The 57,111-nt window shown below is 72.1% G+C and carries 50 protein-coding genes and 2 pseudogenes (2 of these 52 cut by a window edge); 19 read left to right on the forward strand and 33 right to left on the reverse strand.

The window, feature by feature from the left end:
- The 8 genes from HZZ00_RS28755 to rimP all read right to left on the reverse strand — a co-directional run.
- Positions 1-1,846 carry the 5' portion of a trypsin-like peptidase domain-containing protein gene (locus HZZ00_RS28755; RefSeq protein ID WP_257585437.1) on the reverse strand. 1,760 nt of this gene lie to the left of the window's left edge, so the window shows 1,846 of its 3,606 coding nt (coding positions 1-1,846); it begins with the start codon at positions 1,844-1,846; the stop codon falls past the left edge of the window.
- Positions 1,847-2,092: 246 nt separating this feature from the next.
- Positions 2,093-2,998, reverse strand: coding sequence for a tRNA pseudouridine(55) synthase TruB (gene truB / locus HZZ00_RS28760; RefSeq protein ID WP_180329161.1), 906 nt, complete (start codon positions 2,996-2,998; stop codon positions 2,093-2,095).
- Entirely contained in the window at positions 2,995-3,447 is a 453-nt protein-coding gene (gene rbfA / locus HZZ00_RS28765) for a 30S ribosome-binding factor RbfA (RefSeq protein WP_070022156.1), read from the reverse strand. Before rbfA ends, truB begins: the two co-directional genes overlap by 4 nt.
- A gap of 44 nt (positions 3,448-3,491) precedes the next feature.
- On the reverse strand, positions 3,492-3,785 hold the full coding sequence (locus HZZ00_RS28770) for a DUF503 domain-containing protein (protein WP_180329162.1): 294 nt from the start codon (positions 3,783-3,785) through the stop codon (positions 3,492-3,494).
- Positions 3,786-3,999: 214 nt separating this feature from the next.
- Positions 4,000-7,014: a translation initiation factor IF-2 gene (infB, locus tag HZZ00_RS28775; RefSeq protein ID WP_180329163.1), complete on the reverse strand. Its 3,015-nt coding sequence runs from the start codon at positions 7,012-7,014 to the stop codon at positions 4,000-4,002.
- Between the two features lie 144 nt (positions 7,015-7,158).
- Positions 7,159-7,455, reverse strand: a complete 297-nt coding sequence (locus HZZ00_RS28780) for a YlxR family protein (protein WP_071828835.1) — start codon at positions 7,453-7,455, stop codon at positions 7,159-7,161.
- A gap of 135 nt (positions 7,456-7,590) precedes the next feature.
- On the reverse strand, positions 7,591-8,577 hold the full coding sequence (gene nusA, locus HZZ00_RS28785; protein ID WP_180329164.1) for a transcription termination factor NusA: 987 nt from the start codon (positions 8,575-8,577) through the stop codon (positions 7,591-7,593).
- 2 nt (positions 8,578-8,579) lie between these two features.
- Positions 8,580-9,089 (reverse strand): ribosome maturation factor RimP, encoded by a 510-nt coding sequence (rimP, locus tag HZZ00_RS28790; protein WP_180329165.1) that lies wholly within the window; start codon positions 9,087-9,089, stop codon positions 8,580-8,582.
- Between the two features lie 272 nt (positions 9,090-9,361).
- Here rimP and HZZ00_RS28795 point away from each other — a divergent pair, with 272 nt between their 5' ends.
- From HZZ00_RS28795 to HZZ00_RS28805, 3 genes are read left to right on the forward strand one after another with little or no spacing between them, the layout of a single operon-like run.
- Positions 9,362-9,883: a hypothetical protein gene (locus HZZ00_RS28795; protein WP_180329166.1), complete on the forward strand. Its 522-nt coding sequence runs from the start codon at positions 9,362-9,364 to the stop codon at positions 9,881-9,883.
- Entirely contained in the window at positions 9,880-10,374 is a 495-nt protein-coding gene (locus tag HZZ00_RS28800) for a ferritin-like domain-containing protein (protein ID WP_180329167.1), read from the forward strand. The genes HZZ00_RS28795 and HZZ00_RS28800 overlap by 4 nt, the downstream gene beginning before the upstream one ends.
- A 34-nt stretch (positions 10,375-10,408) precedes the next feature.
- Positions 10,409-11,317, forward strand: a complete 909-nt coding sequence (locus tag HZZ00_RS28805; RefSeq protein WP_180329168.1) for an aminoglycoside phosphotransferase family protein — start codon at positions 10,409-10,411, stop codon at positions 11,315-11,317.
- 80 nt (positions 11,318-11,397) lie between these two features.
- Here the strand turns inward: HZZ00_RS28805 and HZZ00_RS28810 are convergent, their stop codons facing one another.
- The 6 genes from HZZ00_RS28810 to dxr all read right to left on the reverse strand — a co-directional run bounded on the left by HZZ00_RS28810 (position 11,398) and on the right by dxr (position 18,600).
- Complete coding sequence (locus HZZ00_RS28810; protein WP_180329169.1) at positions 11,398-13,101, reverse strand: proline--tRNA ligase; 1,704 nt, start codon at positions 13,099-13,101, stop codon at positions 11,398-11,400.
- 74 nt (positions 13,102-13,175) lie between these two features.
- Entirely contained in the window at positions 13,176-13,706 is a 531-nt protein-coding gene (locus tag HZZ00_RS28815) for a GNAT family N-acetyltransferase (protein ID WP_070022182.1), read from the reverse strand.
- A 19-nt stretch (positions 13,707-13,725) separates the two neighbouring features.
- Entirely contained in the window at positions 13,726-14,574 is an 849-nt protein-coding gene (locus HZZ00_RS28820; protein WP_074993577.1) for a GNAT family N-acetyltransferase, read from the reverse strand.
- A 123-nt stretch (positions 14,575-14,697) separates the two neighbouring features.
- The gene (gene ispG, locus HZZ00_RS28825; RefSeq protein WP_070022187.1) at positions 14,698-15,855 is read right to left on the reverse strand and encodes a flavodoxin-dependent (E)-4-hydroxy-3-methylbut-2-enyl-diphosphate synthase; all 1,158 of its coding nucleotides are present in this window, start codon (positions 15,853-15,855) and stop codon (positions 14,698-14,700) included.
- Positions 15,856-16,027: 172 nt separating this feature from the next.
- Positions 16,028-17,332, reverse strand: a complete 1,305-nt coding sequence (locus HZZ00_RS28830) for an RIP metalloprotease (protein WP_180329170.1) — start codon at positions 17,330-17,332, stop codon at positions 16,028-16,030.
- Entirely contained in the window at positions 17,329-18,600 is a 1,272-nt protein-coding gene (gene dxr, locus HZZ00_RS28835) for a 1-deoxy-D-xylulose-5-phosphate reductoisomerase (RefSeq protein WP_180329171.1), read from the reverse strand. Before dxr ends, HZZ00_RS28830 begins: the two co-directional genes overlap by 4 nt.
- Positions 18,601-18,767: 167 nt before the next feature.
- On the opposite strand from dxr, the gene HZZ00_RS28840 reads away from it, so the two are divergent.
- Positions 18,768-19,226, forward strand: coding sequence for a lamin tail domain-containing protein (locus tag HZZ00_RS28840; RefSeq protein WP_180329172.1), 459 nt, complete (start codon positions 18,768-18,770; stop codon positions 19,224-19,226).
- 43 nt (positions 19,227-19,269) lie between these two features.
- Here HZZ00_RS28840 and HZZ00_RS28845 read toward each other — a convergent pair whose 3' ends face one another.
- Together HZZ00_RS28845 and HZZ00_RS28850 are read right to left on the reverse strand one after the other, a co-directional pair.
- A complete protein-coding gene (locus tag HZZ00_RS28845) occupies positions 19,270-21,207 on the reverse strand; it encodes an acyl-CoA dehydrogenase family protein (protein WP_180329173.1) in 1,938 nt (645 codons plus the stop codon).
- A 184-nt stretch (positions 21,208-21,391) separates the two neighbouring features.
- Positions 21,392-22,567 carry an FAD-dependent monooxygenase gene (locus HZZ00_RS28850; protein ID WP_257585438.1) on the reverse strand — a complete coding sequence of 392 codons (1,176 nt, stop codon included), beginning with the start codon at positions 22,565-22,567 and terminating at the stop codon, positions 21,392-21,394.
- An 81-nt stretch (positions 22,568-22,648) separates the two neighbouring features.
- Here HZZ00_RS28850 and HZZ00_RS28855 point away from each other — a divergent pair, with 81 nt between their 5' ends.
- Together HZZ00_RS28855 and HZZ00_RS28860 are read left to right on the forward strand one after the other, a co-directional pair.
- The gene (locus tag HZZ00_RS28855; RefSeq protein ID WP_219013957.1) at positions 22,649-23,236 is read left to right on the forward strand and encodes a TetR/AcrR family transcriptional regulator; all 588 of its coding nucleotides are present in this window, start codon (positions 22,649-22,651) and stop codon (positions 23,234-23,236) included.
- A 354-nt stretch (positions 23,237-23,590) separates the two neighbouring features.
- On the forward strand, positions 23,591-24,823 hold the full coding sequence (locus HZZ00_RS28860) for a hypothetical protein (RefSeq protein ID WP_180329174.1): 1,233 nt from the start codon (positions 23,591-23,593) through the stop codon (positions 24,821-24,823).
- Between the two features lie 47 nt (positions 24,824-24,870).
- Here HZZ00_RS28860 and HZZ00_RS28865 read toward each other — a convergent pair.
- From HZZ00_RS28865 to HZZ00_RS28890, 6 genes and pseudogenes are all read right to left on the reverse strand, one after another.
- Positions 24,871-24,987, reverse strand: a pseudogene (locus HZZ00_RS28865) (IS5/IS1182 family transposase); the annotation flags it as partial.
- A 229-nt stretch (positions 24,988-25,216) separates the two neighbouring features.
- Complete coding sequence (locus HZZ00_RS28870; protein WP_180329175.1) at positions 25,217-26,326, reverse strand: hypothetical protein; 1,110 nt, start codon at positions 26,324-26,326, stop codon at positions 25,217-25,219.
- Positions 26,323-26,922, reverse strand: a complete 600-nt coding sequence (locus HZZ00_RS28875; protein ID WP_180329176.1) for a hypothetical protein — start codon at positions 26,920-26,922, stop codon at positions 26,323-26,325. Before HZZ00_RS28875 ends, HZZ00_RS28870 begins: the two co-directional genes overlap by 4 nt.
- Positions 26,923-27,479: 557 nt before the next feature.
- Positions 27,480-28,925 carry an aldehyde dehydrogenase family protein gene (locus HZZ00_RS28880; protein ID WP_180329177.1) on the reverse strand — a complete coding sequence of 482 codons (1,446 nt, stop codon included), beginning with the start codon at positions 28,923-28,925 and terminating at the stop codon, positions 27,480-27,482.
- A gap of 151 nt (positions 28,926-29,076) precedes the next feature.
- Positions 29,077-30,669 carry a PucR family transcriptional regulator gene (locus HZZ00_RS28885; protein WP_180329178.1) on the reverse strand — a complete coding sequence of 531 codons (1,593 nt, stop codon included), beginning with the start codon at positions 30,667-30,669 and terminating at the stop codon, positions 29,077-29,079.
- A 119-nt stretch (positions 30,670-30,788) separates the two neighbouring features.
- Positions 30,789-33,050 carry an ATP/GTP-binding protein gene (locus HZZ00_RS28890; RefSeq protein ID WP_257585441.1) on the reverse strand — a complete coding sequence of 754 codons (2,262 nt, stop codon included), beginning with the start codon at positions 33,048-33,050 and terminating at the stop codon, positions 30,789-30,791.
- Positions 33,051-33,390: 340 nt separating this feature from the next.
- On the opposite strand from HZZ00_RS28890, the gene gabT reads away from it, so the two are divergent.
- Together gabT and HZZ00_RS28900 are read left to right on the forward strand one after the other, a co-directional pair.
- A complete protein-coding gene (gene gabT, locus HZZ00_RS28895; protein ID WP_070022224.1) occupies positions 33,391-34,725 on the forward strand; it encodes a 4-aminobutyrate--2-oxoglutarate transaminase in 1,335 nt (444 codons plus the stop codon).
- 406 nt (positions 34,726-35,131) lie between these two features.
- Positions 35,132-35,797 (forward strand): phosphatase PAP2 family protein, encoded by a 666-nt coding sequence (locus HZZ00_RS28900; RefSeq protein ID WP_180329180.1) that lies wholly within the window; start codon positions 35,132-35,134, stop codon positions 35,795-35,797.
- Here the strand turns inward: HZZ00_RS28900 and HZZ00_RS28905 are convergent.
- The 8 genes from HZZ00_RS28905 to HZZ00_RS28940 form a co-directional block, all read right to left on the reverse strand.
- Positions 35,736-37,550, reverse strand: a complete 1,815-nt coding sequence (locus HZZ00_RS28905; RefSeq protein WP_180329181.1) for a chitinase — start codon at positions 37,548-37,550, stop codon at positions 35,736-35,738. The genes HZZ00_RS28900 and HZZ00_RS28905 overlap by 62 nt on opposite strands.
- Before the next feature lie 85 nt (positions 37,551-37,635).
- Positions 37,636-38,094: a hypothetical protein gene (locus HZZ00_RS28910; protein ID WP_180329182.1), complete on the reverse strand. Its 459-nt coding sequence runs from the start codon at positions 38,092-38,094 to the stop codon at positions 37,636-37,638.
- Between the two features lie 151 nt (positions 38,095-38,245).
- Positions 38,246-39,676, reverse strand: a complete 1,431-nt coding sequence (locus tag HZZ00_RS28915; protein WP_180329183.1) for an FAD-binding oxidoreductase — start codon at positions 39,674-39,676, stop codon at positions 38,246-38,248.
- Between the two features lie 36 nt (positions 39,677-39,712).
- Positions 39,713-40,513 (reverse strand): ABC transporter permease, encoded by an 801-nt coding sequence (locus HZZ00_RS28920; RefSeq protein WP_180329184.1) that lies wholly within the window; start codon positions 40,511-40,513, stop codon positions 39,713-39,715.
- Positions 40,514-41,443 carry an ABC transporter permease gene (locus tag HZZ00_RS28925; protein WP_180329185.1) on the reverse strand — a complete coding sequence of 310 codons (930 nt, stop codon included), beginning with the start codon at positions 41,441-41,443 and terminating at the stop codon, positions 40,514-40,516. It lies immediately after the preceding gene.
- Positions 41,443-42,588, reverse strand: coding sequence for an ABC transporter ATP-binding protein (locus HZZ00_RS28930; protein WP_180333758.1), 1,146 nt, complete (start codon positions 42,586-42,588; stop codon positions 41,443-41,445). Before HZZ00_RS28930 ends, HZZ00_RS28925 begins: the two co-directional genes overlap by 1 nt.
- An 8-nt stretch (positions 42,589-42,596) precedes the next feature.
- A complete protein-coding gene (locus HZZ00_RS28935) occupies positions 42,597-43,844 on the reverse strand; it encodes a spermidine/putrescine ABC transporter substrate-binding protein (RefSeq protein ID WP_180329186.1) in 1,248 nt (415 codons plus the stop codon).
- A gap of 89 nt (positions 43,845-43,933) precedes the next feature.
- Positions 43,934-45,469 (reverse strand): gamma-aminobutyraldehyde dehydrogenase, encoded by a 1,536-nt coding sequence (locus HZZ00_RS28940; protein ID WP_180329187.1) that lies wholly within the window; start codon positions 45,467-45,469, stop codon positions 43,934-43,936.
- 208 nt (positions 45,470-45,677) lie between these two features.
- Here HZZ00_RS28940 and HZZ00_RS28945 point away from each other — a divergent pair, with 208 nt between their 5' ends.
- Entirely contained in the window at positions 45,678-46,235 is a 558-nt protein-coding gene (locus HZZ00_RS28945) for an NADAR family protein (protein ID WP_180329188.1), read from the forward strand.
- Between the two features lie 141 nt (positions 46,236-46,376).
- Here HZZ00_RS28945 and HZZ00_RS28950 read toward each other — a convergent pair whose 3' ends face one another.
- Positions 46,377-47,117 carry a DUF4190 domain-containing protein gene (locus HZZ00_RS28950; RefSeq protein WP_257585443.1) on the reverse strand — a complete coding sequence of 247 codons (741 nt, stop codon included), beginning with the start codon at positions 47,115-47,117 and terminating at the stop codon, positions 46,377-46,379.
- 222 nt (positions 47,118-47,339) lie between these two features.
- Here HZZ00_RS28950 and HZZ00_RS28955 point away from each other — a divergent pair.
- From HZZ00_RS28955 to HZZ00_RS28975, 5 genes and pseudogenes are all read left to right on the forward strand, one after another.
- Positions 47,340-48,483, forward strand: a pseudogene (locus HZZ00_RS28955) (adenosine deaminase).
- A 20-nt stretch (positions 48,484-48,503) separates the two neighbouring features.
- Positions 48,504-49,217, forward strand: coding sequence for a glycerophosphodiester phosphodiesterase (locus HZZ00_RS28960; protein ID WP_180329191.1), 714 nt, complete (start codon positions 48,504-48,506; stop codon positions 49,215-49,217).
- A 167-nt stretch (positions 49,218-49,384) separates the two neighbouring features.
- On the forward strand, positions 49,385-49,636 hold the full coding sequence (locus HZZ00_RS28965) for a hypothetical protein (RefSeq protein ID WP_180329192.1): 252 nt from the start codon (positions 49,385-49,387) through the stop codon (positions 49,634-49,636).
- A gap of 96 nt (positions 49,637-49,732) precedes the next feature.
- A complete protein-coding gene (locus HZZ00_RS28970; RefSeq protein ID WP_180329193.1) occupies positions 49,733-50,155 on the forward strand; it encodes an ATP-binding protein in 423 nt (140 codons plus the stop codon).
- A gap of 43 nt (positions 50,156-50,198) precedes the next feature.
- Positions 50,199-51,065: a restriction endonuclease gene (locus HZZ00_RS28975; protein WP_180329194.1), complete on the forward strand. Its 867-nt coding sequence runs from the start codon at positions 50,199-50,201 to the stop codon at positions 51,063-51,065.
- 21 nt (positions 51,066-51,086) lie between these two features.
- Here HZZ00_RS28975 and HZZ00_RS28980 read toward each other — a convergent pair whose 3' ends face one another.
- Positions 51,087-51,617 (reverse strand): hypothetical protein, encoded by a 531-nt coding sequence (locus HZZ00_RS28980; RefSeq protein ID WP_180329195.1) that lies wholly within the window; start codon positions 51,615-51,617, stop codon positions 51,087-51,089.
- Between the two features lie 120 nt (positions 51,618-51,737).
- On the opposite strand from HZZ00_RS28980, the gene HZZ00_RS28985 reads away from it, so the two are divergent.
- Genes HZZ00_RS28985 through HZZ00_RS29005 form a run of 5 tightly spaced genes read left to right on the forward strand, consistent with a single transcriptional unit; the run spans position 51,738 to position 57,066 of the window.
- Positions 51,738-52,925 carry an exo-beta-N-acetylmuramidase NamZ domain-containing protein gene (locus tag HZZ00_RS28985; RefSeq protein ID WP_180329196.1) on the forward strand — a complete coding sequence of 396 codons (1,188 nt, stop codon included), beginning with the start codon at positions 51,738-51,740 and terminating at the stop codon, positions 52,923-52,925.
- A gap of 40 nt (positions 52,926-52,965) precedes the next feature.
- Positions 52,966-53,928 carry a GNAT family N-acetyltransferase gene (locus HZZ00_RS28990; RefSeq protein WP_257585444.1) on the forward strand — a complete coding sequence of 321 codons (963 nt, stop codon included), beginning with the start codon at positions 52,966-52,968 and terminating at the stop codon, positions 53,926-53,928.
- Positions 53,925-55,250: an ABC transporter substrate-binding protein gene (locus HZZ00_RS28995; RefSeq protein ID WP_180329198.1), complete on the forward strand. Its 1,326-nt coding sequence runs from the start codon at positions 53,925-53,927 to the stop codon at positions 55,248-55,250. Before HZZ00_RS28990 ends, HZZ00_RS28995 begins: the two co-directional genes overlap by 4 nt.
- Positions 55,244-56,197, forward strand: a complete 954-nt coding sequence (locus HZZ00_RS29000) for a carbohydrate ABC transporter permease (RefSeq protein ID WP_180329199.1) — start codon at positions 55,244-55,246, stop codon at positions 56,195-56,197. Before HZZ00_RS28995 ends, HZZ00_RS29000 begins: the two co-directional genes overlap by 7 nt.
- Positions 56,194-57,066 (forward strand): carbohydrate ABC transporter permease, encoded by an 873-nt coding sequence (locus tag HZZ00_RS29005; RefSeq protein WP_257585445.1) that lies wholly within the window; start codon positions 56,194-56,196, stop codon positions 57,064-57,066. The genes HZZ00_RS29000 and HZZ00_RS29005 overlap by 4 nt, the downstream gene beginning before the upstream one ends.
- On the opposite strand, the gene HZZ00_RS29010 is transcribed toward HZZ00_RS29005, so the two are convergent.
- Positions 57,059-57,111: the 3' portion of a hypothetical protein gene (locus tag HZZ00_RS29010; protein WP_180329200.1), read on the reverse strand. The gene runs 412 nt beyond the window's last position; only the last 53 of its 465 coding nucleotides appear in the window; the start codon falls outside the window, past its right edge; the stop codon is at positions 57,059-57,061. The two genes, HZZ00_RS29005 and HZZ00_RS29010, sit on opposite strands and share 8 nt — an antisense overlap.

Below are 57,111 nucleotides of genomic sequence, written 5' to 3' on the forward strand. Positions count from 1 at the left end.
AGGGGAACACCGCCTCGAAGGTCTCCCGGTCCAGCTCACCCGGCCCGAGGCTCCGCCGGGCGGCCTCGTGCACCTGCCCGGCGACCCGTGCGGCCAGCCGTCGTACGGCGGTGCCGCGCAGCCCCCGCTCGGCGGCGAGCCGCACCGCGACGCGCAGGCACACCAGGTCGAGGTGGGCCTCGAACACCTGGTGCCGGTCGACGGGTCCGGCGGGCGGCGCCGCCGGGAGGGCTGCCCGCACCTCGGACAGCAGGCGCAGGGTGAGCGGATGCCGGGCGTCCCGCCGGGCGGGCAGACCCTCGGGGATCCCGTAGCGGGCGCGCGCCCGGCGGGCCTCCCCGGCGCCGAGGTCGCCCACGCGCACGCACGGCAGCGACCGGAGGGCGGCCTGCTCCCAGTACTCCTCGCGGCAGGCCACCACCAGCCGGGCGCCGACGGCCCTGAGCCACGCGGTCGTGCCGTCGGTCCACTCGCGGAGCCGGTGGGCGGACGTGCGGGGCATCTCCTCGGGGCCGTCGAGCAGGAGCAGCAGCGGACGGCCCGCGCGGGCGGCGAGGCGGGCCACGTGCTCGGGGGTGACGTCCGGGAGGTCGAGCCGGCGGGCGGCGGCGATGATGCGGGCGGCGCGCTCCAGGGCGCGGCGGGCGGCGTCGGCCACCGAGCCGTCGGTCTCCGCCAGGTCGGCGCCGCGCAGCCAGAGGGTGGGGGCGGGCCGCTCGCCCCGGCCACGGCGGGCGGCGAACGCCGCGAGTTCCGTGGTGCGGCCGCTGCCCGGGGCGCCGACCAGCCCCAGCACGGGTTGCTCCCCGTCGGCGAAGTCGCTCAGCCGCCGGGCCACGTCGGCGCGTTCCACGGGTTCGACGGGGGCTTTGGGCGGTCCGTCCTGGCCCACCGAGGTGGCGGTCAGTTCCAGGACGCCGGCCAGGTTGAGGTCGGCGCCGTAGGCGGGCACGGTGGCCGCGTTGCGGGCGAGCAGCTCGGCGAGGGGGCCGTCGGCGGGGTGCGGCGGCACCGCGAAGCCGGCGTCGCGGTGCGGGGCCCGCAGCGCGGTGCCGACCACGCCGAGGACGGCGCCGGTACGGGCGTCCAGCACCGGTCCCCCGGCCGCCCCGCCGCCGGGCCGCAGGGCGTCCCGGCCCGCCGTGCCGATGGCCAGTTCGAGCGCGGTCACGAGGTGGCGGCCGTACGACACCTCGGCGGCGGCCAGCACCCGGGCCTCCCGCCAGCAGCCGGCCGCGATCCGCACGTACGTCCCGGCCTCGGCCTCCTGCCGTGCCGCCAGCGGCAGCGGGGGCGCGCCCAGGCCCTCGGTGCGCACCAGGGCGAGATCGCGGTCGGGCAGTTCGGTCACGGCGTCGGCGCCGACCACCTGGGTGCGGTCCCCGGTGCGCAGCACCAGCCGGTCGAGGCCGGCCACGGCTTCGTGGCTGGTGAGCAGGGTGCCGTGGTGATCGGCGAGGAAACCGAGGCCGCGGGGGCGGCCGGCCGGGTCGTGGATGCGGACCAGGGGGTCGGCTCCGGTGGCGGAAACGGCCGGGAGGGGGGTATGCGCCCGGACGACGGCCCGTGGCGCCGTCCGCGGGCCCCGGCCCGGGTCCACCCCGCCGGTCGCGCGGTACGCCGGCTCCCGCGGGCCGGGGGCCGGGTCCGTGCCGTCGGCCGTGTCCCCGCCCTGGTGGGCGACGGCCCGTCCGCTGCGGGCCGCGTCCGTCACGTCCGGTGCGTGCGCCCGCCCGTCCCGGGCCGTCCGCTCCGCGTCCCGCGATTCCGCCCCGCTCACCGTGCCACCCGTGCCGTGCACCGTCTCGTCGTGGGCGCTGTCGGATCGCGGGATTCGTGTCGTCATGGTCGTGCCTCCCCGCCCGTGCCCCGTGCCTGTGCCGACGGTAGGCGCGCGATGATCGTCGAGGCGGGGCGGACGCGGAACGCGCCCCCTTCCGCTCCCCCGGTTCACTCCGAGCGCCCGGCCGCTCGGGTGAATACGCGGGGGCCGCTGGATATCCCTAGGGGTGGGGGGAGGGGGAACCGTGGGGCGGCGGCAGGGGGCAGGCACCCCGTGCCCGGCCGCCGCTCCACGGGCGAGGGCCTCGGCTCAGCCGAAGACGGCGAGGCTCTTGGCCTTGCCCTTGTGCAGCTCCACGAGCGCCAGGAAGCGGCCCTCGGGGTCGAACACGGCGACGGGACCGGCGTCCGCGTACTCGTCGGGCATGTCCAGGCGGACCCCGTTCAGCAGCAGCCGGGCGCGACGGGCGTCCACCTCCCAGCGCGGGAAGGCGGCCGCGGCGGCCTCCGCGATCGGCATCACGGTCAGCTCCTGCTGGAGCTGGTCCAGCGTCTTGGCCGCGTCCAGCTTGTACGGGCCCACGCGCGTGCGGCGCAGCGCCGTCAGGTGGCCGCCGACGCCCAGGCCGGCGCCCAGGTCGCGGGCGAGGGCGCGGATGTAGGTGCCGGAGGAGCAGACGACGGAGACGACCAGGTCCAGCACGGCGGTGCCGTCCTCGGCGACCGCGTCCCGGACGTCGTACACGGTGAAGGAGGAGACGGTCACGGGACGGGCCGGGATCTCGAAATCCTCGCCCTCGCGGGCCCGCTTGTAGGACCGGACGCCGTCGATCTTGATGGCGCTGACCTTGGACGGCACCTGCATGATGTCGCCGGTCAGCTTGGCGATGCCGGCGTCGATGGCCGCCCGGGTCACCTTGGAGGCGTCGGTGGACGAGGTGACGTCGCCCTCGGCGTCGTCGGTGAGGGTGTTCTGGCCCAGGCGTACGGTGCCCAGGTACTCCTTCTCGGTCAGCGCGAGGTGCCCGAGGAGCTTGGTGGCCCGCTCGACGCCGAGGACCAGGACGCCGGTCGCCATGGGGTCGAGGGTGCCGGCGTGGCCGACCCGGCGGGTCCGGGCGATCCCGCGCATCTTGGCGACCACGTCGTGCGAAGTGAAGCCCGACGGCTTGTCGACGATGACAAGGCCGTCGGGCGTGGTGTGCTTCTGGGTCATTCCGCGGCGTCGCCGTCCGTCTCGTCGTCCGCAGGCTTGCGGTAGGGGTCCGCGCCGCCCGCGTAGCTGGCGCCCGCGGAGTTCTCGCGCACCTTGGCGTCGGACTGCCGGGCCTTGTCGAGGAGGTCCTCGATGGTCCGGGCGGTGTCCGGCAGGGCGTCCGCGACGAAGGTCAGGGTCGGCGTGAACTTAACGCCGGCCGCACGGCCCACCTCGGAGCGCAGGATGCCCTTGGCGCTCTCCAGGCCCGCCGCGGCGGCCTTCCGCTCCTCGTCGTCCCCGTACACCGTGTAGAAGACGGTCGCCTCCCGGAGGTCACCCGTGACCCGGGTGTCCGTGATGGTGACGTGCGAGCCGAGCCGCGGGTCCTTGATCCCGCGCTGCAGCTTCTGGGCCACCACCTCTCGGATGAGGTCCGCCAGCCTTTTCGCCCGCGCGTTGTCGGCCACTGGTCCAGCTCCCGTTCTTTCCTGATCTTGGTTCTGTGGTTTCGTCAGTCGTCTTCGCCGTGGAAGCGGCGTCGTACGGACAGCAGCTCCACCTCGGGGCGGCCGGCGACCAGCCGTTCGCATCGGTCCAGTACGTCGGTGAGGTGGGCCGCGTCGCCGGAGACCACCGCGAGGCCGATGACCGCCCGGCGGTGGAGGCTCATGTGATCCACCTCCGCCGCGCTCACCGCGTACTTCCGCTGGAGCTCGGCCACGATCGGGCGGACGACGGAGCGCTTCTCCTTCAGCGAGTGGACGTCGCCGAGGAGGAGGTCGAAGGACAGAGTCCCCACGTACATGTGTGTTGCCGGTTCACCCGCCGGTACGGGATCGATGGCCCCTGGGCCGGGTGGCCGGGGACATCAAGAAACGGTACCCCGTACCCGCCGGTGGCTCGACAGGGTTTCGGCGCGGGCGGGCGCCGGGGCCGCCCCGGGCCCTGAAAACGGCCCGCAACGGCGCGCTGGCCGACGGGACCGGAAGGTCCCGTCGGCCAGCGGCAACCGGTGGCTGTTACGCCCGCGGCTTCTCGCGCATCTCGTACGTCGCGATGACGTCGTCGACCTTGATGTCGTTGAAGTTGCCGAGGTTGATACCGCCCTCGAAGCCTTCGCGGATCTCGGTGACGTCGTCCTTGAAGCGACGCAGGCCCTCGATGGTGAGGTTCTCCGCGACCACCTTGCCGTCCCGGATGAGACGGGCCTTGGTGTTGCGGCGGACCTCGCCGGACCGGATGAGGACACCGGCGATGTTGCCCAGCTTGGACGACTTGAAGACCTCGCGGATCTCCGCCGTGCCGAGCTCGACCTCTTCGTACTCCGGCTTGAGCATGCCCTTGAGGGCCGCCTCGATCTCCTCGATCGCCTGGTAGATGACCGAGTAGTACCGGACGTCCACGCCCTCGCGCTCGGCCATCTGCGCGGCACGGCCGGCCGCACGGACGTTGAAGCCGATGACGATGGCGTCGGAGCCCATGGCCAGGTCGATGTCGGACTCCGTGACCGCACCGACGCCGCGGTGCAGGACGCGGATGTCGACCTCTTCGCCGACGTCCAGCTGGAGCAGCGAGGACTCGAGGGCCTCGACCGAACCGGAAGCGTCACCCTTGATGATCAGGTTCAGCTGCTGGACCTCGCCGGCCTTGAGCACCTTGTCCAGGTCCTCCAGGGACACACGGCGCGTGCGCTTGGCGAAGGCCGCGTTGCGCTCGCGGGCGGCGCGCTTCTCCGCGATCTGACGGGCCGTACGGTCCTCGTCCACCACGATGAAGTTGTCGCCGGCACCCGGGACGTTGGTCAGGCCCAGGACCTGGACCGGCGTCGAGGGGCCCGCCTCGGCCACGTTGTTGCCGCTGTCGTCCAGCATCGCGCGGACACGGCCGTACGCGTCGCCGACCACCATGGTGTCGCCGACCCGCAGCGTGCCTCGCTGCACCAGGACCGTGGCGACCGCACCGCGGCCGCGGTCCAGGCGGGACTCGATCGAGATGCCCTGCGCGTCCTGGTTCGGGTTGGCCCGCAGGTCGAGCGAGGCGTCGGCCGTGAGGATCACGGCCTCCAGCAGCGAGTCGATGTGCAGACCCTGCTTGGCGGAGATGTCGACGAACATCGTGTCGCCGCCGTACTCCTCGGCCACCAGGCCGTACTCGGTCAGCTGACCGCGCACCTTGGTCGGGTCCGCGCCCTCGACGTCGATCTTGTTGACCGCGACCACGATCGGCACGTCGGCCGCCTTGGCGTGGTTGAGCGCCTCGACCGTCTGCGGCATGACGCCGTCGTTGGCCGCGACGACCAGGATCGCGATGTCCGTCGACTTCGCACCGCGGGCACGCATGGCGGTGAACGCCTCGTGACCCGGGGTGTCGATGAAGGTGATCGCGCGGTCCTCGCCGTTGACCTCGGTCGCGACCTGGTAGGCACCGATGTGCTGGGTGATGCCGCCGGCCTCGCCCGCGATGACGTTCGTCTTGCGGATGGCGTCGAGCAGTCGGGTCTTACCGTGGTCGACGTGACCCATGACGGTCACGACCGGCGGACGGACGACCAGGTCCTCCTCGGTGCCCTCGTCCTCGCCGAACTCCAGGTCGAAGGACTCGAGCAGCTCGCGGTCCTCCTCCTCGGGGCTGACGATCTGGACGTTGTAGTTCATCTCGTCGGCCAGGAGCTGCAGCGTCTCGTCGGAGACGGACTGCGTGGCCGTGACCATCTCGCCGAGGTTCATCATGACCGCGACGAGGGACGCCGGGTTGGCGTTGATCTTCTCGGCGAAGTCGGTGAGCGACGCGCCGCGGGAGAGACGGATGGTCTCGCCGTTGCCGCGCGGCAGCATCACGCCGCCGACGCTCGGGGCCTGCATGGCCTCGTACTCCTGGCGACGCTGCCGCTTCGACTTGCGACCGCGACGCGCGGGACCGCCGGGACGGCCGAAGGCGCCCTGCGTGCCACCGCGGCCACCGGGACCGCCGGGACGACCAGCGAAGCCGGGGCGACCGCCGCCACCGGGGCCGCCGCCGAAGCCGCCGCCACCGGGACGACCGGCGAAACCGCCGCCGCCGCCCGGACGGGCACCGCCGCCGCCACCGGGACGACCGGCGAAGCCGGGACGGCCACCGCCGCCGCCACCGGGACGACCGGCACCGGCCGGACCACGGCCGCCGGGGCCGGGACGCGGGCCGGCAGCGGGACGCTGCGGCATCATGCCGGGGTTCGGACGCGGACCGCCGGGACGGGGACCGCCCTGCGGACGGGGCATCGAGCCCGGAGTCGGACGCGGACCGCCGGGAGCCTGCGGACGCGGACCGCCGCCCTGGGCGCCGGGCGCCTGCGGACGGGGGCCGGCGCCGGGGGCGCCGCCGGGACGCGGGCCGCCCTGCGGACGGGGCGCCTGCGGGCGCGCCATGCCGGTGGAGCCGCCGGAGGTGAAGGGGTTGTTGCCCGGGCGCGGACCGGACGGACGGGCACCCGGACGCGGGGCCTGGCCACCGGGACGCGGCGCGCCCTGGCCGGAACGGCCCTGGCCCTGACCGGGACCGCCGGGGCGGGCGCCGGGCTTGGGGGCACCGGGACGGGCGCCGGGACGCGGACCCTGCGCGGCCGGGGCCTGCGGGGTCTGGGCGGCCGGGGCCGGCGGAGCGGTGAACTCCGGGGCGGCCGGGGCCGGACGCGGCGCGGGCTTCGGGCCCGGAACGGGACGCGGGCCCGGGGCCGGCGCGGGCGCCGACGGGGCAGCCGGCTGCTGCGCGGCGGGCGTCGCGGGCTTGGGAGCCGCCGGCGCCGGCTTCGGGGCAGCCGGACGGGCCGCCTGCGCCGGGGAGGGCGCGGCGGGCTTGGGGGAAGCCTTGCGCGGGGCGGGCTTGGCGGACTTGCCATTGCCACCCTGGAAGGCGTCGGTCAGCTTGCGTACAACCGGCGCTTCGATGGTCGAAGACGCCGAACGGACGAATTCACCGAGTTCCTGGAGCTTGGCCATGACGACCTTGCTCTCGACACCGAACTCCTTGGCGAGTTCGTAGACCCGGACCTTAGCCACTTCGCTCCTTTGAGGTCCGGGTGAAGCCGGACCGTCGCTAGTTCATGGGCGTACTCATCGCGTACTCATCGAGTGCTCATCGCAATCTCGACCTGCTTTCGACTCGCGAGGTACCAAACCGCACGGTTTTCCGTACGGCATGTCTTACGGCGTTGCCTGCTCGGCAACTGTTGCCTGCTCGACGTGTCGGCGCAACGCCTTTGTGTCGAGCGCTCCCGGGGCGCGCAGTGCCCGCGGCAACGCCCGGCGGCGTACCGCCTGGTCGAGACAGACCAGGGCGGGGTGCAGATACGCACCCCGGCCGGGCAGCGTACCGCGAGGATCGGGGACGCATGCGTCCTCGCTCCGCACGATCCGCAGGAGATCGTCCTTGGCCGCCCGCTCCCGGCACCCCACACAGGTGCGTTCAGGGCATGCTCCGGCGTGCGTCCGGCCAGACACGGCTAAGTCTACCTCCCCGCACCGACCTCACCCCTTCGGGGCAGAGATCGAACGGCTGTTGTCCGTAATCCAAGCCACACGCGGCCTGGATCTATTCCCCTGCGGCCGCTCCGGCCGCCGCCCGGTTCCGGTGCCCTACTCCGCCGCCTGCTCGGTGTCGGGCCGGATGTCGATGCGCCAGCCGGTGAGCCGGGCGGCGAGGCGGGCGTTCTGGCCCTCCTTGCCGATCGCCAGCGACAGCTGGTAGTCCGGCACGGTCACCCGGGCGGAGCGGGCGGCCAGGTCGACGACCTCGACCTTGCTCACCCGAGCGGGTGACAGGGCGTTCGCCACCATCTCGGCCGGGTCGTCCGACCAGTCGACGATGTCGATCTTCTCGCCGTTCAGCTCGCCCATCACATTGCGCACCCGGCCGCCCATGGGGCCGATGCAGGCGCCCTTGGCGTTCAGGCCCGCGCGGGTGGAGCGGACGGCGATCTTGGTGCGGTGGCCGGCCTCGCGGGCGATGGCCGCGATCTCCACCGAGCCGTCGGCGATCTCCGGCACCTCCAGGGCGAAGAGCTTCTTCACCAGGTTGGGGTGGGTGCGGGAGAGGGTCACGGACGGTCCGCGCACGCCCTTGGCGACCCGGACGACGTACGAGCGCAGCCGCTGGCCGTGCGGGTAGGTCTCGCCGGGCACCTGCTCCTGCACCGGCAGGATGGCCTCCAGCTTGCCGATGTCGACCAGCACGTTCTTCGGGTCGCGGCCCTGCTGGACCACGCCGGTGACGATGTCGCCCTCGCGCCCCGCGTACTCGCCGAGCGTCGCGTCGTCCTGCGCGTCGCGCAGCCGCTGGAGGATCACCTGCTTGGCGGTGGTGGCGGCGATCCGGCCGAAGCCCGAGGGGGTGTCGTCGAACTCGCGCGGCTCCTGCCCCTCTTCCAGGTCCTCGGGCTCCTCCTTCGCCCACACGGTCACATGCCCGGTCTCCCGGTTGAGCTCCACGCGCGCGTGTCGGCGGCTTCCCTCGGTGCGGTGGTAGGCGATGAGGAGGGCCGACTCGATCGCCTCGACCAGCAGGTCGAAGGAGATCTCCTTCTCCCTGACCAAGCCCCGCAGGGCGCTCATGTCGATGTCCACGGCTACGCCTCCTCCTCTTCCTTCTTGTCCTTCTTGTCCTTGCGGTTGAACTCGACCTGCACGCGCGCCTTCTCGATCTCCGGGAAGGCGAGGCGGCGGTGGGTGGCCTTGCGGCCCTTGACGCCGGGCACCTCGACGTCGAGGCCCTCGTCGTCCACGGTCAGGATCCGGGCGACCAGCTCGCCGCCCTCGGTCAGCTGGAACTTCACGAGCCGGTCGGTGGCGCGCACGAAGTGCCGGTGCTCGGTGAGGGGGCGCTCCGCGCCGGGGGTTCCGACCTCCAGGTCGTACGCGTCCTCGCCCATCGCGTTGGTCTCGTCCAGCTTCGCCGAGAGCGCACGGCTCACATCGGCGATCGCGTCCAGGTCCGCCCCGGAGTCGGAGTCGACGACCACGCGCAGCACCCGCTTGCGTCCGACGGAGTCGACGGCGATCTCTTCGAGATCCAGCCCCTGGGAGGTGACGAGCGGTTCCAGCAGCTCTCGCAGCCTCTCGCTCTGGGTGGTGCTCATCCGGGTGACTCCTCGGCCGCGTGTGCTGTTGTGGGATGGGTCGCGTGTCTGGTCAAAGGGTATCCGGTCGCGGGGAGTGTTGCCGTCCACCTGTGGACGGCCCGGTCCGGCCGGCGGGCGGCGGGACGGGTGAGCCCCGGTGGTGGCGGACGGTGCCGGTGAATGGGTTCGGACTGGTGCGCGGGTACGGTGATCACGGGCGTGCCGCCGGTCGCCGCTCATCGTGTTGTCGTAGCTCTTCTTGTCGTACGAGTTCTCCGAGGACGTCTGCCGTGCCGTATCCCTCGCCACCGCGCATCCCCTCGGGGCCGCGCCGAAGAACCCTGCTCGCCTCGGCCGCCGGCGCCGCCCTGCTGGCCGGCTGCACGGCCGGCGCGGACTCCGGCGGCACCGGCCCCTCGGCCACCGTCCGGGCCCGCGCCCGGGCGGCCGAGGACAGCAGGGAGCTGCTTGCGCGCTACGACGCGGTGCTCGCGGCCTTCCCGGGTCTCACGGAGCGGCTGCACCCGCTGCGCACCGAGGTCGCGGCGCACGTCGCCGCGTTCACGCAGGGCACGACCTCCACGGCGACCGCGTCGGGTTCCGCCTCCCCCTCCCCCTCCGCCACCCCGCCCTCCGTGCCGGCGACCGAGAAGGACGCCCTGGCCTCGCTCGCCGCGGCCGAGCGGACGCTCGCCGACCGGCGGGCCCGGGAGCTGCTGGACGTACCGGGCGAGCCGGCACGGCTGCTGGCCTCGGTGGCGGCGGCCGGGGCCGCGCACGCGTACCTGCTGACGACGGGGGGAACCAAGTGAGCGACGAGTCCGGACGGCCGGCCGAACTGACGGCGTTGCAGGCCGCGTTGGCGGCGGAGCACGCGGCGGTGTACGGGTACGGCGTGGTCGGCGGCCGGATCGACGACCGGCGCCGCGCCACGGCGAAGGCCGCGTACGACGCCCACCGGGCGCGCCGGGACGCGCTGGCGCGCGAGGTACGGGACCTGGGCGGCAGGCCGGTGGCGGCGAGCGCCGCCTACGCGCTGCCGTTCCCGGTGCGCGACTCCGCCGACGCGGTGCGGCTCGCCGCCCGGCTGGAGGACCGGGTGGCCGGGGTCTACGCCGACCTGGTGCGGGCGGCGACCGGGACGCGGCGCGCCTCGGCCGCGGCGTCACTGCGGGAGGCGGCGGTGCGGGCGGTGGGCTGGAGCGGGCACGGCGTAGCCTTCCCGGGTCTCGCCGAGCGGGCGGGCGAGGGCACCGGGGCGGCGGGTACGACGCCGTCGGGGTCCGCCACGGCGACCCGCTGACCACAGGATCCACGAGGAAGGGAACGGCTCGCACATGGCTTTCGAACCGCCGCGGCGCCTGGTGCGGGCGCTCGGGGAGACGGCACCGGCCGGGGACGACTGGCTGGCCGGGCTGCCCGAGGCGGCCGAGCGGGCCGTGGCGCGGCGGGAGTTGACCGTCGAGCGGGTGCAGGTGCCGGGCGGCCGCAGCAGTCTGGTGCTGCTGGTACGGCTGCCGGACGGCACGCCGGGCGTGCTGAAACTGGCCCCGCCGCGGGCCCGGCCGGAGAGCGAGCGGGCGGCGCTGGCGCACTGGGGCGGCCTGGGCGCCGTGCTGCTGCTGTCGGCGGACGCGCAGGACGCCGCCCAGGGGGCGCTGCTGCTCGAACGGCTGCACCCGGACGTCTCGGTGCGGTCGCTGCCGGAGGCGAAGGCCCTGCTGGAGGCGGCGGGCACGCTGCGCCGGCTGTGGGTGACGCCGCCCGCGGGCCACGCCTTCGAGACCGTGGCGGAGCGCACCGGGCGGCAGGCGGCGGCGATGTCCGCGGACGCGGAGCGGGAGCCGGAGCTGGCCCCGCTGGTCGACGCGGCGCTGTCGGCGCGCGAGGAGCTGCTGGCGGATCCGCCCGAGCAGCGGCTGCTGCACGGCACGTTCCGGCAGAGCAAGGTGCTCGCCGGTGACCGGATGCCGTGGCTCGCGGTGGGACCCGATCCGGTGGTCGGCGAGCACGCCTTCGACCTGGCGCGGCTGGTGCGGGACCGGGTGGAGGACCTGATCGCCTCGCCCTCGGGGGCGTCCATCACCCGGCGGCGGATCAAGCGGCTCGCGGAGTCACTGGAGGTGGACCAGGAGCGGCTGCGCGGCTGGACGCTGTTCCGGGCGGTGGAGTCCGGGGTGCGGGCGCTGCGCGTGGGACGGCCGCAGGACGGCGAACTGCTGCTGGAGTTCGCCGGGTGGCTGTAGGCGTCACCGCGCGGTGAGCGGTCCGCGGGGTGCACGAAGGGTCCCCGCGCCGCTTGGGCGGCGGGGACCCTCGTCCGGTGTCAGGCCGTGAGACGCGCGATCGCGTCCTCGACCGACAGCTCCTCGCGCTCGCCGGTCTTGCGGTCCTTCAGCTCCAGGACGCCCTCGGCCGAGCGGCGGCCGGCGACGAGAATCTGCGGCACGCCGATCAGCTCGGCGTCGGTGAACTTGACGCCCGGGGAGACGCCGGCGCGGTCGTCCACCAGGACGCGCACGCCCGCGGCGGCCAGCTTCTCTGCGACGTCGAGGGCCAGCTCGGTCTGCAGGGCCTTGCCGGCGGCGACCACGTGGACGTCGGCCGGGGCGATCTCCTTGGGCCAGCACAGGCCCTGCTCGTCGGCGGTCTGCTCGGCGAGCGCGGCGACGGCGCGGGAGACGCCGATGCCGTAGGAGCCCATGGTGACGCGGACCGGCTTGCCGTTCTGGCCGAGCACGTCGAGCTTGAGGGCGTCGGCGTACTTGCGGCCCAGCTGGAAGATGTGGCCGATCTCGATGGCGCGGTCCAGCTTCAGTCCGGTGCCGCACTTCGGGCAGGGGTCGCCCTCCTGGACCACCACGACGTCCACGTAGGCGTCGACCTCGAAGTCACGGCCGGCGACGACGTTCCTGGCGTGCGTGTTCTCCTTGTTGGCGCCGGTGATCCAGGCGGTGCCGGGGGCCACCCGCGGGTCGGCGATGTAGGTGACCTTCTCGCCGAGGCCCTGCGGGCCGACGTAGCCGCGCACGAGGTCGGGGCGGCCGGCGAAGTCCGACTCGGTGACCATCTCGACGGCGGCCGGGGCGAAGTGCGCCTCGACCTTGCCCATGTCGACCTCGCGGTCCCCGGGCACGCCCACGGCGACGATCTCGCCGTCCACCTTGACCAGCAGGTTCTTCAGGGTGGCGGAGGCCGGGACGCCGAGCGAGGCGGCCAGGGTCTCGATGGTCGGGGTGTCGGGAGTGGGGATCTCCTCCAGTGCGGGCACGGCCGAGCCGTCGACCGGCTGGAGGGTGTAGGTGATCGCCTCGGTGTTGGCGGCGAAGTCGCAGTTCGGGCAGTCCGCGAAGGTGTCCTCGCCGGCCTCGGCGGGGGCCAGGAACTCCTCCGACTTGGAGCCGCCCATGGCGCCGGCGGTGGCCGCGACGATGCGGTAGTCGAGGCCGAGGCGCGCGAAGACGCGCTGGTAGGCCTGGCGGTGCAGGGCGTAGGACTGGTCGAGGCCCTCGTCGGCGAGGTCGAAGGAGTACGAGTCCTTCATCAGGAACTCGCGGCCGCGCAGGATGCCGGCGCGGGGGCGGGCCTCGTCGCGGAACTTGGTCTGGATCTGGTAGAGGATCACCGGCAGGTCCTTGTAGGACGTGCACTGGTCCTTGACCAGGAGGGTGAAGATCTCCTCGTGGGTGGGGCCGAGGAGGTAGTCGCCGCCCTTGCGGTCCTTGAGCCGGAACAGCTCCTGGCCGTACTCGTCCCAGCGGCCGGTGGCGTCGTACGGCTCGCGGGGCAGCAGCGCGGGGAGCAGCACCTCCTGGGCGCCGATGGCGTCCATCTCCTCGCGCACGACCCGCTCCACGTTGGCGAGGACCTTCTTGCCCAGCGGCAGCCAGGACCAGATGCCGGCGGCGGTGCGGCGGACGTAACCGGCGCGGACGAGGAGCTTGTGGCTGAGGACCTCGGCGTCCGCCGGGTCGTCGCGCAGCGTCTTCGCCATCAACTGGGACATGCGCTGGACCGGTGCGTTGGCCATGGTTCTCGTACTCCTGCCAGATATGGGTGATGGCATAGGAGGTTAGCCGGGCGTGCCGCGAGGGCGGAAATCGGTTATCGCCTGCGGAGCGGCAGGGGGGCGCCCATCACGGCGTACGGGCGCGGCGCGCTCGGGAAGTGCACCTGGCGGGCGAGGTCGACGTAGCCGAGGGAGTGGTAGAGGCCGCGGGCGGGGCTGTCGGTGTCGATCGCGGAGAGGATCGAGCGGGGTTCGGTGGCGGAGTCCGTGATGGTGGTGATCAGCCTGCGGCCGATGCCCCGGTTCTGGTGGCCGGGCAGGACGTGCAGCTCGGTGATCACGAAGGAGTCGTCCAGCCAGAAGTCGTTGCCGGCCGCGCGCAGATACGGCTCGACGACGGTCGACCACCAGTGGGTGCGGGAGTTCGGCATGCCGTAGACGAAGCCGACGAGGCGCCCCCCGGCGGTCGCGCCGAGGGCGCGGGCGCCCGGGAACTGCATGTGGCGCTGGACGATCTGACGGCGTACGGCGACTTCGTCCGGGCCGAGGCCGAACGCCACCGCTTGGACCGCCAGTGCCTCGTCCACGCGGGCCGACAGGTCCAGGGGGGCGATCGTGAGATCCATGCGGGGAGGGTACCGGGGTTCAGAAGAGCACACTCATGAAGGCGCCTATCTCCTGGAATCCCACCTTGCGGTAGGTGCGGCGCGCGGCGGTGTTGAAGTCGTTGACGTAGAGGCTGACCACGGGGGCCACGTCGGCCAGGGCGTAGCGCAGGACCGCGGCCATGGCGGGGGCGGCGAGGCCCTTGCCGCGGTGCTCGGGGGCCACCCACACGCCCTGGATCTGGCAGGCCTGGGGGGTCGCCGCGCCGATCTCGGCCTTGAAGAGGACCTTGCCGTCCTTGTCCAGGCGGGCGAAGGAGCGCCCGGAGCCGACGAGTTCGGCGACCCGGGCCTGGTAGAGCAGTCCGCCGTCGCCGGCCAGCGGGGAGACGCCGACCTCCTCGGTGAACATCGCCACGCACGCCGGCATGATCGTCTCCATCTCGTCCTTGCGGACGCGGCGGACGTAGGGGTCCGGGGCGACGGTGTCGGGCATGTGGTCGGTGACCATCAGCGGCTGGCGGGACCTGACCTCGCGGGCCGGGCCCCAGTGCGGCTCCAGCAGGTGCCAGAGTTCGGCGGTGGCGTCCGCCGGGCCGACGATGGAGGAGCAGCGCCGGCCGGACCGCCGGGCGCGCTCGGCGAAGGCGCGCACGGCGCGCGGGGTGGCGCAGATGGGGACCAGGTTGGCGCCCGCGTAGCACAGGGACGTCAGCATGCCGTCCTCGTACCAGCCCCACATCTCGCCGCCGAGGCGCCAGGGGTCGAGCCCGGCGACCCGGACGCGCGCGGTCACGAAGGCGTTCGCGACCGGCTCGCGGTCGAGAACGGCGAGCGCGGCGTCGAGGTCGCTCGGATCGAGCACCCGTGAGGTGGTCTGGGTCAACACGTGCGGGGGCCTCACCCTGGGGGTTCTGCTGATCTCCGCACTATAACCGCGCGGGCTGTGCGGTGCGTCCCCCGGTCCGGGAAGCCGGCTTCCGGCCCGCGGGTGCGGGCCGGGACGCGGGGTTCAGCCCGCGACCGACACCGACGGCTCGCCGGACGCCACGCCCTCGTCCTGCATCTTCTCGGCCAGCTTCATGGCCTCCTCGATGAGGGTCTCCACGATCTTGGACTCGGGCACGGTCTTGATGACCTCGCCCTTGACGAAGATCTGGCCCTTGCCGTTGCCGGAGGCGACGCCGAGGTCGGCCTCGCGGGCCTCGCCGGGGCCGTTGACGACGCAGCCCATGACGGCGACGCGGAGCGGGACCTCCATGCCGGTCAGGCCGGCGGTGACCTCTTCGGCGAGCTTGTAGACGTCGACCTGGGCGCGGCCGCAGGACGGGCAGGAGACGATCTCCAGGCCGCGCTGGCGCAGGTTCAGGGACTCCAGGATCTGGATGCCGACCTTGACCTCCTCCACCGGGGGCGCGGACAGCGAGACGCGGATGGTGTCGCCGATGCCCTGGGAGAGGAGGGCGCCGAAGGCGACGGCCGACTTGATGGTGCCCTGGAAGGCGGGGCCGGCCTCGGTGACGCCGAGGTGGAGGGGGTAGTCGCACTGCTCGGCGAGCTGCCGGTAGGCCTCGATCATCACGACCGGGTCGTTGTGCTTGACGGAGATCTTGATGTCGCGGAAGTCGTGCTCCTCGAAGAGGGACGCCTCCCACAGCGCGGACTCGACCAGCGCCTCCGGCGTGGCCTTGCCGTACTTCTGGAGCAGTCGCTTGTCCAGGGAGCCGGCGTTCACACCGATGCGGATCGGGGTGCCGTGGTCCTTGGCGGCCTGGGCGATCTCCTTGACCTGGTCGTCGAACTTCTTGATGTTGCCCGGGTTGACCCGGACCGCGGCGCAGCCGGCCTCGATGGCGGCGAAGACGTACTTGGGCTGGAAGTGGATGTCCGCGATCACCGGGATCTGCGACTTGCGCGCGATGGTCGGGAGCGCGTCGGCGTCGTCCTGGGTGGGGCAGGCGACCCGGACGATCTGGCAGCCGGACGCGGTCAGCTCGGCGATCTGCTGGAGGGTGGCGCCGACGTCGGACGTGCGGGTGGTGGTCATCGACTGGACCGAGACGGGTGCGTCTCCGCCGACCGGCACGCTTCCGACCTGGATCTGCCGGCTCTTGCGGCGCTCGGCGAGCTTGGTCGGAACGGACGGCATGCCGAGAGAAATCGCAGTCATCTGCTGTGCAACCCCAAGTCGTGGATCAAGGTCCGGTCCCGTGATACGGCGGGCTCCGAGATCCGAGATTACGGCACCGGCGTACGCCCCGGCACATCCCACCCGCGAAACCCACTCGTTGGAATGCGGCCCGGAACGTCCCCGCGTCCCGGGCCGCCTCGGCTTCCGGTGGCTAGGAGATCTTCACCGGGTTGACGACGTCCGCGATGAGCACCAGGACGGTGAAGCAGACGAAGATCCCGGCCACCACGTACGCCACCGGCATCAGCTTGGCCACGTCGAACGGGCCGGGGTCCGGGCGGCGCAGCACCCTGGCCAGGTTGCGGCGCAGGGCCTCCCACAGGGCGCCGGCGATGTGGCCGCCGTCGAGCGGGAGCAGCGGGAGCATGTTGAACAGGAACAGCGAGAGATTGAAGCCGGCGAGCAGCATCACGAACATCGCCACCTGCTGGGAGGCGGGGATGTGCAGGGTGGCGATGTCGCCGGTGATGCGGGCCGCGCCGACGATGCCGACCGGGGAGTCGGGCTGGCGCGGCCCGTCGCCGAAGGCGGCGTTCCACAGGGCCGGGATCTTGCCGGGCAGCGCGGCCAGGGAGTCGACGGCGTCACCGACGCGGTCGGTCATCCAGGTCACGGAGTCGCCGAAGCCCAGCTTCTGCACGCCGGTGGCGGAGCTGAAGCCGAGGAACCCGGCCTTGACGTACTTGCCCTGCACGTAGGTGCCGCTGGAGTCCTTCTGGGCGACCATGTTGGTGGCGATCTTGGCGTGCAGGGTGAGCTGCCTGCCGTCGCGCTCCACGACGATCGGCACGTTCTTGCCGGCGCTGTCGCGGATCAGGTCGGAAAGGGTGTTCCAGTCCTTGGTGGGCGTGCCCGCGAAGGAGACGATCCGGTCGCGCTTCTGAATGCCGGCGGCCGCGGCCGGGGAGGCCGGGTCGGTCTTCTTGCAGGTGTCGCGGTTCTCGCTCTGCGCGATGACGCAGGGCGATACGGACGAGACGGTGGTGGTCTGCTGCTGGATGCCGAAGCCCATCAGGACCGTGAAGAACAGGCCGACCGCGAGGACCAGGTTCATGAACGGGCCCGCGAACATGACGATGACCCGCTTCCACGGCTTGCGGGTGTAGAACATGCGGGTCTCGTCGCCCGGCTGGAGCTCCTCGTAGGCCGCCGAGCGGGCATCCTCGATCATCCCGCGCCACGGCGAGGTGGAGCGGGCGGAGATCCGGCCGGCGTTGTCCGGCGGGAACATGCCGATCATGCGGATGTAGCCGCCCAGCGGGATGGCCTTGATGCCGTACTCGGTGTCGCCCTTCTTGCGCGACCAGACGGTCGGGCCGAAGCCGACCATGTACTGCGGGACGCGGATGCCGAAGAGCTTGGCCGTGGACAGGTGCCCCAGCTCGTGCCACGCGATCGAGACGAGCAGGCCGAGCGCGAAGACCACTATGCCGAGGATGAACATCAAGGTCGTCATGCACGCGCCTCCGCGGTCGCCGTCGTGGCTGTGATCTCACGGGCCCGGGCACGCGCCCAGGTCTCCGCTTCGAGGACGTCCGACACCGTGAGCGAAGTTCCCGCGGCCGGGGTGCCGTGTTCCTCGACGACCCGGGTGACGGTCTCCATGATCCCGTTGAAGGGCAGCGCGCCGTTCAGGAACGCCCCGACGCACTCCTCGTTGGCCGCATTGAACACCGCCGGCGCCGTCCCCGCGAGCCGTCCGACGTGACGGGCGAGATCCACCGAGGGGAAGGCCTCGTTGTCCAGCGGGAAGAACTCCCAGGTGGAGGCCTTGCTCCAGTCGAAGGCGGGCGCCGCGTCCGGGACCCGTTCGGGCCAGCCGAGCCCGATGGCGATCGGCCCGCGCATGTCCGGCGGCGTCGCCTGGGCGAGCGTGGAGCCGTCGGTGAACTCGACCATCGAATGGACGTACGACTGCGGGTGCACGACCACCTCGATGCGCTCGAAGGGGATGTCGTACAGCAGGTGCGCCTCGATGACCTCCAGGCCCTTGTTGACCAGGGTCGCGGAGTTGACGGTGATCACCGGGCCCATCGCCCAGGTGGGGTGGGCGAGGGCGTCCTGCACGGTGACGTCGGCCAGGTCCGCCTTGGTGCGCCCGCGGAAGGGGCCGCCGGAGGCGGTGACGACCAGCTTGCGCACATCGGCTCGGGTGCCGCAGGCGAGCGCCTGGAAGAGGGCGGCGTGCTCGGAGTCGACGGGGATGATCTGCCCGGGCTTGGCCAGCGCCTTGACCAGCGGACCGCCGACGATCAGCGACTCCTTGTTGGCGAGCGCCAGGGTGCGGCCCGCCTCCAGGGCGGCGAGGGTGGGCGCGAGGCCGATGGAACCGGTGATGCCGTTCAGCACGGTGTGGCAGTCGGAGGCGGCGACCTGGGTGGCCGCCTCCGGCCCCGCGAGGACCTCGGGCAGCGGCTCGCCGGGGCCGTACTCCGCGGCGAGCGCCTCGCGCAGGGCGGGTACGGCGTCCTCGCGGGCGACCGCGACGGTGCGCACCCGCAGCCGGCGCGCCTGCTCGGCGAGGAGGGAGATCCGGCCGCCGTTGGCGGACAGCGCGGTGACGCGGAAGCGGTCCGGATTGCGCAGCACGAGGTCGATGGCCTGGGTGCCGATGGATCCGGTGGAGCCGAGGACCACCACGTCCTTGGGGCCGTCGCCCGCGAGGGGGTCGTAGACGAGGTGGGGGTCGGCGAGGGGTGCCGGATGGGCGGGGCTGTCGGTCATCCCCCCATTGTGGCCGCAAGCGGTGACGGTCAGGACAGGGTGTCCCCCGGAGCGGTGTGTCCGAATGTGAAGTAGGCGTGAATGTCATGTGATAACACTTCGGTCTGCGCTTTCGCGCCACCGACCTCTCGCATTTCTCGCGGACGACATCCTGGGGGGATATCTCCATGCGGACCATACGGCTGCGCGCCGCCCTGCCCGCCCTCGCCGGTGCGGCCCTGCTCGCCGGCACCCTGCTCAGCACCCCGGCCGAGGCCGCGGGGGGCGTGCGGATCCACCACGTCTGGTTCGACAGCCCCGGCTCGGACAACCGCTCGAACACGAGCCTGAACGCCGAGTGGGTGCAGATCAAGAACACCGGCGGCTCGGCCGTCTCCCTCAAGGGCTGGGTGCTCAAGGACGCCTCGAACCACAAGTACGTCTTCCCGAACGTCAAGATCGGCGCCGGGAAGTACATGAAGATCCACACCGGCAGCGGCAAGGACACCACGACGGACAAGTACCAGGGCCGCCGCGCCTACGTCTGGAACAACGACAAGGACACCGCCACGCTGACCAAGGCGAGCGGCGCCAAGGTCTCCTCGTGCTCCTGGACGACGCGGGACCCGAGCGACAAGTACTGCTGATCGCCCGGGCCCGGTGCCGTCCGGGCCCGTCCGGCGCGTCGCGTCAGTCGCCGTAGGGCCGGCGGGCGTTGTCCGCGGTGGCCGGTCCGGGGGTCGCGTCGGCGATCCACGGGCCGTCCTCGGACGGGTCCACGATGCCCTCCTCCAGCCAGGTGTAGGCGCCGCCGAGGACGCCCTCGACCACCTTCCGGTCGAGGGCGTCGGTGTTGGTCCACAGCCGGGCGAACAGCTCCTCGACGCGGACGCGGGCCTGGCGGCAGAAGGCGTCGGCCAGCTGGTACGCCTCGCGCCCGTGTTCGTCCCGGGTGCGCAGCCGCTCGGCCCGCACACAGGCCGCGCTCATCGCGAACAGTTCCGCTCCGATGTCCACGATCCGCCCGAGGAAGCCCTGCTTGGTCTCCATCCGGCCCTGCCAGCGGGACATGCCGTAGAAGGTGGAGCGGGCCAGCCTGCGGGCGGCGCGCTCGACGTAGCGCAGATGGCAGGACAGGTCGACGCCGTGCCGGAACTCGCCGTACGACGTGGGCAGCTGCCCCGGCCCGGCCACCAGCCTCGGCAGCCACTTGGCGTAGAACACGCCCGCGTGCGCCCCCGCCCTCGCCTTGTCGGGCAGGGACTTCGACGGGTCGACGAGGTCGCCGGCGACCGAGAGGTGGGCGTCCACCGCCTCGCGTGCGATCAGCAGGTGCATGATCTCCGTGGAGCCCTCGAAGATGCGGTTGATGCGCAGGTCGCGCAGCATCTGCTCGGCGGGTACGGCCCGCTCGCCGCGTGCCTTGAGGGAGGCGGCGGTCTCATAGCCGCGTCCGCCGCGGATCTGGACCAGTTCGTCGGCCATCCGCCAGGCCATCTCGGAGCCGTAGAGCTTGGCGAGGGCGGCCTCGATGCGGATGTCGTTGCGGTCCTCGTCGGCCATCTGGGAGGACAGGTCCAGCACCGCCTCCAGGGCGAAGGTGGTGGCCGCGATGAAGCTGATCTTGGCGCCCACGGCCTCGTGGAGCGCGACCGGCTTCCCCCACTGCTCTCGCTCCGCCGACCATTCACGGGCGATTTTCAGACACCATTTGCCGGCGCCCGCGCACAGCGCGGGCAGCGAGAGGCGGCCGGTGTTGAGCGTGGTGAGCGCGATCTTCAGGCCCGCGCCCTCGGGTCCGACGCGGTGGCCGGCCGGGACCCGCACCCGGTGGAAGCGGGTGACGCCGTTCTCGATGCCGCGCAGCCCCATGAAGGCGTTGCGGTGCTCGACGGTGATCCCCTCCGAGTCCGCCTCCACCACGAACGCGGTGATGCCGCCCGGGTGCCCCTCGGACTTCGGCACCCGCGCCATGACGACCAGGAGATCGGCGACGACCCCGTTGGTGGTCCACAGCTTCACGCCGTCCAGGACGTACTCGTCGCCGTCCGGGACCGCCGTGGTGGCGAGGCGCGCCGGGTCGGAGCCGACGTCCGGCTCGGTGAGCAGGAAGGCGGAGATGTCGGTGCGCGCGCAGCGCGGCAGGAAGGCGTCCTTCTGCTCCTGCGTGCCGAACATCTTCAGCGGCTGGGGCACGCCGATCGACTGGTGCGCCGAGAGCAGCGCGCCCACCGCCGGGCTCGCGGAGCCGACCAGGGCGAGCGCCTTGTTGTAGTACAGCTGGGTGAGGCCGAGGCCGCCGTACTCCGGGTCGATCTTCATGCCGAGCGCGCCGAGTTCCTTCAGGCCGGCCACGACCTCGTCGGGTATGCGGGCCTCGCGCTCGATGCGGGCGGAGTCGATCTCCGTCTCGCAGAAGGCGCGCAGCTTGGCCAGGAACTCCTCGCCGCGCCGTACGGACTCCTCGGCGGGCATCGGGTGCGGGTGGACGAGGTCCAGCCGGAAGCGCCCGAGGAACAGCTCCTTGGCGAAACTGGGCTTGCGCCAGTCCCGCTCCCGCGCGGCCTCCGCGACCTGACGGGCCTCGCGCTCGGTGACGGTGCTGCGGTGCGTGGTGGGTGCGGACATGGGGGCTCACCTCGCCGCGAAGAGGGACGACTGGGACCGTTCGTTACCGACCAGTGCTACTGGGTCGTTGGTACCTGAAAAGGGACGGCCCCGCCACCCCGCGCGGGGACGGCGGGGCCGTTCGGGTCGCTTCTGCCGCGCACGGGTCTGCTTCCGGCGGGCGCCCTCCCTCCGCTTCCCGGGCTCACTCCGGTGACGGCGGCCGCCAGCCGAGGACCGGGGCGAGCGCGGCCTGCATGGCCGACGACGGGGTCAGGCGGAGCAGCCGGTCGCGTGCCAGACAGACGGGGGTCGGGCCGCACTGTGCCACGGCCCCGATCCGGCGGGAGCGCCGGGCGATCATCCGGGTACGGGCGCGGCGCTCGCGGTCGTAGCGGGCCAGGGCGGAGTCCGCGTCAGGGTGGACGGCCAGCAGCGCGGCCAGGGTGACGGCGTCCTCCAGGGCCTGGTTGGCGCCCTGCCCGAGGTTGGGTGTCATGGCGTGCGCGGCGTCGCCGAGCAGCACGCACCGGCCACGGACGAAGCTGTCCAGCGGGGGCAGTTCGTAGATGTCGTGGCGCATCACCGCGTCCTCGGTGGCGGCGGCCAGAAGCTCCGGTACCGGGTCGTGCCAGCCGCCGAAGCGCCGCCTCATCTCGGCCAGTTCGCCGCCGGGACCGCGTTGCCCCGCGGGAGCGTTGGCGACACCGAAGAGGTAGACGCGGCCGTCGGCGAGGGGGCCATACCGAGGCGTTCGCCGCGCCCCCAGGTCTCTCCGCCCACGTGCAGCGGCCGGCCCGGGTCGACGATGGTGCGCCACGCCGTTGTATCCGGCGTAGCGGGGCGAGGGGGCCTGCGGCCAGAGCGCCCTCCGTACGGTGCTGCGGATGCCGTCGGCCCCCACGAGCAGGTCGGCGCGCGAGACTCCCCCGCTGTGCCGCACCTCCACGTGCGTGCCGTGGTCCGTGACGGCGTCGACGCGTGTGCCGGTGCGCAGGGCCGCTTCGGGAAGGGCCGCGCGCAGGATGTCGAACAGGTCGGCACGGTGGATCATCACCAGCGGACCGTGGCGGCGTGCCAGTTCCTCGGTGTCCGTGCGCGACAGCCAGCGGCCGGAGACGTCCCGGATGCCGGCCCGGGTCTCCACGAGGGCACGCGCGTGGACCCGCTCGCCAAGTCCCAGGGCCTCCAGCGCACGGACCCCGTTGGGCCACACCGAAAGCCCCGATCCGGCCTCACCGAATCCGGCGGCCCGTTCCAGCACCTCGACCCGCCATCCGTGCCGGGCCAGCGCGACGGCCGCGGCCAGGCCGCCGATCCCCGCCCCGGCCACGATCGAGCGGCCCGGGACCCCACCCGGACGCGCCGCTCCTCCACCCACCGCACCCATCCTCTACATCTGTAGTAGTCGCCGGGAATGCTACATCTGTAGAGTGTCGGCGCACAGGCAGGGAGGGACACGGTGGCCGAGCCCACGACAAGACGGCTGCGCCTGGCCGACGCGGCGATCAGCACGCTGGCCCGGGCGGGGATGCGCGGTCTGACCCATCGCGCCGTCGAAGAGACGGCGGGGGTGCCTGCGGGGACGTGTTCGTACTACTTCCCCACCCGGCAGGCGCTGCTGCGGGCGGCGGTCGACCGGCTGGCCGAGATCGATCTCGCCGATGTGGCCGAGCGCCCGGCCATCACGGAACCGGCGGACCTCGCCTCCATCGCCGCGGCCGTCGCCGACCTCGTCGAACACCTGGTCACCGCCGGCCGCGAACGCATGCTGGCGCGCTACGAACTGTCCCTGGAGTCCACGCGGCGACCCGAACTGCACACCGTCCTCGCCACCGCGGGCAAGGCCCACCGGGCCGTGGCCCGAGAACTGCTCACCGCCGCGGGCGCGTCCGATCCTCCGTCCCAGGCACCGGTGTTCGTGGCCTTCCTGGACGGCCTCGTCTTCGACCGGCTGGCGGGCGCGGGCGCGCCCCCACCCACCTCCACCGAACTCCGCGCCCACCTCCTCGCCGTCCTGCACGGCTTCACGAGGCCGCTTCACGGGTAAGCCGGCCGGGCCGGAAGGGGGCGAACCGGCCGGAGCCGTCCGGACGTTCTCACACCGCACCGACGCCCTTGGCCGGTGAACAGCGCGGACTTCAGCCAAAGGAAAGCTGACCTGGACTTTTACCCTGACCTGCACTTCTGCTCCCCGCCTCAGCCCGTACCAACACGTTCCAGGCCGGTCTGGAGCAACTTGGTGGGCCCGGTAGACGCCGCCGGCGCCGGGCCCACTGCGGCGGGCAACGGCTGGTTGTGCCAGCAGTACCATGCGCCAGTGAAATTACGTGGTCTTTCGATACGTTGGCGTCTGTGGGGGGCCTCCGTGTGCGCGGGCCTGACCGTTACCGCAGCGACCTTGATGTCCGCACCGCCGGCTGCGGCCGCCACGCCCTTCGCCCCTTTGCCGTCCTCGACGGTCAATTCCTTCAAGCTGAACATCGATCCGACGTCGGACTATGACGCCTACGGCGACGCCATCCGTGGGGCCGAGAAGAGCGGCACCGTCACGAGGGTGACGCCCCTGGAGGTGGCGCAGTCCGGGCAGCACACCGGACGGGCGGCGCTGTGCCATGACACCGGCCTGGACGGATCTCTCAAGTACGACGGATTCTGCTGGGACACGACCGACGACAACACCAGCGCCTACTCGAGCAGCGGAGGCTGGCACCCCCAGGGCCTGACCGCCGCCCACGACGCGACGGGCAGCACCTATAACGGCCACAGCCTCTACCTCGCGTCCTGGTACTACGGCGACGGCACCACCGAGAACCAGTTCGGTCGCATCACCATCGCTGAGTCCACCGGTACCTCGGTCACCTACGGCCACGTCTTGCTGGTACAGCCGACCGGTAACGCCGACTCGGGTGACTTCATACCGGTCACCAACATCCATGCCGACGGCATCGTCTGGTACGGCAACAAGCTGTTCGTGGCCAACGGCGGCGAACTGCTCGTCTTCGACATGCAGTACCTGTGGAAGATGGGTTCCACCTCTAGCGACTACGTCGGCATCCGAGGGGGCGTGTCCTCGGCCCGCTATCACCAGTGGGCCCTGCCGCTGCAAGGTCGCTACTACACAGGCGACCGGAGCCTGAACCCGCGCGCATGCGCCGGCGGCAGTGGCAGGGCATGCCTGGGTTCGCTGAGCCTCGACCGCTCGTCCCACGGGCCTGCCCTGATCTCGGGCGAGTACCGCACCCACGATGCGGGTGCGGGAGGCAGGGTCATCCGGTGGCCCCTGAACGACAGCACCGATCTGCCGCGTGCCGACAACGGTTCCACCATCGGCACGGCGACGGCCAGCGCCGCCTACAGCACGCCGGTCTACCAGATGCAGGGCGTGGCCACCGACGGAACCTGGTATTACATGGCCGGCGAGTGCCCCACGAGCTGGGTGGCGAACCCCATCGCTACCGGCGCCTACTCATGCATCCACCGGGCACCAGCGTCGCCGTCAGGCGGCGCGTCCTCCGTCATCACGCGTTCACCCAGCCTCACGCAGAACCTCTCGTACAGCACCGCCTCGGGCCGTCTGTGGGGGCTGAACGAGTACACAGGCCACCGAGTGGTCTTCAGTATCGACCCGCCGTGACCTTCGGTGCATCAAGCGGGTGCTGGAGTCCGCCCTGGACCGCAGCAGCCCAATCGTTCGCTGATTCGATGCCTTTGGGCTATGCGCACGCCGATGCGCTTCCCGCGTAGCCATTTGCGCAGGTCAGTTCGGTCGTAGGCTTTGTCCGCGTGGAGGCGCTGGGGCTATGACGGACGTCAGGGCGGCGCACGCACGGGCCCGCAGCTGCGGTCCCACGGGAGACGAAGACTCTTTCACGACGATCCTGGTGCCTACGTGCTGCCCACGCCTCCACCGGACGACACTCCGGACCACCACCCGTCGGCGCCCGCCTATATCGCTACTTGGCGGGCCGCCAAGGCCGCCGTCCTGTTGCGACCGTGGCGACGCTCGTCATACCTCAGATGACCCGCCCTAACCTGGCGGTCTTGGCGATGTGCCGTCTGCGGCTGGAGACGGGCGAGCCGCGGGCAGGGTCGGCTGGGTTGGCGTCGGCTCGCCCCTCACCCTCGGCTCCCCGGAAGCGGTCCTGTAGGTGTCCAGCGCGGTCTGTCCCGGGTGGAATCCGGTGCGGACGAGGTCGCTGGCCAGGTGCCACATGGCACGCTCCTCCTCGACTCTGTCGGGGACCGTGAGGCCGAGCGCAGCGGCCAGAGGGTGTCGCCCGAGGTTGACCATGGCCCGCACCGCGCCGGCCCATTCGTCGGTGGCCACGACCGCCAGGCGATACCAAAGCAGCGTGAGCGGCAGCAGAACCGCAATGGTCGCGGCGACCAGCCAGGGGCGTACAGCGTTCCCGATGGCGAGGTCGGCGATGGCGGCCGCAACTACCAGTAGGTGCCCATAGAGCAGGCTGACGAAGAAGTCGACGCTCATCCGGGCGTCATCGGTCTGCTGGCGCGCCATGTCCGGTACCGCGGCGTTGAGTTCGTGCCACAGCACCTGCGAGTCGAGCCGGTAGCGGTCATAGCCGTACTCCTCGAAGCGACGGATCGCGTTGCCGAGCCGAGTCGGGGTGACTTGTCGATCGTCCAGGGGGTAGCGGTGAAGCTGCTCGTGGAGGAGCGCGAACCAGGCATCACCCTTGCGGATGTCCGCAGTCAGGTAGCGGCTGATGATCGGGTGCGCGCGAAAGGCTGCAAGCACAGACTCGTCGGCAACGGCCAAGTGGCCTGCTCTTTCCTGCTCAACCAGGGCCAGGGCGTCCACGCGATTATGCAGCAGGTGCTTGCGGGCCAGATGATGCTGGCGACGCGCGTGGGCTAGCCACCGGGGCCAACCGCGGTATCCCTCAAGAATGCGGTAGAGCGGCGTCTGCAGAGCGGCAAGGACCAAGCCGAGAACCGCCGTGGTAACCAGGCCGAAGATCGCAGCCTGGCCCTTCTCGGTCCCCAGTTCTGCGAAACTGCTCAGTCTCGGCACCACCACGAAACCGCAGATGAGCACGTTGATCAAGCTGGGCAGGAGCCAGCCGACCAGCAAGGCACGCCCGCCACCGAGGGCACTCTGAACCAGCCCGGTCACCGTGGACTACCGTCGCCCCGGTTCCGGCGCAGCAGACGGCGATACCAAGGCTCACGCAGATCGCTGTAGGGGCCGGCGACCTCGGAAACGGAGCCGTCATGCACCGAGTTCAGTCCCGATGGCGTTGTGGCGTTGCGCTGCTCCCCGGCGCCGGCCTCGGCACGACGCGGCACACTTTGATCACCTTGATAGAACCCTGGACCGGGCGGACGCCCGCCAATTTTCTCACCCGAAGGGTTGTCGAGGTCGTCAATGGCAAAGCCGAGGTGCGGCCTGGCCAACTCCAGCAACTCGGCCTTCTGCACAATGTTGCGCTCGGGGGAGCGCATTCTGAGAATCGCGTTGAGAGCGAACGTTGCGTCCGGGTCCGGATAGGGATGGTCCTTGGAGACCAATTCGGCACACCCGGCCATTACACTGGCCACACTGGCGTCGAACTCGTCCGGAATATCCTTTAACACGGCGCGTGCGGGAGCTGCATCAGTTCTCCAAGCGTCCCGCCAGGAAGAGCCAATCTCGCTTTCCAGCCGATCGCCGGCGCGGGTGGCCGCCTTGTGCACCGTTCGAAGTACTCGCTCAGCCTCTTCTGCCTCCATGCGCCATGACCGTACTTGACTCGTGCCGAATTGGTTCGCCGATTGGCACACTCCGGTTGCGAAGCAATGAGCAGCGTGGACCTCGTCACTACCTTGCTGCGTACCGCGTGGTCGCCGAGGCGGCGGAGCGTCACACGGAATGGCTCGCGCCGGGCGTGCACGACTGCGTTGATGGCGAGTTCGGAGGCCACCAGCTCGGCCCTGTCGGCGACGGCTTCCATCTGCCACTTCGCCACAGCTTCCGTCACCAGATGGCGTGCCTCGGCAACGGACTCCGGAACCCGGTCGAAAACACTCCGTCGCCATGCGTCTACCGGCTTACGGCGCTCGCCATGGGGCGGAAGAGTAGCCCGTGTTCCCGTGGTGTTCCCGTGGATTTGTTGATCAAGGCCGAGTTCGGGCCATTTCAGCAGCTCAGACGCCTGGAGATGGAAACGGCCGCAGCCCCCGCACAGTGGGCTGCGGCCGTTCCGTTCCGACCTGTCCGTGGCAGGCCGGACCCCAGGGGATCGGGCCGAACGCCTAGCGGCTCCGCCGGGCAGGTCCGTCCCGGTGGGTCAGAGCGCGAGGCCGGTGAGGACCAGGACGCGCTCGTAGGTGTAGTCCTCCATCGCGGAGCGGACGCCCTCGCGGCCGACGCCGGACTGCTTGGCGCCGCCGTACGGCATCTGGTCGGCGCGGTAGGAGGGGACGTCGCCGATGACCACGCCGCCGACCTCCAGGGCGCGGTGGGCGCGGAAGGCGGCCTGGAGGTCGTGGGTGAACACGCCCGCCTGGAGGCCGTACTTGGAGTCGTTGACCGCGGCGAACGCCTCGGTCTCGCCGTCCACCTTCTGCACGGACAGGACCGGCCCGAAGACCTCCTCGTGGGCGAGGGTGACGTCCGCCGGGAGGTCGGTGAGCACGGTCGGCGCGTACGAGGCGCCGTCGCGGACCCCACCGGTGAGCAGCGTGGCGCCGGCCTCGACGGCCTCCGTCACCCAGGACTCCACACGCTTGGCGGCGTCCTCGCTGACCAGCGGGCCGACGTCGGTCTTGTCGTCGTTCGGGTCACCGGTGACCTGGGCCTCGACGGCGGCCACGACGCGCGGCAGCAGCCGGTCGTACACAGCGGCGTCGGCGATCACGCGCTGCACGGAGATGCAGGACTGGCCGCCCTGGTAGTTGGAGAAGGTCGCGATGCGGTTCGCGGCCCAGTCCAGGTCGGCGTCGGACGCGTAGTCGCCGAGGACCACGGCCGCGCCGTTGCCGCCGAGCTCCAGCGTGCAGTGCTTGCGCGGCACCGAGTCCATGATCGCGTAGCCGACCTTCTCGGAACCGGTGAAGGAGATGACCGGCAGGCGCTCGTCCTGGACGAGGGCGGGCATCTTGTCGTTCGGGACCGGGAGGATCGACCAGGAACCGGCCGGCAGGTCGGTCTCGGCCAGCAGCTCGCCGATGACCAGGCCGGACAGCGGGGTGGCCGGGGCCGGCTTGAGGATGATCGGCGCGCCGGCCGCGATCGCCGGGGCGACCTTGTGGGCGCACAGGTTCAGCGGGAAGTTGAACGGCGCGATGCCGAGCACGACGCCCCGGGGGAAGCGCCGGGTGAGGGCGAGGCGGCCCTGGCCGCCGGCGTCGGTGTCGAGCCGCTGGGCGTCACCGCCGTTGAACCGGCGGGCCTCCTCGGCGGCGAAGCGGAACACGGACGCGGCGCGGCCGACCTCGCCGCGGGCCCACTTGATGGGCTTGCCGTTCTCGGCGGAGATCAGCCGGCCGATCTCCTCGGTGCGCTCGACCAGGCGCTTGGCCACGTGGTCGAGGGCGGCGGCGCGCACGTGGGCCGGGGTCGCGGCGAACTCGTCCCGGACGGCGTACGCGGCGGCCACGGCCTCCTCGACCTGGGCGTCGGTCGGCACGCTGACGGTGCCGACGAGCCGGCCGTCCCACGACGAGGTGACGTCGAAGGTGTCGTCGCCGGTGACCTGGCGGCCGGCGAGCCAGAAGGCGTGGGTGGAAGTCATGTGCGATTCCCGGCCTTTCCGCGTTTGGGGGCGTCCTTGGCTTTCGTGCTCCACGGTAGGGCGGCGGGGACCGGGGGTCGCTTGTCCGTGCCGTAGCAGTAGACGGCCCCGGTACTACTGAATGGACTACTGCTCGCCGCCCGGCGGACCACTACTCCGCGGAAGTGGCCTTCAGGGCGAGCCACAGCTCCATGCGGACGTCGGGGTCGTCCAGCGAACGTCCCAGGATCTCCTCGACCCGGCGCATCCGGTAGCGCAGCGTGTGCCGGTGCACGCCCAGGTCGGCGGCGGCGGCGTCCCACTGCCCGTGCCGGGACAGCCACGCCCGCAGCGAGGCGACCAGGTCCCCGCGGCCGGTCGCGTCGTGCTCGTGCAGCGCGCGCAGCAGTCCGTCGGCGAACGCCTTCACCGCGTCGTCCGCGAGCAGCGGCAGCACCGAGCCGGCGGCCAGCTGTTCGTGCTCCACCAGCACCCGGCCCCGGCGCCGGGCGACCGACAGCGACTGCTCGGCCTGCTTGTAGGCGGCCGCGGCGGCGATCGGACCGGCCGGCGCGGACAGTCCGACGACGATGTCGTCCTCGTCGGCGGCGGCGTGCTCGGGCAGCGCGCGGGCCGCCTCCAGTTCCGCCGCCCAGCCGGTGCAGGCGGCCACCGCGGCGCCGCCGTCCGCGGCCAGCGCCACCAGCCGCTCCCCCTCGGGCACGACCAGGACCGCCTCGCCGGAACGCGCGGCGGCCGCCTCCACGGTCTCCGCGAGGACGCCGAGCCGGTCACCGCCTCCCGCCGTGCCGCGCGGCCCGGGCACCGACTCCGCGACGATCATCCGGAACGGCGCGTCCAGCAGCCCGCCGTACAGGTCCCCGGCGACGGCGCGGGCGTGGTCGGGCTCCCCGGCGAGCAGCATGCGCAGTACGGCGGTGCCGATGCGCTGTTCGGCGGCGTGCAGGGAGCGGGAGCGCTCGGTGGTGAGGGTGAGCAGGGCGATGGCGGAGTGCACGGCGTACCGCTCGGCGGTGCCGAGGGCGGCGGCGGTGCCCACGGCGAGCGCGGCGCGCGGGCGGCGGCCGGTGCCCAGGGAGTGGAGTTCGACCCGGTCCTCGTGTTCGGGGCCGCCGACCACGGAGGAGGCGGGGGCGGGCCGCTCGCGGAGCCGCTCCACCTCCCCGGTGAGCCGGGCGGCGCGCCGGCCTGCCCACTCGGGGGCCGCGGCGACGACGGTGCCCGAGGCGTCGTACAGCGCCGCCCACCCGTCGACCTGCGCGGCGAGCGCGGCGAGCAGGCCCTCGGGGCCGGCGTTCAGGGCCTGCTTGGTCAGCTCGCGCTGGGCGGCGAAGCCCGCGGTGACCGCGCGGTACTGGTCGGCGGCGATGGCGGCGGAGACGGCCTTGCTGATGGCGAGGAAGGGGGTGCGGCGGGGCACCTCCAGGAGCGGCAGCGGCTCCTGCGCGCAGGCGGTGACGAGTGCCTCGGGGATCTCCTCGTAGTTGACCCCGACGGCGAACCCCAGCCCGACCACGCCTGCTTCGGCCAGCCGCCGCACGTACCGGCGCATGGCCTCGGGGTCCTCCGCATCCAGCTTGAGCGCGGTGATCAGCAGCAGCTCGCCGCCCTCCATGTACGGCACGGGGTCGGCCAGCTCGCTGACGTGTGCCCAGCGCACGGGCACGTCGAGGCGGTCCTCGCCGGCGCGCACGGTCAGCTTCAGCGCCGAGTGGTGGACGAGCGAGGCGAGGGTCGGGGGCATCGGGCCTTCACGGTGGGTGGCGGGAGTGCTGGATCTTGGTGGCGGAGTGCCGAGTCTTGGCCGCCGCGTATGAACGGCCTACGCCGATTCTGCCTCACCGTACGATCGCCCGCTGGCCCTCAGCCCCGCAGATCCACCAGCAACGGCGGCGCGTGCTCCCCCCGCACACTGCTCAACGACAACACCGCGTGCCCGGCCGGCACCCCGTGCGCCAACTCGGACGCGGACCAGCGCTCGCGTTCGACTTGGCGGACGGTGACGGCGTCCGTGGTGACCGGTTTGCCGGTGCCCAGTTTCCGGACTGCGTGGATCAGCCGGGTCAACGGCTGGTTCGCGAACACGGTGTGCTTGGCGACCTCCGTCGTCTCCACCCACTCCGTGCCCCACGCCTGGGCGAACAGCGCACCCTCCCAGGTGGTGATGCCCGAGAAGGCGGCGTGGCAGCCGACGGCCGCGATCAGCGGCTGCCGCAGGTGTTCCGGCACATCGGCCAGGGACCGCAGGCTCAGCACCACTCCGGCACGGCTGTCCCGGAGCCTGCGCAGGGCACGTACGGATCCGGAGGTGATCGCGTGTGTCGCGTCGTCCAGGACCAGGCAGGCGAAGAGCGAGCGGTCCGCCCGAGCGGCCATGCCGGCCATGAACTGGGCGAGCACCAGCCGGCCCAGCAACTGGGCAGCGTCGGGATGGGCCCGCTCCGGCAGGTCGATCCGCACCCTCAGGGGGTGGTCGAGCGACCGCAGCGTGAAGGGCCGCGCCTCGGCGGAGGTGTCGAAGAAACCCGCGAACGCGGGGCGGTCCAGGCAGCCCAGCCGGTCGGCAAGCACTATGCCGACATCCCCCGGCATGCCCGCCTGGCGTGCACGTGCGTCGAGTTCCCGGCGCAGTGCGGGGTGCTTGTGCGGGTCGAGCATCGCCTTGAGCCCGTCGAGTGCCGACGGCTCTCCGTCCAGCAGCCCCCGAAGCTCGGAGACGGACGGGTACCGGCCGTGGACGGCGCGGAACGGTCCCAGAAGCTGCGTCAGCACGGTCACCGCGCGCCGTAGCTCGACGTCTGACCAGTCTCCGGCCAGAGCGTCGGCGAGAAGCGCGGCCGCCTCGTCCGGGTCGTCCGTCCCGCCGTAGAGATCGAGGTCGTACGCGGACGTCCGGTCCCCCGGCTTGATCACGATGTCGTAGCCCTGCTCTGCTCCCACGGGCGTCCCGGCGACGCTCACCATGACGAGCGCCGCTTGCCCCGCGAGGGCCTGGAGCGCGAGGGACTCCGCGATGGGCCGCACCAGACGCGTGGTCTTGCCCGCGCCGGAGGGGCCGACCACCAACAGGGACGTGCCCAGTGTGCCGGGGTCCACGGCGGCGCCCGCGGCACGGTGGGCGGGAGGTGTGCGCTCCGTGTCCGCGTACCGGCCGATGCGCACCTGGGAGGTCAGCAGGTCGTGGGTGGTGGTGCGGCTGGGGAGGTCGCGCTGCCCGGAGGGATGCGGGCAGGCTCCGGCGCCGTCTCTGAACACGGCGGAAGCGAAGGCGTCCAGCCGCGCCGGATCGGCCACCACCGAGGCCCAGGCGCGACGGATCCTCGCGCAGTCCACGTCGTTCATCCGTCCGGTGCGTGCCTCCTCCGACAGCCGCTCGGCCACGGCGTGCTGGCCGTACGCCTGGAGCTCGGGCCAGTCCGTACCGGCCGCGGGCGGCGCGACCTCCGGTTCGGCGGTGGCCGACCGGCCGCGTCGCATGTCGCGGATCAGCCCCTTCCAGTCGCCCGCGAGGGCGAAGGGACACAAAACCAGCAGGGTGAGCACGGTCTTGAGGATCTTGAGCCGGTCCACCGTGCCGACCGGGTCACCCGGCAGGAACAGCCAGTCGGCCGGTGTCAGGCTCACGGCGAGCTTGTAGTAGGACAGCAGTCCGTGCCAGGCGACCAGCCAGGCGATGAGCACGCCGAGGATGGCCGCGCGCAGCGCGCGCGACGGCTGCGGACGGTCGATCACGTATCGGCGGAGCACCTCTTTCCAGTTGCCCACGCGCGCGAAGTAGTACAGCACGAGCGTGGCGAAGAGGCTGTCGTACACGGCGCTGGCGGTGATGGCGGCACGTGGTCGTTCGAGGCCCCACCAGTCGCGGGGCGTGACCAGCTCCAGCAGGATCCGCTTGTGCGGCACCAGGTTGTTGACCCAGAACGACCACACGAGCAGCGCCGCGAGCAGGGCGCCCACCGCCCCCGTCAGCAGCGCGCGGTCGGAGACCCGGCCCCCGGCCTCCTGGGGTCGGGGACGGTACCCGAAACGCCACAGACCGGGAGCGGCTTCCGGCCGTGGGGTGCGCAGCCACTGCAAAAACGCCGAGCCGGTCTGCGGCGGCACGCCGGGGGGCGCCGACGGCATGGGAGGCACCGCCGGGGCCTCCATGGGAGGCGATGGATGTGGCACCGGCCCGGTCCGGGTGCCGCGTGTGTTCCGCTTTCCCTCGTTCTGCATCCGCCCTGCCCCCTGACCAGCCGCTCCGTGCACCGTCAGCGAGCAATGTAGTGCCCCGGGAAGGGGAGTTCACCGCATACACGGCCGTCGGCGCGGACGGCCGGTCCCGTTGGGTCATACGCTCGCTATGTCCACCGCGGACAAGGGCGGGGCGGGACAACGCCCACATGGAGCATGCCCAGGGCCCCGTACCCGTCCTAGCCTGCGAAAAGAAGGCAAGCGTCCGTAATACCCCCAGGAGCCCCGCATGACCGCACTTCCGCAGGAGCGCCGCGTCGTCACCGCCATCCCCGGCCCGAAGTCGCAGGAGCTGCAGGCCCGCCGAACCGCCGTGGTCGCCCAGGGCGTGGGCTCCACGCTGCCGGTGTTCGTCACGCGCGCCGGCGGCGGTGTCATCGAGGACGTGGACGGCAACAGCCTGATCGACTTCGGCTCCGGTATCGCCGTGACCAGCGTCGGCGCCTCCGCCGAGGCCGTCGTGCGCCGTGCCTCCGCCCAGCTGGCGGACTTCACCCACACCTGTTTCATGGTCACCCCGTACGAGGGCTACGTCGCCGTCGCCGAGGCGCTGGCCGAGCTGACCCCGGGTGACCACGCCAAGAAGTCCGCGCTCTTCAACTCCGGCGCCGAGGCCGTCGAGAACGCCGTCAAGATCGCGCGTGCGTACACCAAGCGGCAGGCCGTCGTGGTGTTCGACCACGGGTACCACGGACGCACCAACCTGACCATGGCGCTGACGGCGAAGAACATGCCGTACAAGCACGGCTTCGGCCCGTTCGCGCCCGAGGTGTACCGCGTCCCGGTCGCCTACGGCTACCGCTGGCCGACCGGTGCGGAGAACGCCGGTCCGGAGGCCGCCAAGCAGGCCATCGACCAGATCACCAAGCAGGTCGGCCCGGACAACGTGGCCGCGATCATCATCGAGCCGGTGCTCGGCGAGGGCGGCTTCATCGAGCCGGCCAAGGGCTTCCTGCCCGCCATCCGCCAGTTCGCCGCCGACAACGGCATCGTGTTCGTCGCCGACGAGATCCAGTCCGGTTTCTGCCGGACCGGGCAGTGGTTCGCCTGTGAGGACGAGGGCATCGTCCCGGACCTGATCACCACCGCCAAGGGCATCGCCGGCGGTCTGCCGCTCGCCGCCGTGACCGGCCGCGCCGAGATCATGGACGCCGCGCACGCCGGCGGCCTCGGCGGCACGTACGGCGGCAACCCCGTCGCCTGCGCCGGTGCGCTCGGCGCCATCGAGACCATGAAGGAGCTCGACCTCAACGGCAAGGCCAAGCGCATCGAGGAGATCATGAAGGGTCGCCTCGCCGCCATGGCCGAGAAGTTCGACGTCATCGGCGACGTGCGCGGCCGCGGCGCGATGATCGCCATCGAGCTGGTCAAGGACCGCACCACCAAGGAGCCGAACCCGGAGGCCACCGCGGCGCTGGCCAAGGCCTGCCACGCGGAGGGCGTGCTGGTGCTCACCTGCGGCACCTACGGCAACGTGGTCCGCTTCCTGCCCCCGCTGGTCATCGGCGAGGACCTGCTCAACGAGGGCCTCGACGTCGTCGAGCAGGCCCTGGCCCGCATCTGAGGCTGCGAGTTCCGGCTGCGGCAGGCCGTGTGAAGAAGGTGTGCGAGGTGGATGACGGGACGGGAATCCGTCTGCCCAAGCGCCGCGGCCTGCCGTAGGTTCTACCCAGATGAGAGATGCACCCCGTCCACGGGGGACCGTGGACGACTTCAGGCCGGGGCCTCCCCAGCTTCGACCTGGTCGTGCCTTCGCGCACACAACCGGCGCCTGACGCCGGGATCTCCTCACCGATCGGACGGTCGCCGCCCCAAACCCCCCGGGGCGCGCGACGTTCCGGTCCGGACGGCCGCCCCGTGACCACCCCCCCTGTTCCGGGGCGGCCGGCCTCCTCCTCCCGGCCGGTCCCGCTCCCGCCGGTGCGCCCCCGCCCCCTTTCGCGCCGCGCCCGCCTGCCAAGCTGGGCCCCGTGTCGAACCCAGCCCGCCGCTTTCTGCTCCTCGGTGTTCCGGCCGTCCTCTTCGCCCTGATCTCCTGGCAGGTCGTCACGCACGGCCCGCTGCTGCGTGCGGACGCCCGGCTCAGCCGGGCCCTGGTCCATCCGGACGGGTTCTCCGCGTTCCTCTCCGACCTCGGCAACGTACAGGTCGCCGTGCCGGTCCTCGCCGTCGCCATCGCCCACGCCCTGTGGCGCGGCCGCGGCGCCGGGCATGCCCGCTGGTGGCTGCCGCCGGTCGCGGCCGCCGCCCTGATGGCGCTGCTGCCCGCGCTGGTGGTCCCGCTGAAGGACTGGGCCGCACGGCCGGGGACCCCCGTGGTGCCCCCGGCCGTCGGCTACTACCCCTCCGGGCACACGGCGACGGCGACCGTCGCCTACGGTTCGGCGACCCTCCTCCTGCTGTCCTGGCTCCGCTCCCGAGCCGCCCGCCGGACCGTGCTCGCGCTCTGCGCGGCCCTCGTCCTCGGCGTCGGCTACGGCCTCGTCCGCCACGGCTACCACTGGCCGCTGGACGTGCTGGGCAGCTGGTGCCTGAGCGCGGTGCTGCTGACCGCGCTCGCCGCGGTGCCCGGGGTCAGCCGAAATAGCCGTCGAACGTCTTCTGGAACTCCCAGTTCGAGTAGCGGTCCCAGTTGATCGACCAGGTCATCAGGCCGCGCAGGCCCGGCCAGGTGCCATGGGTGGTGTACGAGCCGCAGTTGGTCTTCCTGGTCAGGCAGTCCAGGGTCTTGGTGACCTCGGCGGGGGCCACGTAGCCGTTGCCCGCGTTGGTGGAGGCCGGCATGCCGATCGCCACCTGGTCGGGGCGCAGCGGCGGGAAGACGTTGTTCGGGTCGCCGGCCACCGGGAAGCCGGTGAGCAGCATGTCGGTCATGGCGATGTGGAAGTCGGCGCCGCCCATGGAGTGGTACTGGTTGTCCAGGCCCATGATCGGGCCGGAGTTGTAGTCCTGGACGTGCAGCAGGGTGAGGTCGTCGCGCAGGGCGTAGATCACCGGGAGGTAGGCGCCGCAGCGCGGGTCCTGGCCGCCCCACTTGCCGGTGCCGTAGTACTGGTAGCCGTTCTGCACGAAGAAGGTCTCCGGCGCCATGGTCAGCACGAACGAGGAGCCGTACCTGGCCTTCAGGGTCTTCAGCGCGGAGATGAGGTTGACGATCACGGGCGTGGTGGGGTTCTTGAAGTCCGTGTCGTTCGTGTCCAGGGACAGCGAGTGGCCCTCGAAGTCGATGTCGAGGCCGTCCAGGCCGTAGGTGTCGATGATCTTCGAGACGGAGGAGACGAAGGCGTCCCGGGCCGCCGTGGTGGTCAGCTGCACCTGGCCGTTCTGGCCGCCGATGGAGATCAGCACCTTCTTGCCGGCCGCCTGTTTGGCCTTGACGGCCGCCTTGAAGTCGGCGTCGCTCTCGGCGTTGGGGCAGTCGGTGACCGGGCAGCGCTTGAACTCGACGTCCCCGGAGGTCGCGGAGGTCGGTTCGGCGAAGGCCAGGTCGATGACGTCCCAGCTGTCGGGGACGTCCGCGAGCCGGGTGTAGCCGGAACCGTTGGCGAAGCTGGCGTGGAGGTAGCCGACCAGGGCGTGCGCCGGGAGGCCGGCCGAACCGCCGCCCGGCCCGCCGCCCGAGCCGCCCGCGGCCGTCGTCACCGTCACCGCGGCCGACTTCGCGGACTCCCCCGCGGCGTTGACGGCCGTGATCTGGAAGCTGTAGGCGGTCGAGGCGGTGAGGCCGGTGACGGTCGCCGAAGTCCCGTCCGCCGTCTGGATCTTGACTCCGTCGCGGTAGACGGCGTATCCGGTGGCGCCGGGCACCGCCGACCAGGACAGGGCGACGGAGGAGGCGGTGACGGAGGAGGCGGTCAGCCCGCCGGGCACGGCGGGGGGCTGTGTGGTGCCGCTGCCGCCGGGGCCGACGAGCGAGATGTCGTCGGCGTTGTAGGCGCCGGCGCCGTACCAGCCGTGGGTGTAGAGCGTCACCTTGGTGGTGGAGGGGCCGGTGGTGAAGGTGGTGGCCAGCTTCTGCCAGTCCGGTGCCGACTGCGTCCAGGCGGAGACGTCGGTGGTGCCGGTGCCGCTAGCGCCGAGGTAGACGTAGGAGCCGCGGACGTAACCGGACAGCGTGTACTGCGCGTTCGGCTGGACGGTCACCGTCTGGGAGCACTGGGCGTCGTCGCTGCCCGCCGGTGTGGCCTGGAGCGCCGAAGTTCCGCTGTGCACAGGCGAGTTGACGGTCGTACCGGCCGAGCAGGTCCAGCCGGTCAGGCCGGCCTCGAAGCCGCCGTTTCGGACCACGTCCGCGTCGGCGGCGTGGGCGGCCGACGAGAGCGCGGTGAGGCCGGGCACGGCCAGCGCCGTCGCGGCGAGGAGGGCGAGCAGGGGTCTGGTGCGGTCCACGAATGCCTCCGGGCAGGGGGGAGTTGGAGGGTGGAGCGGCACTCAATTTGGTCCAGACCAATCCCGGTGTCAAGACATCCGGGCGTCACCCGTCCTCACCGGTGCCCGTGAACAGCCCGGCCGCCGCCTCGTGCATCGCCAGTTCCAGCAGCGCCGGGTCGGTCAGGGTGCCCGAGCCGTCCGGCGGCACCAGCCAGCGCACGCCCCGGGCGGTGCGGCCCGGGTGCGGTACGACGATCCAGGTGCCGGCCCCCGCGGTGCGGACCCCGGTACCGAGCCAGCGGCCCGCGGTGCCCGGCGGCACGAAGAACCCGACCCGGTTGTCGCCGAAGTCGGCGAGCACCGGGCCCGTCCGGTCCAGCAGCCGGGTCAGCACGTCCAGGGTCGGATAGCCCAGGTGGGCCGGCAGGATCAGCACGTCCCAGGCGTGACCGGCGGGCAGCAGCGCGATCCCGTGCGGGCTGCGCTCCCATTCCCAGCGGCAGGACTCGGGGTCCGGCGCCACGGCCGCCAGCCACTCCACCGCCGTCTTCGTCCCCGTCATCAGCGGGCCTCCCTCTCTCCGGATGGGCGACGCGGTCGCGTCGGGAGGAGAGAGGGAGGCCGCCCGGGAGCATTACGCGGGTTCCGATCCCCGGGTAAGTGGCTTGGGTCACATCGCCTGGGGTGCGACAACCGGCGGCGTACGCGACCGGTCAGCTGTCGAAGCCCAGCCCAAGCCGGTCCATCGTGCGCAGCCACAGGTTCCGCCGGCCGCCATGGGCGTCCGCGCGGGCCAGGGACCACTTGGTGAGGGCGATGCCGGTCCAGGCGAACGGCTCCGGCGGGAACGGCAGCGGCCGCTTGCGCACCATCTCCAGTTCGGTGCGCTCGGTGCGCTCCCCGTCCAGCAGGTCCAGCATCACGTTGGCGCCGAAGCGGGTCGCGCCGACGCCGAGGCCGGTGTAGCCCGCGGCGTACGCCACCTTGTCCTGGTGGGCGGTGCCGAAGAACGCCGAGAAGCGGGAGCAGGTGTCGATCGCGCCGCCCCAGGCGTGGGTGAAGCGCAGGCCCTCCAGCTGCGGGAAGCAGGTGAAGAAGTGCCCCGCGAGCTTGGCGTACGTCTCCGGGCGGTCGTCGTACTCCGCCCGCACCCGGCCGCCGTAGTGGTGGACGGCGTCGTAACCGCCCCACAGGATGCGGTTGTCCGCGGACAGCCGGAAGTAGTGGAACTGGTTGGCGCTGTCCCCCAGCCCCTGCCTGCCCCGCCAGCCGACGGCCGACAGCTGCTCGGGGCTCAGCGGCTCGGTCATCAGCGCGTAGTCGTAGACCGGAACGGTGTACGAGCGCACACGCCGCAGCAGACTGGGGAAGATGTTGGTGCCGAGCGCCACCTTGCGGGCCCGTACGGCGCCGTAGGGGGTGCGCACCGCCATCCCGGCGCCGTACTGCTTCAGGGTGAGCGCGGGCGTGTGCTCGTACACCCGCACCCCGAGCCGGAGGCACGCGCGCTTCAGACCCCAGGCGAGCTTCGCCGGGTGCAGCATGGCGACGCCCCGGCGGTCCCACAGACCGGCCTGGAAGGTCGGCGAGTTCACCTCGGCGCGCACGGCGTCGGCGTCCAGGAAGTCGATCCCGTCCGCGAGGCCCCGCTCCTCCAGTTCCCGGTGCCAGTCGCGCAGCTCCCAGGCCTGGTAGGTCTCGGTGGCCACGTCGATCTCGCCGGTGCGCTCGAACTCGCAGTCGATGCCGTACCGGGCCACGGCCGCCTCGATCTCGTCGAGGTTGCGCCGGCCCAGCTCCTCCAGTCTGTGGATCTCGTCGGGCCAGCGGGTCAGGCCGTTGGGCAGGCCGTGGGTGAGGGAGGCGGCGCAGAAGCCGCCGTTGCGGCCGGAGGCGGCCCAGCCCACCTCGCGGCCTTCCAGCAGGACGACGTCCCGCCGCGGGTCGCGCTCCTTGGCGCACAGCGCGGTCCACAGTCCGCTGTACCCGCCGCCGACGACCAGCAGGTCGCAGGTCTCGGGGCCGGTCAGGGCGGGCTCGGGCTGCGGCTTTCCAGGGTCTTCCAGCCAGTACGGGACCGGCTGGGCTTCCGAGAGAGAGGCGATCCAGTTGTCTTTGCCACGACTCATGGCGCTCGGGGCCATGATTTCAACTCCCTACAGGGCTGTGCGCTTTTCGGCTTACGCCTTCTGATGGTTACGGCGGTTCGTGATCAGCATCGATACCAGAACGAACAGCACCGCGAGGAGGAACATCGCCGTACCGATCACATTGATCTGCACGGGCGTTCCGCGCTGCGCCGAACCCCACACGAACATGGGGAAGGTGACGGTCGAACCGGCATTGAAATTGGTGATGATGAAATCGTCGAAGGACAGCGCGAAGGACAGCAGCGCGCCCGCGGCGATTCCGGGTGCCGCGATCGGCAGGGTGACCCGCAGGAAGGTCTGCACGGGCCCGGCGTAAAGGTCCCGGGCGGCCTCCTCCAGGCGCGGGTCCATCGACATCACACGCGCCTTGACCGCGGTGACGACGAAGCTGAGACAGAACATGATGTGCGCGATCAGGATCGTCCAGAAGCCGAGCTGCGCGCCCAGGTTGAGGAAGAGGGTGAGCAGCGAGGCCGCCATGACGACCTCGGGCATCGCCATCGGCAGGAAGATCAGCGAGTTGATGGCGCCGCGGGCGCGGAAGCGGTAGCGGACCAGCGCGAAGGCGATCATCGTGCCGAGGACGGTGGCGCCGAGCGTCGCCCAGACGGCGATCTGGAGGCTGATGGACAGCGAGCCGCACATGTCGGCGACGCCGCACGGCTGTTTCCACGCGTCCAGCGAGAACTGCTGCCACTGGTAGTTGAAGCGCCCCTTCGGTTTGTTGAAGGAGAACACCGTGACGATGACGTTCGGCAGCAGCAGATAGGCGAGGGTGAAAAGTCCCGCGATGACGACGAGACGGCGCTTGAGCCAGTTGACGACGGGCATTTAGACCAGGTCCTCCGTCCCGGACCGGCGGATGTAGATGGTCACCATGGCCAGGATCGCGGCCATGAGGATGAAGGAGAGGGCCGCGGCCGTCGGATAGTCGAGGATGCGCAGGAACTGCGTCTGGATCACATTGCCGATCATGCGGGTGTCGGTGGAGCCGAGGAGTTCGGAGTTGACGTAGTCACCGGCCGCCGGGATGAACGTGAGCAGCGTGCCGGAGACCACGCCCGGCATCGACAGCGGGAAGGTCACCTTGCGGAAGGTGGTCCACGGCTTGGCGTACAGGTCGCCGGCCGCCTCGTGCAGCCGCCCGTCGATCCGCTCCAGCGAGGTGTACAGCGGCAGGATCATGAACGGCAGGAAGTTGTACGTCAGCCCGCACACCACCGCGAGCGGGGTGGCCAGCACCCGGTCGCCGGCCGTCCAGCCGAGCCAGTTGGTGAGGTCCAGGACGTGCAGCGAGTTCAGCGCGTGCACGATCGGGCCGTTGTCCGCGAGGATCGTCTTCCAGGCCAGGGTGCGGATCAGGAAGCTGGTGAAGAACGGCGCGATCACCAGGATCATGATCAGGTTGCGCCAGCGGCCCGCGCGGAACGCGATCAGATAGGCCAGCGGGTAGCCGAGCAGCAGGCACCCCACGGTGGCGCCGGCCGCGTAGCACAGGGAGCGCAGGAACTGCGGCCAGTACTCGGACAGGGCGTCCCAGTAGGTCGCGAAGTGCCAGGTGACCTTGTAGCCCTCCTCCAGGGAGCCCGTCTGCACGGACGTGGAGGCCTGGTAGACCAGGGGCAGCGCGAAGAAGACGATCAGCCACAGGATGCCGGGCAGCAGCAGCCAGTACGGCGTGAACCGGCCGCGTTTGCGGGGGGCCTTGGCCTCCGGTTCGGCGGGGGCGAGCGGCGGGGGCGCCTCGGTGAGCGTCGACATCAGGCGGCGACCTCTTCCTCGGTGCCCGCGTCGATGGCCTGGGTCGCGTCGAGGCCGAAGGTGTGCGCGGGGCTCCAGTGCAGGACGACGTCCGCGCCGGGGACCAGCCGGGCGTCCCGCTCGACGTTCTGGACGTAGACCGAGAGTCCGGCGCAGGCCGGGCTGTCGATGACGTACTGGGTGGAGACGCCGATGAAGCTGGCGTCGGCGATCTTCCCGGTGAGGCGGTTGCGGCCCTCGGGGACGGCGCCCGCGTCGTCGGCGTGGGCGAGCGCGATCTTCTCGGGGCGGATGCCGACCAGCACCTTGCCGCCGGCCGGGGCGGGCGCGCTGCACCGCGCGGTGGGCAGCACCAGCTTGCCGCCGCCGGCCTTGACCACGACGTCCTCGCCGTCCTTGGTGTCGACCTCGGCCTCGATCAGGTTGGAGGTGCCGAGGAAGTTGGCGACGAAGGTGGTCTTCGGGTTCTCGTACAGGTCGGTGGGCGCGCCCAGCTGCTCGACGCGGCCCCCGTTCATCACCGCGACCGTGTCGGCCATGGTCATGGCCTCCTCCTGGTCGTGGGTGACATGGATGAAGGTGATGCCGACCTCGGTCTGGATGCGCTTGAGCTCCAGTTGCATCTGGCGGCGCAGCTTCAGGTCCAGGGCGCCCAGCGGCTCGTCGAGCAGCAGCACCTTGGGGTGGTTGATCAGCGCGCGGGCGACGGCGACGCGCTGCTGCTGGCCGCCGGAGAGCTGGTGCGGCTTCTTGCGCGCCTGCTCGCCGAGCTGGACCAGCTCCAGCATCTCCTCCACCTGCTTCTTGACGCTCTTGATGCCGCGCCGGCGCAGCCCGAACGCGACGTTCTCGAAGATGTCGAGGTGCGGGAAGAGCGCGTAGGACTGGAAGACCGTGTTGACCGGCCGTTTGTACGGCGGCAGGTGGGTGACGTCCTGGTCGCCGAGGTGCACGGTGCCGCTCGTCGGCTGCTCCAGGCCCGCGATCATGCGCAGGGTGGTGGTCTTGCCGCAGCCGGACGCGCCGAGCAGGGCGAAGAAGGAACCCTGGGGAACGGTCAGGTCCAGCGGGTGTACGGCGGTGAAGGCGCCGTAGGTCTTGCCGATACCGGAGAGGCGGACGTCGCCGCTGTTGTCTGTCGTCATCGTGGTCGTCACGCCCCTGTGAGCTTCGAGAACTTCTGCTGGTAGGCGGTCTCTTCCTTCTGCGTCAGGGCGCGGAAGGCATGGGACTTCGCCTGCATCGCCTTGTCGGGCACGATCAGCGGATTGCTCGCGGCCGACTTGTCGATCCTGGAGAGATAGGGAACCACTCCCGCGACGGGGCTCACGTAGTTGACGTAGGCGGCGAGTTCGGCGGCGGGCTCGGGCTCGTAGTAGTAGTCGATGAGCCGCTCGGCGTTCGTCTTGTGGCGCGCCTTGTTCGGGACCATCAGGTTGTCGGTCGACGTCATGTAGCCGCTGTCCGGGATGACGTAGTCGACGTCCGGGTTGTCCGCCTGGAGCTGGACGATGTCGCCGCCCCAGGCGACACAGGCGGCGAGGTCGCCCTTGGCCAGGTCGGACGTGTAGTCGTTGCCGGTGAAGCGGCGGATCTGGCCCTTGTCGACGGCCTTCTGGACGCGGGCGATGGCCGCGTCGTAGTCGTCGTCGGTGAACTTGGCCGGGTCCTTGCCCATGTCGAGCAGGACCATGCCGATGGTGTCGCGCATCTCGGTCAGCATGCCGACGCGGCCCTTGAGCCTGGGGTTGTCGAGCAGGTCGGAGACCGACTTCACCTCGATGCCGCCGAGGGCCTTCCTGTTGAAGGCGACGACGGTGGAGATGCCCTGCCAGGGGTAGGAGTAGGCGCGACCGGGGTCCCAGTCGGGGTCGCGGAACTGGTCCGACAGGTTGGCGAAGGCGTGCGGCAGGTTGGCCGCGTCGAGTTTCTGGACGTACCCGAGCCGGATCATGCGGGCGGCGAGCCAGTCGGTGAGCACGATGAGGTCGCGGCCGGTGTCCTGGCCGGCGGCGAGCTCCGGCTGGACCTTGCCGAAGAACTCGTCGTTGTCGTTGATGTCCTCGGTGTACTTGACCTGGATGCCGGACCGCTTGGCGAACGCATCGAGCGTGGGGTGGCGCTTGCCCTTGCCGTCCACGTCGATGTACTCGGGCCAGTTGGAGAAGTTGACGACCTTCTCGTCGGCCGAGTGGTCGTCGGCGGAGACGCCGCCCTGGTCCTTGGTCGCGGCGGGGATGCCGCAGGCGCTCAGGGTCCCGAGTCCGCCGATCGCGAGCGCGCCCCCGGCGGAGGCGCGCAGCAGCGAACGGCGGGTCAGCGCGGCCCTGCCGCTGCGGAAACTACGGCGTATGGCGGCCAGTTCGACCGCTGTCAGGCGGTCGGGCTCGTAACTCTCCATGCGCGTGGTGGCCTTTCGGAGGGGAGTGGTACCCGGCGAGGAGCGGGCCGCGGGTGGGGGAGGTTTTGCGGCCGAGGGCGCGGCGGCTCCTACCGGTCGCCGAAGATCGTGCGGTGCCAGTCCTTGCGGGCGACCGCCGTATTGTCGAACATTACGTGCTTGACCTGCGTGTACTCCTCGAAGGAGTACACCGACATGTCCTTGCCGAAGCCGGACGCCTTGTAGCCTCCGTGCGGCATCTCGCTGATGATCGGGATGTGATCGTTGATCCAGACGCAGCCCGCCTTGATGTCGCGGGTGGCGCGGTTGGCCCGGTAGACGCTGCGGCTCCAGGCGGAGGCGGCGAGGCCGTAGGGGGTGTCGTTGGCCAGCCGGATGCCCTCGTCGTCGCTGTCGAAGGGCAGGACGACCAGGACCGGGCCGAAGATCTCGGACTGGACGATCTCGCTGTCCTGCGGGGCGCCGGCGATCAAGGTGGGCCGGTAGTAGGCGCCCTTCGCCAGGTCGCCGCCGGGGGCCTCGCCGCCGGTCACCACGCGGGCGTAGGCGCGGGCGCGGTCCACGAAGCCGGCGACCCGGTCGCGCTGGGCGTGCGAGATGAGGGGGCCGAGGTCGGTGCCGGGGGCGAACGGGTCGCCGAGCCGCACGGTCTCCATCAGGGCGGCGGTGCGCGCGACGAACTCCTCGTACAGCGGCCGCTGTACGTAGGCGCGGGTGGCGGCGGTGCAGTCCTGGCCGGTGTTGATGAGCGCGCCGGCGACGGCGCCGTGGACGGCGGCCTCCAGGTCGGCGTCGTCGAAGACGACGAACGGGGCCTTGCCGCCCAGCTCCAGGTGGAGCCGCTTGACGGTCGCGGTGGCGACCTCGGCGACGCGCTTGCCCACGCCGGTGGACCCGGTGAAGGAGGTCATCGCCACGTCGGGGTGGCCGACCAGGTGCTCGCCGGCCTCCCGGCCGGTGCCGGTGACGATGTTGACCACGCCGTCCGGCAGGCCCGCGTCGGTGGCGGCAAGGGCGAAGAGCAGGGAGGTCAGCGGGGTCAGCTCGGCGGGCTTCAGCACGATGGTGTTGCCCGCGGCGATCGCCGGGAGCACCTTCCAGGCGGCCATCTGGAGCGGGTAGTTCCAGGGCGCGATGGAGCCGACGACGCCGATCGGCTCGCGCCGGACGTACGACGTGTGGTCGCCGGAGTACTCGCCGGCCGACTGCCCCTGGAGGTGCCGGGCGGCACCGGCGAAGAAGGCGGTGTTGTCGACGGTCCCCGGGACGTCGAACTCGCGGCTGAGCTTCAGCGGCTTGCCGCACTGAAGGGACTCGGCGCGGGCGAACTCCTCGGCGCGGTCGGCGAGCACGGTGGCGAAGCGGTGCAGGGCGTCCGAGCGCTCGCCCGGGGTGGCCGAGGCCCAGCCGGGGAAGGCGGCGCGTGCGGCCTCGACGGCCGCGTCGACGTCGTCGGTGCCGGCCAGGTCGTAGGTGAACACCTCGGTGCCGGTGGCCGGGTCGATCACGGCGTGGGTGCGGCCCGAAGTGCCCCTGGTCAGACGGCCGTCGATGAACTGCGCGCCGTCGGCGAAACGGTCCTCGGCGGGAAATCGTTCCTGGGTGGCGGTGCCCGGGTTGTGCATGTCGCTCTCCTCCGCCCTGCACCCCGCGTCAGGGGTGGGTGGCGTAGCTCCAGCTCGATTTGAGTGCCGATCCTGACAGAGCCGTTAGCCTCCAACAAGTGATTCCGTTGTTGCCTTTTGGTTACGCGACGGAATCTGTCGACCAGGTGTCGAGTCGGGTGTGGAAAAGGCGGACGGTGTGTCAGTGGTGCGTGCCAGACTCGCGTGCATGGGGAAGATCAACGGGATGGAAGCCCTGGTCAGCGAGGTCCGTGCGGGGTCGCGCGTGAAGTACCTGCACTTCTGGGGCCACCGGCCCCGGCCGGACGGCACGATCGGCGCGAGCTGTCTCAGCCAGTGGTGGCCGTCGCCGTTCGTGGTCGACGGAAAGCGCTACGCGACGGCCGAGCACTGGATGATGGCGGCCAAGGCCCGTCTGTTCGGCGACGAGCGGGCGGAGGAGCGGGTGCTCTCCGCGGCCCATCCCGCCGAGGCCAAGAAGGCGGGCCGCCTGGTCCGCGACTTCGACGAGGCGATATGGGAGCGGGAGCGCTTCCGCATCGTGGTCGAGGGCAGCGTCCACAAGTTCGCCTCCGACGACACCCTGCGCGCCTTCCTGCTGGGCACGGGCGACCGCGTCCTGGTCGAGGCGAGCCCGCTGGACCGGGTGTGGGGCATCGGCCTGGCGGCGACCGACGAGGCGGCGTCGGACCCGGAGCACTGGCGCGGCCTGAACCTGCTGGGCTTCGCGCTGATGGAGGCACGGGCGGAACTGGCGGGGCGGTAGAGCCGGGATTCGGGGGGCCTGCCCGAACCGCGGTGCCGGGCCGGTCCGCGCGAACAGGACCGCGCCCGACCCGCCGACGGCGGGCCGGTGGCCCAGGGGGCCGGGCCACCGGGATCGGCTCGGCGGCGCCGAGCCCGTGGGTCAGCGTCCCGTCGCCACCGTGGCCGCAAGGGAGTGGGCCGAGCCGTAGTACGGGTCGTCGCTGGACGAGTCGTCGTTGAAGGCGCTGATGCCGATCACCAGCAGCAGCACCATCATGGCGACGCCGACCACGATGCCGATGACGCCCATGATCAGGCCCGCCTGGGCCTGCCCGTGGTTGGTGGCCTCGCCGCGCTCGGCCCGCCGGCGGCCCTTGATGCCGAAGACCACCGCGAGGATGCCCAGCACCAGGGAGACGACGCCGTACAGGCAGAACAGGCAGATCGACAGGATGCCGAGCACCATCGCCGCGGTGCCCATGCCGTTCTGCGGGGCCATGGGCATGCCGGTCCAGCCGTAGCTCCCCGCCGGGTAGCCGGGGTAGCCGTATCCGCCGGGGGCGGGCGCGGGCGCGGGCGCCGGGGGCATGCCGGGGCCGGTCGGCGCGATCGGCGGGGGCGGCACCGGCTCGCCCGCGCCGGGGACCGGTGCTCCGAACGCGGGCGGCGGCGGGGTGGGCGCGCCGAAGCCCGGGCCGGCCGCGCCGGGCGGGGCGAAGTTGGGCTGCGCGTGACCGCCGGTCGGCAGGTCGGTCACGGTGGCCTGGTCGTGCACGGAGGGCGGCTGCGCCGGAGCCGGTGCGGTGGGCTGGTTCTTCTCCAGCGACGGCCGCTGCTCGGGCGGCGCCCACGGGTCGTGGCCGCCTCCGGCCGCCCCACTGGACTGCGTTCCGTCTGTCACGCGCACTTCCCCCTCGGTCGTTCGTCCCGCCATGCTAAGGCCTCCCCGGCCCGCCCGGACCGGCCGGTCCCGCCGCGGGCGCCCCCCTCCAGGCGCCGGTCCGCCGCCCTAGTCCCGCCGCCCCGCCTCGACCGCCCCGCGCGCAAGCGCACCGCCCCCGGCCCCCGCCGCCGGCTCCCGCCCGGGACCCGCGCCCCACCGCCGCCCCTCCCCCGGCCTACGATGTCCTCCGACGATCAGCCGATCACCCGCGCCGCGCCCGTGAGGGCCCGCCGGCGCCCTGCTCGGGGAGGACCCCTTGACCGACAGTTCCGTACCCGCCGCCGGCACGGCCGACCGCGACCTGCGGGCGTTCATCGCCGGACTGCCCAAGGCCGAACTGCACGTCCACCACGTGGGCTCCGCCTCCCCCCGCATCGTCTCGGAGCTGGCCGCCCGCCACCGGGACTCCAAGGTGCCCGCCGACCCCGAGGCCCTGGCCGAGTACTTCACCTTCACCGACTTCGCGCACTTCATCGAGGTGTACCTGTCGGTGGTGGACCTGATCCGCACGCCGGAGGACGTCCGGCTGCTCACCTACGAGGTGGCCCGCGACCTGGCCCGCCAGCAGGTGCGCTACGCCGAGCTGACGATCACGCCGTACTCCTCCACCCGGCGCGGCATAGACGAGCGGGCCTTCATGGCCGCGATCGAGGACGCCCGCAAGGCCGCCGAGGCCGACTTCGGCACCGCGCTGCGCTGGTGCTTCGACATCCCCGGCGAGGCCGGTCTGGAGTCCGCCGAGGAGACCGCCCGGCTCGCCACCGACGACCGGATCCGCCCGGAGGGCCTGGTGTCGTTCGGGCTGGGCGGCCCCGAGATCGGCGTGCCCCGCCCGCAGTTCAAGCCGTACTTCGACCGGGCCATCGCCGCCGGTCTGCGCTCCGTGCCGCACGCCGGCGAGACCACCGGCCCGCAGACGGTGTGGGACGCGCTGGGCGAGCTGCGCGCCGAGCGCATCGGGCACGGCACCAGCTCCGCACAGGACCCGGCGCTGCTCGCGCACCTCGCCGAGCGGCGCATCCCGCTGGAGGTCTGCCCGACCTCCAACATCGCCACGCGCGCGGTCCGCAGCCTGGACGAGCACCCGATCAAGGAGTTCGCGAAGGCGGGCGTGCTGATCACGGTCAACTCCGACGACCCGCCGATGTTCGGCACCGACCTCAACAACGAGTACGCGGTGGCCGCCCGCCTCCTCGACCTGGACGAGCGCGGCCTCGCGGACCTCGCCAAGAACGCCGTGGAGGCGTCCTTCCTGGACCCGGCGGGCAAGGCGCGGATCGGGGCGGAGATCGACACGTACACCTCGCGCTGGCTCGCCGGCTGAGGCGCACCACAATGGGGGCCATGCAGAACGTGACCGCCGTGGCCCACCGCGGCGACCCCTACCGCTTCCGCGAGAACACCCTCGACTCGCTGCGTTCCGCGCTCGACCGGGGCGCGGACGTGGTCGAGATCGACGTACGGCTCACCCGTGACGGCGTGCCCGTGCTGCTGCACGACGACACCCTGGAGCGGCTGTGGGAGCTGGACCGGCCGCTGGGCGCGCTGTCCGCCGACGAGGTGCGCGCTCTCACCGGCGGCCGGGTGCCGACGCTGGCGCAGGCGCTGGCCGCGACCGGTGACAGCCGGGTGATGGTGGACCTGTGCGGGCGGGTCACCCGGCGGACGATGGACCGGATCCTGGACGTCGTCCGGCAGAGCGGGGCCGGGGAGCGGGTGTACTACAGCGCGGGCGCGGAGACCATGCTCACCGTCCGCGCCGCCGACCCGGCCGCCGAGATCGCCCTGACCTGGACGACGCTGGCCCCGCCCCGGCCCGCGCTGCTGGCCGCGATCCGCCCGCGCTGGCTCAACTACCGCTTCTCCCTGGTGGACCGGGACCTGGTCGCCCGCGTCCACCGGGACGGGCAGCTCGTCTCCGTCTGGACCCCGGACACCCGGCGCGCCCTCTCCCGGCTGCTGGACCAGGGCGTGGACTCGATCACCACGAACCGCATCGACGTCCTGCACCATCTGCGTTCGACCCCCCGCGAACTCCCGCGGAGGACCCGCCGGTAGCCACCGCGGCGGCTCCCCGGGGAAGGCCCCCTACGACTCCCTTACTGCTGAGTCGGGTTACCTGGAGCGGTACCGGGGTGGGGCGCCCTCCTCGGTGATGATCCGTACGGGGTGCGGCACACCGGAGACCGATCGCGTCCCGGCCACCGAATCCCCGCGGAGCCCGCATGCGTCCGCGCACCCGCGCCGCGATGCTCACCGCCACCACCCTGACCCTGGCCCCTGTCCGCCGGTGCCCCAGCTGCCCCCGCCGCGCCCGCCTCCCACCGGAACACCGCCCCGGACGCGGCGGCGTTGCGGGCCGCGCTCGCCGCGACCTGCGCCGCCCCCTGGTCTACTCGGTCGCCACCGACGCCAAGGGCGATTCGGTGAACGCCGTCACCCGGCGGATCGTCCTCGCGGCCCTCGCCCGGCCGTAAGCCGGCCGCCCCGGCGGGCGTCCGCATCACCGGCAGGTGTATCCGCCGAACGCGGGCACACGGAAGGGGTACGGCCGGTCGCCGAAGGAGGAGACAGTGGAAGACGGGTCCTCGTTGAAGGCTGTGGGATGGGCACGCACCCTGCCCGTGAGCAGCGGGGTGAAAGCGGCCAGGGACTGGACACGGGCGCATCTGGAGACGCTCGGCTGGACGCGGACGGCGCCGGAGCTGGTGGATTCGGTACTGCTGACCGTCTCCGAGCTCGTCACCAACGCCCACGTGCACGCCCACAGCACGGCGCAGCTGATCCTCACCTGGGACGAGGGCTGCCTCCATGTGACCGTGCACGACGCCGATTCCAGGCTGCCCGAGCAACGGCGCCCCGACGCCGGCGCCCCGGGCGGGCGCGGGCTGCTGCTGGTCGACGCCCTCGCCCACGAGTGGGAGGTCCACCGCTGCCCCCGGGGCAAGGACATCGTCGCCTGCTTCCGGCCGCCCGCGGCCGCCGTCGACGCGTGACGGGCCACCGAGTTCCGAAGACCCCGGCCAGGAGGAATCCCGCGTGACCATACCCATACGCCCAGGGCGGCGCGGCCGCGACGACCGGCGCTTCGACCTGCGCGCGACCGCCCTGTTCTTCCTGCTGCTGGCGGTCGCCCTGTGCCTGCTCGGCTTCGTGGTCCGTACCGCGGCGGCCGCCGTGGAGCACCGTCCGTCGTGGGTCGGCGCGTTGCTGATGCTGGCGGTCGCGGTCGCGCTGCTGTCCCGGTCCAGGTGGCGCCGCTGGTCGGCCGCGCGATGCGCGCGCCGGGCCGCGCGGGCGCTGGAGGAGGCGGCGGAGGAGGCGGCCGACAGCCTGGGCGGCGGGGCGGTGGGGGCGAACGGGCCGACGGCCTTCGAGGGCGGCCGGGCCGCGGAGCCGTCCGCGGGCGCCGTGCGCCCGGAGGAGCCGGAGGTGGCGGCGACCGTGCCCGTCGCCGCCCGGCAGGACGAGGAGATCACCGAACACCTCGGCGTTCCCGGCCCGCCCGCCGACTACGCCGAGCTGGACCCCGACGGGTTCGAGCAGGCCGTGGCCGAGCTGTGCGTCCGCGACGACTGCCGGTCCGTGGAAGTCGTCGGCGGCGCGGGCGACTTGGGGGCGGACGTCATCGCGCACACGGCGGACGGCCTGCGCGTGGTCATCCAGTGCAAGCTGTACGGCGAGGCCCACAAGGTCGGTTCGCAGGACATGCAGCGGTTCGGCGGGACCTGCTTCACCATCCACGAGGCCGATGTCGCGGCGCTGGTCACCACGAGCGACTTCACCACGCCCGCCCTCGAGTACGCGGCCGAGTGCGGCATCGTCTGCGTGAACGGCCAGGACCTGGAGGCGTGGCGGTACGGCACGGGTCCGAGTCCGTGGCAGCTCGCGCGGGCGGAGCCCTGAGCGCGGTCCGGTGGCGCCGGGTCAGGTGCGGGCGGGCGCGACGGCGACGGCCCCGGCGCCGGTCAGCGCCGCGAGCCGCTTGATCTTTTGGCGCACGACGTACAGCGGGACGACCCCGAAGACGCCGAACGACATGTCGATCAGGGACCACCAGAAGGGGATGCCCCGGACCGGTCCGCAGACGAGGGCGAGCGGGATGATGCCGGCGCAGGCGATCATCCCGAACTCGATCACCCAGATGTTGCGCACCGGATCGCGGTACGGGCCGTAGAAGGCGACCGCGATGACGAGATGGGCGAACGCCAGCCAGTCCGTGCCGTAGAGCACGAACGGGTACTTCTCGTCCACGGTGTCGAGCCCGCCGCGCACCCGTCCGATCCACTCCGTCAGCCCCGGCAGCCGGTCCGGCACCGCCAGCGCCCGCAACACGCCTTCGGTCCAGCGCAGTTCGTGCACCAGCGGAAAGGCCGTGGCCCCGCTCAGCACCAGGCACACCACGAAGAAGACCAGCCAGCCGCGAATGCCCTTCAGAAGGGCGGCTCTGTCGCTCATGCGCAGAGCGTACGTTAAATTGAACGCGTTCAAAACCCTCGTCAATCGCGAACTGTCGGCGTACATCCCTGTACATTTCGGACCACCGTTTCGAGAGGTGACCGGCAGACGGGGCGAGGGATGAGCGCGGACGGGCGTGGCGCGGTGCGGACCGGGAGCACGCGGCTGTGCGCGTCGCCCGGCCTGGCCGGGGGCGGACGGCTGGGACTGGTGACCAATCACACGGGGGTCCTCCCGGATCTGCGCCCCCTCGCGCCCTCGCTGCTGGAGGCCGGCGCACGGCTGGTGGCGCTGTTCGGGCCGGAGCACGGGCTGCACGGAAGCGGCCAGGCCGGCGAGGGCGGGACCGTCCGGACGGACCCGGTCACCGGACTGCCGGTCCACGACACCTACCGGTGCACGGGCGAGCGCCTCGACAAGCTGCTGACGGGCAGCGGCGTGGACACGCTGGTGTACGACCTCCAGGACGTCGGGGCCCGGTTCTACACCTACGTCTGGACCATGTTCGACCTGATGGTCTCGGCGGCCCGTACCGGTGTGCGGTTCGTCGTCGCCGACCGGCCCAACCCGCTCGGCGGGCTCGTCGGCGAGGGACCGCTGCTCGACCCCCGCTGGGCGAGTTTCGTGGGACGCGCGCCCGTCCCCGTCCGGCACGGGCTCACGTGCGGGGAACTCGCCCGCTGGTTCAACGCGCGGGCCGTTCCCGAACTCGCCGGCCGGCCCGCCGGGTTGACCGTGATCGAGGCCGCCGGCTGGACGCGCGACCGGGACGCCGGGGCCACCGGGCTGCCCTGGGTCGCGCCCTCGCCGAACATGCCGACGCCCGCGACCGCCGCCGTCTACCCCGGCACCTGTCTGTTCGAGGGTACGAACCTCTCCGAGGGCCGGGGCACCACCCAGCCCTTCGAGATCGTCGGGGCGCCCTACCTCGACGGCCGGTTCGCGCCCGCGCTCGCCGAACTCGCCCTGCCCGGAGTGCGTTTCCGCGAGCTGCACTTCGTCCCGGCCTTCCACAAACACGCCGGGCAGCCGCTGCGCGGAGTGCAGCTGCACGTCACCGACCGCGCGGTGTTCCGGCCCGTGCTCACCGCCGTCGCGATGCTCGCCACACTGCGGCGCCTGTACCCGGCCGACTTCGCCTGGCACACCGCGCAAGGCCCCACCGGGCACCGGCACTTCATCGATCTGCTGTGGGGCTCCGACCGGTTGCGGCACACCATCGACGCGGGCCAGGACCCGCTGCCGCTGTGCGATCCGCCCGCGCCGCCGCGGGAGTGGGCGGGCGACGACGTACTGCTGTACCGCTGAGAGCCGGGAGGACGACCCGCCGATGACATCAACTCCGCTCGTGGACACCGTGGTTCGCGGGTTCCGGGTCGGTGACGGGCCTTCGCTGGCCGAGGCCTGGAACCGGAGCGCGCCGGCCGACCCGATCAGCCCGCAGCGCTTGCGTTCGCTCGTGCTGCTGGACGCCAACTTCGACCCCGAGGGCCTGCGGGTCGCGGTGGCCGGGGACGGGAGCATCGCGGGCGCGGCCTACGCGGTGCGCCGGCTGACCCCGCTGTACGGCACCGACGCGGAACCGCGGCAGGGCTGGGTCCCGTTCTTCTTCATCGATCCGGCCGCGCGTGGGCAGGGCCTCGGCCGGCTGCTGCTGACCGAGGCCCTCGACTGGCTGCGCGCGCACGGCCGCACCAGGGTGGACTTCTCCTCCTACACCCCGAACTACCTGCTGCCTGGCCTGGACGCCGAAACGTACCCACAGGCGGCGAAGCTCCTCGACTCGCTGGGCTTCCGGACGCTGTACGAGGCGGCGGCGATGGACCGCTCCCTGGTCGGCTACCGGCTGCCCGCGGCCGTCGCCCGGCGCCGGGACGAACTGGTCGCGCGGGGCTACCGGTTCGAAACGCCGGCCGACGACGACCTGGTGGAGCTGATCGCCCTGGCCCGCGACCACTTCACCCCCGACTGGGCGCGCGCGATCCGCGAGAGTCTGCTCTCGGGCACGCCGCCGGAGCGGATCGTCGTCGCCCGGGAACCCGCGGGGCGTCTCGTCGGCTGGGCGATGCACGGCGCGTACGAGTCGGCGCCGGAGCGGTTCGGGCCGTTCGGGGTGCTGGCGCCGATGCGCGGCACCGGGCTGGGCAAGGTACTGCTGCACCTGGTCCTCGGCCGCATGCGGGCGCACGGGGCGCACGGCGCGTGGTTCCTGTGGACCGGCGAACGGTCCCCGGCGGGCCATCTGTACCGTGCGGCCGGCTTCACCACGACCCGGGTGTTCCGGGTGCTGCGCCGGGAGGCGGACCGGTGACGCGGCCCGGGCGCGGCCCGAGCCGGCGGCGCTTCGCGCTCGCGCTGCCCTCCGCCCTGCTCACCGCGGGCTGCGCCGGCCGGCACCAGGGCACCGGCCGCCCCGGGGACCCGATCGTCCTCACCCTGCTCTCCCATTACTCCAGCGGGGTGCTCCGCAAGGCACTCCAGGACCCGGTCGACGAGTGGAACGCCACCCACGACCGGGTCAAGGTGCGCACCGAAGCGGTGGAGTTCACCGATCTGCTGACCACCTTCATGGTCCGGCAGGCGGCCGGTCAGGGCGCCGACATCGTCCAGCCGTACTGCCTGTGGACCGGCCAGCTGGTGCGGGCCGGTGTGCTGCGGCCCGCCCCGCCGGAACACGCCGAGGAGATCAGGCGCGGCTACCGCGCGGCCGCGGTCGGCGGCGCCTCGGTGGCGGGCCGCGTCTACGGCTACCCCACCGAGGTGCAGACGTACGCCCTCTACTACAACTCCCGGCTGCTGCGCGCCTCCGGCATCGCGGAACCTCCCCGCACCTGGCCCGAGTTGGAGGAGGCGGCGGCCCGCACCATGCGACGGGACCGGTACGGCAACACCCTGGTCCAGGGGTTCGGACTGTCCGTGTACGACGACTCCACCACCGTCGGCCAGACCCTCGCCCTGCTGAACGCGGCCGGCGGCGGCTTCGTCACGCCGGACGGCGGCCGCACCGCTCTCGACTCGCCGGCCGGGCGCGCGGTGTTCGAGCTGGAGCACCGGCTGGTCTCCAGCGGTGCGAGCGCCCCCGGTGTCAATGTCTACCAGGCGTTCCCGTCCGGGCAGGTGGCCATGGTGATCGGTGCGGGCTGGTGGACGGGGAGTCTGAGGCCGCTGATGGGCGCGGACTACCGCGACGTCGGTGTCGCGCCCGTGCCGGTCCCCGCGGCGGGCGACCGGCACGCCACCCTCTCCACCGGCTTCCTCCTCGGGGTCAACACCGCCTGCCGGCACCCGGACGCGGCCTGGGAGTTCCTGCGCTGGCTCAACGCCGGCCGGACCCGGGTGCGGGGCGGTGCGACGGTGACCCGGATGAGCGCCCTGCAAGCGGCGGTCGGCTCGCTCACCGGCCGCGACGACGACATGCGGGCCCTGCTGGGCGGGGACGGCGATCCGAACACGCGCCCCTTCCTGGACGCGCTGGCCTACGCGGTGCCGGAGCCGAACGGGCCGGGCGCGCAGCAGGCCAAGACGCTGCTGCGCACGAACATCGAGGCGTTGTGGACCGGTCAGCAGTCGGTCGACCGGGCTCTGCGCACCATCCGCCGCCAGGTCGACCGGGAGGTGGCGCGCCCATGGTGAACACCCTGGCACCGCGGACGGCCGGACCGGCCACGCACCGCCCGCCGCCCGCCGGCGCCGGACGGGACCGGGCGCGACGCCGCCAGACCGCCGTCGCCTACCTCTTCCTGGCCCCGACGCTGCTGTTCTTCGCGGTCTTCCTGGTCCTGCCGCTCGGCTTCGCGCTGCTGCTGTCGACGTCCCGCTGGGCCGGGTTCGCCCTGTCGGACATCCGCCCGGTGGGACCGGCCAACTTCACCGGTCTGTTCGCGGACGGCTCGACCTTCCTCGCGCCGGTCCTGACCAACACCCTGCTGTTCGCCCTGGGCACGGTGTCGCTCGCGCTCGCCGGGTCGGTAGCCGTCGCCACCTGCATCGACAGGCTGCGGTTCCAGGGGCTGTGGCGCACGCTGTACTTCCTGCCGATGGTCACGACCGTCGTCGCCGTCGGCAATGTGTGGAAGTACATGTACGAGCCGGGCGGGCTGGTCAACGGCGTCCTCAACGCGCTCGGCCTGGGCTCGGTCGCGTTCCTCCAGGACCCGCACACCGCGCTGCCGGCGGTGGTGGTCGTCCAGGCGTGGGCGTCGGCCGGTTCGGCGGTCCTCGTGCTGACGGCGGGGCTGAAGTCCGTCCCGGTGACGTACTACGAGGCCGCCGCGCTGGACGGCGCCGGAGCGGTCACCGTCTTCTGGCGGATCACCCTGCCGCTGCTGCGGCCGTCGCTGCTGTTCGTCTGCGTCACCCAGTTCCTCACCGGGCTCCAGTCGTTCGCGCTGATCACGGTGATGACCAAGGGCGGCCCCGGGGACGCGACCGCGGTGGCCGCGCTGGAGATGTACCGGCAGGCGTTCTCGTACGGCGACTGGGGCACGGCGAGTGCGGCGGCGTTCGTGCTGTTCGTCGTGGTCCTGCTGATCACCCTGGCGCAGCTGTGGCTGTTCCGGCGCAGGGGGGAGGACGCGTGAGCCGGCGCCGCCGCTTCCCGCTGCTGTCGTATCTGCTGGTGGTGTCCGGTGCCGTGCTGATGGTGGTGCCGTTCCTCGACATGGTGATGACGTCGTTCAAGGGGCCGGGCGAGTCCGGCAGACTGCCGTACCGCTTCCTGCCCGAGGCGTTCGGCCTCGCCAACTACCGGGCGGCGATCGGCCAGTTGAACCTTCCGCTGCTGTTCCGCAACAGCGTCACCGTGACGGCGCTGATCACCGCCTCGGTGCTGCTCACGTCCTCGCTGGCCGGCTACGCGCTGGCCAAGCTGCGCTTCCCAGGCCGGGACCTGGTCTTCCGGCTGGTCCTCACGACGATGATGTTCCCGCCGTTCCTCTTCTTCATCCCGCACTTCCTGATCCTGGCGCACTGGCCGCTGGCGGGCGGCAACGACCTGTTCGGGCGCGGCGGCGCGGGGCTGACCGTCAGCATCGTGGCGCTCGCGATGCCGTTCCTCGTCAACGGCTTCGGGATCTTCCTGACACGCCAGTTCGTGATCGCGATCCCGGACGAGGTCCTGGAGGCCGCGCGGCTCGACGGGGCGGGCGAGTTCACCCTGTGGTGGCGGATCGTCCTCCCCCAGACCAAGCCGGTCCTGGTCACCCTCGCCCTGCTGACCTTCGTGGACGCCTGGAACGAGTACATCTGGGCCCTGCTGATCTCCACCGCCGACCCGGACGTGATGACCCTTCCGGTGGGCATCCAGCTCCTCCAGGACCACGTCGACCCCACCCGCACCATGCCCGTCGTCATGGCCGCGCTGGTCCTCAGCGTCCTCCCGATCCTCGTCCTCTTCCTGCTGCTCCAGAAGCACTACGTCCGGGGCGTGATGCTCAGCGGCCTCAAGTGAGGGCGGGGGCGCACCAGACCGCCTCCAGGTCGTCGCAGCGGACGG

Source organism: Streptomyces sp. NEAU-sy36 (assembly GCF_013423905.1).
Lineage (GTDB): Bacteria > Actinomycetota > Actinomycetes > Streptomycetales > Streptomycetaceae > Streptomyces > Streptomyces misionensis.

Coding starts and splice junctions, on each gene's coding strand:
- HZZ00_RS28930 (WP_180333758.1), bottom strand. CDS start 42,588: ATGACGACAGACAACAGCGGCGACGTCCGCCTCTCCGGTATCGGCAAG.
- truB (WP_180329161.1), bottom strand. CDS start 2,998: ATGACCCAGAAGCACACCACGCCCGACGGCCTTGTCATCGTCGACAAG.
- HZZ00_RS28980 (WP_180329195.1), bottom strand. CDS start 51,617: ATGAGCGACAGAGCCGCCCTTCTGAAGGGCATTCGCGGCTGGCTGGTC.
- HZZ00_RS28920 (WP_180329184.1), bottom strand. CDS start 40,513: ATGCCCGTCGTCAACTGGCTCAAGCGCCGTCTCGTCGTCATCGCGGGA.
- HZZ00_RS28880 (WP_180329177.1), bottom strand. CDS start 28,925: ATGACTTCCACCCACGCCTTCTGGCTCGCCGGCCGCCAGGTCACCGGC.
- gabT (WP_070022224.1), top strand. CDS start 33,391: ATGACCGCACTTCCGCAGGAGCGCCGCGTCGTCACCGCCATCCCCGGC.
- HZZ00_RS28925 (WP_180329185.1), bottom strand. CDS start 41,443: ATGTCGACGCTCACCGAGGCGCCCCCGCCGCTCGCCCCCGCCGAACCG.
- HZZ00_RS28965 (WP_180329192.1), top strand. CDS start 49,385: ATGCGTCCGCGCACCCGCGCCGCGATGCTCACCGCCACCACCCTGACC.
- HZZ00_RS29000 (WP_180329199.1), top strand. CDS start 55,244: ATGGTGAACACCCTGGCACCGCGGACGGCCGGACCGGCCACGCACCGC.
- rimP (WP_180329165.1), bottom strand. CDS start 9,089: ATGAGCACCACCCAGAGCGAGAGGCTGCGAGAGCTGCTGGAACCGCTC.
- HZZ00_RS28885 (WP_180329178.1), bottom strand. CDS start 30,669: ATGCCCCCGACCCTCGCCTCGCTCGTCCACCACTCGGCGCTGAAGCTG.
- HZZ00_RS28805 (WP_180329168.1), top strand. CDS start 10,409: ATGGCTTTCGAACCGCCGCGGCGCCTGGTGCGGGCGCTCGGGGAGACG.
- HZZ00_RS28915 (WP_180329183.1), bottom strand. CDS start 39,676: ATGGCCCCGAGCGCCATGAGTCGTGGCAAAGACAACTGGATCGCCTCT.
- HZZ00_RS28940 (WP_180329187.1), bottom strand. CDS start 45,469: ATGCACAACCCGGGCACCGCCACCCAGGAACGATTTCCCGCCGAGGAC.
- HZZ00_RS28945 (WP_180329188.1), top strand. CDS start 45,678: ATGGGGAAGATCAACGGGATGGAAGCCCTGGTCAGCGAGGTCCGTGCG.
- HZZ00_RS28860 (WP_180329174.1), top strand. CDS start 23,591: ATGTCCGCACCGCCGGCTGCGGCCGCCACGCCCTTCGCCCCTTTGCCG.
- HZZ00_RS28875 (WP_180329176.1), bottom strand. CDS start 26,922: ATGGAGGCAGAAGAGGCTGAGCGAGTACTTCGAACGGTGCACAAGGCG.
- HZZ00_RS28845 (WP_180329173.1), bottom strand. CDS start 21,207: ATGTCCGCACCCACCACGCACCGCAGCACCGTCACCGAGCGCGAGGCC.
- HZZ00_RS28985 (WP_180329196.1), top strand. CDS start 51,738: ATGAGCGCGGACGGGCGTGGCGCGGTGCGGACCGGGAGCACGCGGCTG.
- dxr (WP_180329171.1), bottom strand. CDS start 18,600: ATGACCGACAGCCCCGCCCATCCGGCACCCCTCGCCGACCCCCACCTC.
- HZZ00_RS28840 (WP_180329172.1), top strand. CDS start 18,768: ATGCGGACCATACGGCTGCGCGCCGCCCTGCCCGCCCTCGCCGGTGCG.
- HZZ00_RS28815 (WP_070022182.1), bottom strand. CDS start 13,706: ATGGATCTCACGATCGCCCCCCTGGACCTGTCGGCCCGCGTGGACGAG.
- HZZ00_RS28830 (WP_180329170.1), bottom strand. CDS start 17,332: ATGACGACCTTGATGTTCATCCTCGGCATAGTGGTCTTCGCGCTCGGC.
- HZZ00_RS28935 (WP_180329186.1), bottom strand. CDS start 43,844: ATGGAGAGTTACGAGCCCGACCGCCTGACAGCGGTCGAACTGGCCGCC.
- HZZ00_RS28770 (WP_180329162.1), bottom strand. CDS start 3,785: ATGTACGTGGGGACTCTGTCCTTCGACCTCCTCCTCGGCGACGTCCAC.
- ispG (WP_070022187.1), bottom strand. CDS start 15,855: ATGACTGCGATTTCTCTCGGCATGCCGTCCGTTCCGACCAAGCTCGCC.
- HZZ00_RS28890 (WP_257585441.1), bottom strand. CDS start 33,050: ATGCCGTCGGCGCCCCCCGGCGTGCCGCCGCAGACCGGCTCGGCGTTT.
- HZZ00_RS28960 (WP_180329191.1), top strand. CDS start 48,504: ATGCAGAACGTGACCGCCGTGGCCCACCGCGGCGACCCCTACCGCTTC.
- HZZ00_RS28910 (WP_180329182.1), bottom strand. CDS start 38,094: ATGACGGGGACGAAGACGGCGGTGGAGTGGCTGGCGGCCGTGGCGCCG.
- HZZ00_RS28810 (WP_180329169.1), bottom strand. CDS start 13,101: ATGGCCAACGCACCGGTCCAGCGCATGTCCCAGTTGATGGCGAAGACG.